The 54,538-nt window shown below is 61.4% G+C and carries 64 protein-coding genes and 1 tRNA gene (1 of these 65 cut by a window edge); 43 read left to right on the top strand and 22 right to left on the bottom strand.

The window, feature by feature from the left end; genetic code table 11:
- The 3 genes from dnaN to rpsT all read right to left on the bottom strand — a co-directional run.
- Positions 1-628, bottom strand: partial view of a DNA polymerase III subunit beta gene (dnaN, locus tag AC1Q6J_RS19455; protein WP_492280823.1) — the 5' portion only. Its footprint begins 491 nt before the window's first position; 628 of the gene's 1,119 nt are visible here — the first part of the coding sequence; it begins with the start codon at positions 626-628; its stop codon lies off the left edge, out of view.
- 311 nt (positions 629-939) lie between these two features.
- On the bottom strand, positions 940-2,376 hold the full coding sequence (gene dnaA / locus AC1Q6J_RS19450; protein WP_492280850.1) for a chromosomal replication initiator protein DnaA: 1,437 nt from the start codon (positions 2,374-2,376) through the stop codon (positions 940-942).
- Between the two features lie 1,250 nt (positions 2,377-3,626).
- Complete coding sequence (gene rpsT / locus AC1Q6J_RS19445; RefSeq protein ID WP_006023567.1) at positions 3,627-3,893, bottom strand: 30S ribosomal protein S20; 267 nt, start codon at positions 3,891-3,893, stop codon at positions 3,627-3,629.
- Positions 3,894-4,203: 310 nt separating this feature from the next.
- Here rpsT and AC1Q6J_RS19440 point away from each other — a divergent pair, with 310 nt between their 5' ends.
- The 3 genes from AC1Q6J_RS19440 (at position 4,204) to AC1Q6J_RS19430 (ending at position 6,043) form a co-directional block, all read left to right on the top strand.
- The gene (locus tag AC1Q6J_RS19440) at positions 4,204-4,521 is read left to right on the top strand and encodes a hypothetical protein (protein ID WP_492280849.1); all 318 of its coding nucleotides are present in this window, start codon (positions 4,204-4,206) and stop codon (positions 4,519-4,521) included.
- Between the two features lie 168 nt (positions 4,522-4,689).
- A complete protein-coding gene (gene msrA / locus AC1Q6J_RS19435; protein ID WP_492280822.1) occupies positions 4,690-5,343 on the top strand; it encodes a peptide-methionine (S)-S-oxide reductase MsrA in 654 nt (217 codons plus the stop codon).
- Positions 5,344-5,476: 133 nt separating this feature from the next.
- Positions 5,477-6,043 carry a polysaccharide biosynthesis/export family protein gene (locus AC1Q6J_RS19430; RefSeq protein WP_492280821.1) on the top strand — a complete coding sequence of 189 codons (567 nt, stop codon included), beginning with the start codon at positions 5,477-5,479 and terminating at the stop codon, positions 6,041-6,043.
- Positions 6,044-6,092: 49 nt separating this feature from the next.
- Here the strand turns inward: AC1Q6J_RS19430 and AC1Q6J_RS19425 are convergent, their stop codons facing one another.
- Positions 6,093-6,458 carry a hypothetical protein gene (locus AC1Q6J_RS19425; protein ID WP_492280848.1) on the bottom strand — a complete coding sequence of 122 codons (366 nt, stop codon included), beginning with the start codon at positions 6,456-6,458 and terminating at the stop codon, positions 6,093-6,095.
- 207 nt (positions 6,459-6,665) lie between these two features.
- On the opposite strand from AC1Q6J_RS19425, the gene AC1Q6J_RS19420 reads away from it, so the two are divergent.
- The 4 genes from AC1Q6J_RS19420 to AC1Q6J_RS19405 all read left to right on the top strand — a co-directional run bounded on the left by AC1Q6J_RS19420 (position 6,666) and on the right by AC1Q6J_RS19405 (position 9,703).
- Complete coding sequence (locus tag AC1Q6J_RS19420; RefSeq protein WP_492280820.1) at positions 6,666-8,018, top strand: acyclic terpene utilization AtuA family protein; 1,353 nt, start codon at positions 6,666-6,668, stop codon at positions 8,016-8,018.
- A 3-nt stretch (positions 8,019-8,021) separates the two neighbouring features.
- Complete coding sequence (locus AC1Q6J_RS19415; protein WP_492280819.1) at positions 8,022-8,366, top strand: AtuA-related protein; 345 nt, start codon at positions 8,022-8,024, stop codon at positions 8,364-8,366.
- A gap of 75 nt (positions 8,367-8,441) precedes the next feature.
- Entirely contained in the window at positions 8,442-9,359 is a 918-nt protein-coding gene (locus AC1Q6J_RS19410) for a DMT family transporter (RefSeq protein WP_492280818.1), read from the top strand.
- 110 nt (positions 9,360-9,469) lie between these two features.
- Positions 9,470-9,703: a hypothetical protein gene (locus AC1Q6J_RS19405; protein ID WP_492280817.1), complete on the top strand. Its 234-nt coding sequence runs from the start codon at positions 9,470-9,472 to the stop codon at positions 9,701-9,703.
- 9 nt (positions 9,704-9,712) lie between these two features.
- On the opposite strand, the gene AC1Q6J_RS19400 is transcribed toward AC1Q6J_RS19405, so the two are convergent.
- The 3 genes from AC1Q6J_RS19400 to AC1Q6J_RS19390 all read right to left on the bottom strand — a co-directional run bounded on the left by AC1Q6J_RS19400 (position 9,713) and on the right by AC1Q6J_RS19390 (position 11,344).
- Positions 9,713-10,570: an SDR family NAD(P)-dependent oxidoreductase gene (locus AC1Q6J_RS19400; protein WP_492280816.1), complete on the bottom strand. Its 858-nt coding sequence runs from the start codon at positions 10,568-10,570 to the stop codon at positions 9,713-9,715.
- Positions 10,567-10,785 (bottom strand): hypothetical protein, encoded by a 219-nt coding sequence (locus tag AC1Q6J_RS19395; protein ID WP_492280815.1) that lies wholly within the window; start codon positions 10,783-10,785, stop codon positions 10,567-10,569. Before AC1Q6J_RS19395 ends, AC1Q6J_RS19400 begins: the two co-directional genes overlap by 4 nt.
- Positions 10,786-10,858: 73 nt before the next feature.
- Positions 10,859-11,344, bottom strand: coding sequence for an anthrone oxygenase family protein (locus tag AC1Q6J_RS19390; protein ID WP_492280814.1), 486 nt, complete (start codon positions 11,342-11,344; stop codon positions 10,859-10,861).
- 179 nt (positions 11,345-11,523) lie between these two features.
- Between AC1Q6J_RS19390 and AC1Q6J_RS19385 the strand changes: the two genes are divergently transcribed.
- From AC1Q6J_RS19385 to AC1Q6J_RS19325, 13 genes are all read left to right on the top strand, one after another.
- Complete coding sequence (locus AC1Q6J_RS19385) at positions 11,524-11,781, top strand: DUF3551 domain-containing protein (RefSeq protein ID WP_492280813.1); 258 nt, start codon at positions 11,524-11,526, stop codon at positions 11,779-11,781.
- A gap of 287 nt (positions 11,782-12,068) precedes the next feature.
- Positions 12,069-13,961, top strand: coding sequence for a GGDEF domain-containing protein (locus tag AC1Q6J_RS19380; protein WP_492280812.1), 1,893 nt, complete (start codon positions 12,069-12,071; stop codon positions 13,959-13,961).
- A gap of 199 nt (positions 13,962-14,160) precedes the next feature.
- Positions 14,161-14,634, top strand: coding sequence for a hypothetical protein (locus AC1Q6J_RS19375; protein ID WP_492280811.1), 474 nt, complete (start codon positions 14,161-14,163; stop codon positions 14,632-14,634).
- Positions 14,635-14,711: 77 nt separating this feature from the next.
- Positions 14,712-14,951, top strand: coding sequence for a hypothetical protein (locus AC1Q6J_RS19370; RefSeq protein WP_492280810.1), 240 nt, complete (start codon positions 14,712-14,714; stop codon positions 14,949-14,951).
- A gap of 223 nt (positions 14,952-15,174) precedes the next feature.
- Positions 15,175-15,816 (top strand): dihydrodipicolinate synthase family protein, encoded by a 642-nt coding sequence (locus AC1Q6J_RS19365; protein ID WP_492280809.1) that lies wholly within the window; start codon positions 15,175-15,177, stop codon positions 15,814-15,816.
- Positions 15,800-16,243 carry a hypothetical protein gene (locus AC1Q6J_RS19360; protein ID WP_492280808.1) on the top strand — a complete coding sequence of 148 codons (444 nt, stop codon included), beginning with the start codon at positions 15,800-15,802 and terminating at the stop codon, positions 16,241-16,243. Before AC1Q6J_RS19365 ends, AC1Q6J_RS19360 begins: the two co-directional genes overlap by 17 nt.
- Before the next feature lie 242 nt (positions 16,244-16,485).
- Positions 16,486-16,575, top strand: coding sequence for a K(+)-transporting ATPase subunit F (locus AC1Q6J_RS19355; RefSeq protein WP_235101630.1), 90 nt, complete (start codon positions 16,486-16,488; stop codon positions 16,573-16,575).
- Positions 16,576-16,628: 53 nt separating this feature from the next.
- A complete protein-coding gene (gene kdpA, locus AC1Q6J_RS19350) occupies positions 16,629-18,332 on the top strand; it encodes a potassium-transporting ATPase subunit KdpA (protein ID WP_492280807.1) in 1,704 nt (567 codons plus the stop codon).
- Positions 18,333-18,356: 24 nt separating this feature from the next.
- A complete protein-coding gene (gene kdpB / locus AC1Q6J_RS19345) occupies positions 18,357-20,471 on the top strand; it encodes a potassium-transporting ATPase subunit KdpB (protein ID WP_492280806.1) in 2,115 nt (704 codons plus the stop codon).
- 68 nt (positions 20,472-20,539) lie between these two features.
- Positions 20,540-21,142, top strand: a complete 603-nt coding sequence (locus AC1Q6J_RS19340; RefSeq protein WP_492280805.1) for a K(+)-transporting ATPase subunit C — start codon at positions 20,540-20,542, stop codon at positions 21,140-21,142.
- A gap of 95 nt (positions 21,143-21,237) precedes the next feature.
- On the top strand, positions 21,238-23,955 hold the full coding sequence (locus AC1Q6J_RS19335) for a DUF4118 domain-containing protein (protein ID WP_492280804.1): 2,718 nt from the start codon (positions 21,238-21,240) through the stop codon (positions 23,953-23,955).
- The gene (locus AC1Q6J_RS19330; protein ID WP_492280803.1) at positions 23,952-24,641 is read left to right on the top strand and encodes a response regulator transcription factor; all 690 of its coding nucleotides are present in this window, start codon (positions 23,952-23,954) and stop codon (positions 24,639-24,641) included. Before AC1Q6J_RS19335 ends, AC1Q6J_RS19330 begins: the two co-directional genes overlap by 4 nt.
- 48 nt (positions 24,642-24,689) lie before the next feature.
- Positions 24,690-25,133: a PTS sugar transporter subunit IIA gene (locus tag AC1Q6J_RS19325; RefSeq protein ID WP_492280802.1), complete on the top strand. Its 444-nt coding sequence runs from the start codon at positions 24,690-24,692 to the stop codon at positions 25,131-25,133.
- A 67-nt stretch (positions 25,134-25,200) separates the two neighbouring features.
- Here AC1Q6J_RS19325 and AC1Q6J_RS19320 read toward each other — a convergent pair whose 3' ends face one another.
- The gene (locus tag AC1Q6J_RS19320; RefSeq protein ID WP_492280801.1) at positions 25,201-26,082 is read right to left on the bottom strand and encodes a universal stress protein; all 882 of its coding nucleotides are present in this window, start codon (positions 26,080-26,082) and stop codon (positions 25,201-25,203) included.
- A gap of 132 nt (positions 26,083-26,214) precedes the next feature.
- Between AC1Q6J_RS19320 and AC1Q6J_RS19315 the strand changes: the two genes are divergently transcribed.
- Together AC1Q6J_RS19315 and AC1Q6J_RS19310 are read left to right on the top strand one after the other, a co-directional pair.
- Complete coding sequence (locus tag AC1Q6J_RS19315) at positions 26,215-26,958, top strand: CBS domain-containing protein (protein ID WP_492280800.1); 744 nt, start codon at positions 26,215-26,217, stop codon at positions 26,956-26,958.
- 40 nt (positions 26,959-26,998) lie between these two features.
- Positions 26,999-27,613 carry a LysE family translocator gene (locus AC1Q6J_RS19310; protein WP_492280799.1) on the top strand — a complete coding sequence of 205 codons (615 nt, stop codon included), beginning with the start codon at positions 26,999-27,001 and terminating at the stop codon, positions 27,611-27,613.
- A gap of 14 nt (positions 27,614-27,627) precedes the next feature.
- Here the strand turns inward: AC1Q6J_RS19310 and AC1Q6J_RS19305 are convergent, their stop codons facing one another.
- The 6 genes from AC1Q6J_RS19305 to AC1Q6J_RS19280 all read right to left on the bottom strand — a co-directional run bounded on the left by AC1Q6J_RS19305 (position 27,628) and on the right by AC1Q6J_RS19280 (position 31,898).
- The gene (locus tag AC1Q6J_RS19305) at positions 27,628-27,870 is read right to left on the bottom strand and encodes a PilZ domain-containing protein (RefSeq protein WP_492280798.1); all 243 of its coding nucleotides are present in this window, start codon (positions 27,868-27,870) and stop codon (positions 27,628-27,630) included.
- Between the two features lie 43 nt (positions 27,871-27,913).
- Positions 27,914-28,603 carry a helix-turn-helix domain-containing protein gene (locus AC1Q6J_RS19300; protein ID WP_492280797.1) on the bottom strand — a complete coding sequence of 230 codons (690 nt, stop codon included), beginning with the start codon at positions 28,601-28,603 and terminating at the stop codon, positions 27,914-27,916.
- 95 nt (positions 28,604-28,698) lie between these two features.
- Positions 28,699-29,064: a response regulator gene (locus AC1Q6J_RS19295; protein ID WP_492280796.1), complete on the bottom strand. Its 366-nt coding sequence runs from the start codon at positions 29,062-29,064 to the stop codon at positions 28,699-28,701.
- Positions 29,065-29,173: 109 nt separating this feature from the next.
- Positions 29,174-29,791, bottom strand: coding sequence for a response regulator FixJ (fixJ, locus tag AC1Q6J_RS19290; RefSeq protein WP_492280847.1), 618 nt, complete (start codon positions 29,789-29,791; stop codon positions 29,174-29,176).
- Positions 29,791-31,320 carry a sensor protein FixL gene (gene fixL, locus AC1Q6J_RS19285; RefSeq protein WP_492280795.1) on the bottom strand — a complete coding sequence of 510 codons (1,530 nt, stop codon included), beginning with the start codon at positions 31,318-31,320 and terminating at the stop codon, positions 29,791-29,793. Before fixL ends, fixJ begins: the two co-directional genes overlap by 1 nt.
- Positions 31,321-31,505: 185 nt before the next feature.
- The gene (locus tag AC1Q6J_RS19280; RefSeq protein ID WP_492280794.1) at positions 31,506-31,898 is read right to left on the bottom strand and encodes a hypothetical protein; all 393 of its coding nucleotides are present in this window, start codon (positions 31,896-31,898) and stop codon (positions 31,506-31,508) included.
- A gap of 531 nt (positions 31,899-32,429) precedes the next feature.
- Here AC1Q6J_RS19280 and AC1Q6J_RS19275 point away from each other — a divergent pair.
- On the top strand, positions 32,430-32,858 hold the full coding sequence (locus tag AC1Q6J_RS19275; RefSeq protein WP_492280793.1) for a CBS domain-containing protein: 429 nt from the start codon (positions 32,430-32,432) through the stop codon (positions 32,856-32,858).
- Positions 32,859-32,868: 10 nt separating this feature from the next.
- Here the strand turns inward: AC1Q6J_RS19275 and AC1Q6J_RS19270 are convergent, their stop codons facing one another.
- Together AC1Q6J_RS19270 and AC1Q6J_RS19265 are read right to left on the bottom strand one after the other, a co-directional pair.
- On the bottom strand, positions 32,869-33,279 hold the full coding sequence (locus AC1Q6J_RS19270) for a hypothetical protein (protein ID WP_492280792.1): 411 nt from the start codon (positions 33,277-33,279) through the stop codon (positions 32,869-32,871).
- 65 nt (positions 33,280-33,344) lie between these two features.
- Complete coding sequence (locus tag AC1Q6J_RS19265; protein ID WP_492280791.1) at positions 33,345-33,656, bottom strand: c-type cytochrome; 312 nt, start codon at positions 33,654-33,656, stop codon at positions 33,345-33,347.
- A 174-nt stretch (positions 33,657-33,830) separates the two neighbouring features.
- Between AC1Q6J_RS19265 and AC1Q6J_RS19260 the strand changes: the two genes are divergently transcribed.
- From AC1Q6J_RS19260 to ccoS, 11 genes are all read left to right on the top strand, one after another.
- Entirely contained in the window at positions 33,831-34,550 is a 720-nt protein-coding gene (locus tag AC1Q6J_RS19260; protein ID WP_492280790.1) for a Crp/Fnr family transcriptional regulator, read from the top strand.
- A gap of 123 nt (positions 34,551-34,673) precedes the next feature.
- The gene (locus tag AC1Q6J_RS19255) at positions 34,674-34,823 is read left to right on the top strand and encodes a hypothetical protein (RefSeq protein WP_492280789.1); all 150 of its coding nucleotides are present in this window, start codon (positions 34,674-34,676) and stop codon (positions 34,821-34,823) included.
- A gap of 94 nt (positions 34,824-34,917) precedes the next feature.
- Positions 34,918-35,367 carry a hypothetical protein gene (locus AC1Q6J_RS19250; protein WP_492280788.1) on the top strand — a complete coding sequence of 150 codons (450 nt, stop codon included), beginning with the start codon at positions 34,918-34,920 and terminating at the stop codon, positions 35,365-35,367.
- 122 nt (positions 35,368-35,489) lie between these two features.
- Positions 35,490-37,115: a cytochrome-c oxidase, cbb3-type subunit I gene (gene ccoN, locus AC1Q6J_RS19245; RefSeq protein ID WP_492280846.1), complete on the top strand. Its 1,626-nt coding sequence runs from the start codon at positions 35,490-35,492 to the stop codon at positions 37,113-37,115.
- 11 nt (positions 37,116-37,126) lie between these two features.
- The gene (gene ccoO, locus AC1Q6J_RS19240) at positions 37,127-37,861 is read left to right on the top strand and encodes a cytochrome-c oxidase, cbb3-type subunit II (protein WP_492280787.1); all 735 of its coding nucleotides are present in this window, start codon (positions 37,127-37,129) and stop codon (positions 37,859-37,861) included.
- A gap of 12 nt (positions 37,862-37,873) precedes the next feature.
- Entirely contained in the window at positions 37,874-38,038 is a 165-nt protein-coding gene (locus AC1Q6J_RS19235) for a cbb3-type cytochrome c oxidase subunit 3 (RefSeq protein ID WP_492280786.1), read from the top strand.
- A 6-nt stretch (positions 38,039-38,044) separates the two neighbouring features.
- A complete protein-coding gene (gene ccoP / locus AC1Q6J_RS19230) occupies positions 38,045-38,920 on the top strand; it encodes a cytochrome-c oxidase, cbb3-type subunit III (protein WP_492280785.1) in 876 nt (291 codons plus the stop codon).
- 103 nt (positions 38,921-39,023) lie between these two features.
- Positions 39,024-40,481 carry a cytochrome c oxidase accessory protein CcoG gene (gene ccoG / locus AC1Q6J_RS19225; RefSeq protein ID WP_492280784.1) on the top strand — a complete coding sequence of 486 codons (1,458 nt, stop codon included), beginning with the start codon at positions 39,024-39,026 and terminating at the stop codon, positions 40,479-40,481.
- A gap of 22 nt (positions 40,482-40,503) precedes the next feature.
- Positions 40,504-41,007 carry a FixH family protein gene (locus AC1Q6J_RS19220; protein WP_492280845.1) on the top strand — a complete coding sequence of 168 codons (504 nt, stop codon included), beginning with the start codon at positions 40,504-40,506 and terminating at the stop codon, positions 41,005-41,007.
- 9 nt (positions 41,008-41,016) lie between these two features.
- Positions 41,017-43,209, top strand: a complete 2,193-nt coding sequence (locus AC1Q6J_RS19215) for a heavy metal translocating P-type ATPase (protein ID WP_492280783.1) — start codon at positions 41,017-41,019, stop codon at positions 43,207-43,209.
- Entirely contained in the window at positions 43,209-43,367 is a 159-nt protein-coding gene (gene ccoS / locus AC1Q6J_RS19210) for a cbb3-type cytochrome oxidase assembly protein CcoS (protein WP_492280844.1), read from the top strand. The genes AC1Q6J_RS19215 and ccoS overlap by 1 nt, the downstream gene beginning before the upstream one ends.
- A gap of 33 nt (positions 43,368-43,400) precedes the next feature.
- Here the strand turns inward: ccoS and AC1Q6J_RS19205 are convergent, their stop codons facing one another.
- Positions 43,401-43,607 carry a YgaP family membrane protein gene (locus tag AC1Q6J_RS19205; RefSeq protein ID WP_492280782.1) on the bottom strand — a complete coding sequence of 69 codons (207 nt, stop codon included), beginning with the start codon at positions 43,605-43,607 and terminating at the stop codon, positions 43,401-43,403.
- Positions 43,608-43,891: 284 nt separating this feature from the next.
- Between AC1Q6J_RS19205 and hemA the strand changes: the two genes are divergently transcribed.
- The gene (hemA, locus tag AC1Q6J_RS19200) at positions 43,892-45,097 is read left to right on the top strand and encodes a 5-aminolevulinate synthase (protein WP_492280843.1); all 1,206 of its coding nucleotides are present in this window, start codon (positions 43,892-43,894) and stop codon (positions 45,095-45,097) included.
- A 46-nt stretch (positions 45,098-45,143) separates the two neighbouring features.
- Here hemA and AC1Q6J_RS19195 read toward each other — a convergent pair whose 3' ends face one another.
- On the bottom strand, positions 45,144-45,344 hold the full coding sequence (locus AC1Q6J_RS19195) for a hypothetical protein (RefSeq protein ID WP_492280781.1): 201 nt from the start codon (positions 45,342-45,344) through the stop codon (positions 45,144-45,146).
- A gap of 404 nt (positions 45,345-45,748) precedes the next feature.
- Positions 45,749-45,841 (bottom strand) — tRNA-OTHER (locus AC1Q6J_RS19190).
- 132 nt (positions 45,842-45,973) lie between these two features.
- Here AC1Q6J_RS19190 and AC1Q6J_RS19185 point away from each other — a divergent pair.
- Complete coding sequence (locus tag AC1Q6J_RS19185) at positions 45,974-47,332, top strand: tyrosine-type recombinase/integrase (RefSeq protein WP_492280780.1); 1,359 nt, start codon at positions 45,974-45,976, stop codon at positions 47,330-47,332.
- Between the two features lie 138 nt (positions 47,333-47,470).
- On the opposite strand, the gene AC1Q6J_RS19180 is transcribed toward AC1Q6J_RS19185, so the two are convergent.
- A complete protein-coding gene (locus AC1Q6J_RS19180; protein WP_492280779.1) occupies positions 47,471-48,541 on the bottom strand; it encodes an NAD(P)H-dependent flavin oxidoreductase in 1,071 nt (356 codons plus the stop codon).
- 175 nt (positions 48,542-48,716) lie between these two features.
- On the opposite strand from AC1Q6J_RS19180, the gene AC1Q6J_RS19175 reads away from it, so the two are divergent.
- The 6 genes from AC1Q6J_RS19175 (at position 48,717) to AC1Q6J_RS19150 (ending at position 52,691) form a co-directional block, all read left to right on the top strand.
- Complete coding sequence (locus tag AC1Q6J_RS19175; protein ID WP_492280778.1) at positions 48,717-49,178, top strand: hypothetical protein; 462 nt, start codon at positions 48,717-48,719, stop codon at positions 49,176-49,178.
- 266 nt (positions 49,179-49,444) lie between these two features.
- The gene (locus AC1Q6J_RS19170) at positions 49,445-49,828 is read left to right on the top strand and encodes a hypothetical protein (RefSeq protein ID WP_492280777.1); all 384 of its coding nucleotides are present in this window, start codon (positions 49,445-49,447) and stop codon (positions 49,826-49,828) included.
- Positions 49,825-50,514, top strand: a complete 690-nt coding sequence (locus AC1Q6J_RS19165) for a hypothetical protein (protein ID WP_492280776.1) — start codon at positions 49,825-49,827, stop codon at positions 50,512-50,514. The genes AC1Q6J_RS19170 and AC1Q6J_RS19165 overlap by 4 nt, the downstream gene beginning before the upstream one ends.
- A 115-nt stretch (positions 50,515-50,629) precedes the next feature.
- Positions 50,630-51,073, top strand: a complete 444-nt coding sequence (locus tag AC1Q6J_RS19160) for a nuclear transport factor 2 family protein (protein ID WP_492280775.1) — start codon at positions 50,630-50,632, stop codon at positions 51,071-51,073.
- 9 nt (positions 51,074-51,082) lie between these two features.
- Complete coding sequence (locus tag AC1Q6J_RS19155) at positions 51,083-51,742, top strand: TetR/AcrR family transcriptional regulator (RefSeq protein WP_492280774.1); 660 nt, start codon at positions 51,083-51,085, stop codon at positions 51,740-51,742.
- 277 nt (positions 51,743-52,019) lie between these two features.
- Positions 52,020-52,691: an alpha/beta fold hydrolase gene (locus AC1Q6J_RS19150; RefSeq protein WP_492280773.1), complete on the top strand. Its 672-nt coding sequence runs from the start codon at positions 52,020-52,022 to the stop codon at positions 52,689-52,691.
- A 76-nt stretch (positions 52,692-52,767) separates the two neighbouring features.
- Here AC1Q6J_RS19150 and AC1Q6J_RS19145 read toward each other — a convergent pair whose 3' ends face one another.
- Positions 52,768-53,223, bottom strand: a complete 456-nt coding sequence (locus tag AC1Q6J_RS19145; protein WP_492280772.1) for an EamA family transporter — start codon at positions 53,221-53,223, stop codon at positions 52,768-52,770.
- Entirely contained in the window at positions 53,105-53,812 is a 708-nt protein-coding gene (locus AC1Q6J_RS19140; RefSeq protein WP_492280771.1) for an RraA family protein, read from the bottom strand. The genes AC1Q6J_RS19145 and AC1Q6J_RS19140 overlap by 119 nt, the downstream gene beginning before the upstream one ends.
- Before the next feature lie 12 nt (positions 53,813-53,824).
- Between AC1Q6J_RS19140 and AC1Q6J_RS19135 the strand changes: the two genes are divergently transcribed.
- Positions 53,825-54,361: a DUF1330 domain-containing protein gene (locus AC1Q6J_RS19135; protein WP_492280770.1), complete on the top strand. Its 537-nt coding sequence runs from the start codon at positions 53,825-53,827 to the stop codon at positions 54,359-54,361.
- Positions 54,362-54,538 lie beyond the last annotated feature (177 nt).

Raw genomic sequence — 54,538 nt, 5'->3', positions numbered from 1 at the left:
GCACTTCGCCGACGGTCTTGCGCGGCACGATGACGCCCGGCATGCCCTCGGCGCTCTTCGGCAGCGGCAGGTCGACCTGCGCGAGGCGATGTCCGTCGGTCGCGACCGCGCGCAGCGTCGCGGCCTTGGCGGTGCCCGCGGCATGCAGATAAATGCCGTTGAGATAGTAGCGGGTTTCTTCGGTCGAGATCGCAAACTGGGTGCGGTCGATCAATCGCTTCATGTCCGCGGCAGCCAGCGTGAACGAATGCGTCATGTCGCCGGCAGCGAGATCGGGGAAGTCGCTTTCCGGCAGGGTTTGCAGCGTGAAACGCGAGCGTCCCGCGCGGATCGCCAGCACGGAGCGGTCGCCGTCGCCTTCCAGCACGATCTGCGAGCCGTCCGGCAGCTTGCGCACGATGTCGTAGAACATGTGGGCCGGAACGGTGATCGATCCGCCGGTCGCGGTTTCGGCGGCCAGCGTTTCGGTCACTTCAAGGTCGAGGTCGGTTGCCTTCAGGCTGAGGCGCGACTTGTCGGCGCGGATCAGCACGTTGCCCAATATCGGAATTGTGTTGCGGCGTTCGACCACGCGATGGACGTGGCTCAGCGATTTGAGGAGTTGCGCCCGCTCGACGGTAACCTTCATGACAATTCCGCCCGATCCCAAGTCCGTAAGCTGATTGGAGATGCCGGGTGGCCGGACAGCACACCGCGGCGATTGGACCCGCAGACCGGAAAAACGGAGATTTCGCCGCACCCCACGGGGGCCGTAAGGTGACGCGAATGCGCTGGAAATTCAAGGGCAAGGCCGCGTTCCGGCGGTATTGTCCCTCGGTATCTCCGGCAATTCCGCGGAAAAACGTCTCCAGAGCTTTTCCGGCTTAGCTCTGGTCTTTTTGGTTTGACGCGTTTTCTTGACGCGAACCGGTGCCCACTTCGCTTGAAAACGCTATCGCCTTACTCCTGAAGCTGACGCTTCAGCAGTTCGACCTCGTCGGACAGCGAGACATCCCTGGCAACCAGCGCCTCGATCTTGCGAACCGCATGGAGAACCGTGGTGTGATCGCGGCCGCCGAACCGGCGTCCGATCTCGGGCAGGGAGCGCAGCGTCAGCGTCTTGGCCAGATACATCGCGACCTGACGCGGGCGGACCACATTGGCGGTCCGGCGCGATGACAAGAGGTCCGAGCGGCTGACATTGTACTGCCGGGCGACCACGCGCTGGATGTCCTCGATCTTGACCCGCTTCGGCTCCATTGGCCGGACCAGATCGCGGACTTCGCGTTCGGCCATTTCCAGCGTCACCGTGGTGGCGTTGAGCTTGCTGTGTGCGAGGAGGCGGTTGATCGCGCCTTCGAGGTCGCGGCCGTTATGGGTGATGGTCTTGGCGAGATACTCCAGCACCGGCATCGGCACATCGAAGGTGGCGTGATGCGCCTTGGCCGCCGAGACGCGTGATTTCAAAATTTCGAGCCGCAGTTCTTCGCCAAGCGAACCCATTTCGACCACAAGGCCGCCGGCGAGGCGCGAGCGCACGCGGTCGTCGAGGCTTTCCAGATCGGACGGCGGCCGGTCGGCGGCAATCACCACCTGACGTCCAGCGTCGATCAGCGCGTTCAGCGTGTGGCAGAATTCCGACTGGGTCGATTTGCCTTGCAGGAACTGAAGATCGTCGATCACCAGCACGTCGATACCGCGCAGCGCTTCCTTGAAGGCGAGCGCCGTCTGGGATTTCAGCGCGGCGACGAAGCCGTACATGAATTTTTCGGCGGTCAGATACAACACCTTGCGCTCGGGATTGGAATTCCCGGCCCAGGTCACCGCCTGCAACAGGTGGGTTTTGCCGAGGCCAACGCCGGCATGAATGTAGAGCGGGTTGAACATCACGCTGTCGCCGCGGCGGCCTTCGGCGACCTGACGTGCAGCAGCGTGTGCCAGCGTGTTGGAGCGGCCCATCACAAAGGTCGCGAATGTCAGGCGTGGATCGAGCGGCGAACCGCCGAGCGCATCGTGGCTGGCTGAGACCGGCGCGGTGGCGGTGTTGCGCAATTCAGGCGCGGGGCGGCTTGCGCCATTGCCGAGTTCCGGCCGACGTTGATCTTGCGGCGCCTTGGCGTCCTTCACCGGCGCCGCGCACCGTAGCGCGGTCCGCACCGTCAGTTCAATGCGCTTCACGCTCGGTGCTTCCGATTGCCAGCAGGCCAGAACCCGGTCGGCATAGTGCGCCTGAATCCAGCTCTTGAGGAACTTGGTCGGGACCGTCATGTGAACGCAGTCGTCATGGATGCGCTCAAGGTCCATGCGGGCAAACCAGCTGGTGTAGAAATCCTCGCCGACATTGGTCCGCAGCCGTCCCTTAAAGCGCGCCCACTGGTCGCGTTCGATGTCTGCCAGTTCGATGTTTGCCGAGATTGTTTCTGCCGAGATTGTCATTTGCGTTCTGATCTTTTGATTGAGTTTAAGGGCCGGCCAGAGCCGTGATGGTGTCCGTCGCTGACACGCGTTTCTTCCGTCGTCCGCAGACGCTCCGCCGTTCGGCGCCGATCGCCGCGGGCATCGCTCAGCTTTGGGAAGAAGACGTGTGTCGCGTTAGCGGGTACTGGAATGAGGCGGCGGACCGCAGGGCGCAGCTGGGGCGCTGACTGAAATGAAATCGCTGGAAATGAATGCTGTAAGGTCGCTGTGCCTGCTCTGACTGCTGGACATAGAAATTCCCCCTCCTGCCACAGGAAAACCATGGCAAGTTGTTGTCGCCTTGATCTGCTAGTCTTTTGTTCCGCCCGATCCGTTGACTGATCAGGCCTCAGCCGCCGCTTCGTTTTGCCCGTCCAAACCTGTCCCCTGCCCTCGAAGCCGGTGGGTTTTTCCTCCGCGGGTTTCTCGCTTTGTTACGCGGAGCCCGGAATGATCCGGCCGCCGCGGCGGAGAAATTTTTCGCGCAGAGGACCGCGCTCTCACAACTCACGTGAGTTCAGGCCCGACCATCGCTAGGAAAGCGTCGCTAACTTGCAGACCAATCGACTTGCATGCCCGCCCAAGAGTCTCAAACCGCGCTGATCAAGAGAGCCGTGGGCGACGCGACGTAATAAGAAATACACGAGGCGCTGCGCCCCGCAACGAAATTGATTTCGCATCGCGCGCTCAAAGCGCGACTTGCCGCTGATGCGAAACACGGAGCGGTTCATGACAAAACAGCAAGGTTTTGAATCTGTGCGCAGATTCGAAAAGTCGGACAACTGTCACAAATGGAGCGATCGGCAAAACTTCCTTCATAAATAATTTAAGATTCATCAGGCGGCGCACGCGTTTTCCAACTGCTGTCGCTCGCTATGCCGATAAGGTCTTCGCCAAACGTGTTTTTTTGTGATCGGCAGGACAGGGTAACCCCCACTCACGTTTTGAAGCAGGCGCATCACCGCGCTTGCATTTTCAAAATATCGAAGGCGCGCTGCGTGCGATTGGTGCGCGCGTCTTGAGCGGTGCTTGCATGCCGCTGGCTCTGTCACACGCCGAAGATGATTTGCGCGTGATGGTGCATGTGCAAAAGAAAAAGCCCGGCGCGCTGGCCGGGCTTTTTGCAGATCAACTTTTTAAGGATCAGTTTTTTCGCGACGCGTGCGCCGCGGAATTTACCTGGCGCTCTCTTACTTGGCGAGCTTGGCGATCTGATGGGTCAGGCGCGATACCTTCCGGCTCGCATTGTTCTTGTGAATGATGTTGCGCTGCGCGGCCTGCATCAGATCCGGCTCGGCCTTCTTCATCGCTTCGAGCGCGGCGGCGCGGTCGCCCTTCTTGATGGCTTCTTCGACATTGCGAACCGAACCGCGCATCTGGGTGCGGCGCGATTTGTTGATCAGGGTGCGGCGGGCAATCTTGCGCGTAGCCTTCTTGGCGGAGGTGGTATTGGCCATGGTCTCTCGGTTTCTCTCGGTCCGTCAGACCGCGGCTGTCGTTGTGAGCCGCCGGGCTGATTGCTATCGACCGTTCGGCCGATGATGGGTGAAAATCGGTGGTCCTGATAATGTTCTTCTCAAAGAGCCTGTTTAAAGAACATGCTCTCAAAGAACATCGGCGGCAGGATTGCGCCCGCCGCCAGTTGCGGGTTCTTATAGGGATACTGGCCTGCACCGTCAACGATTTCCGGGCCCATTTTGGGGTTTCCGGGGTTGGTTGGGGGGCCTGCCGGGGCCGGCGAAGTGATTGAAATGAATGGGGTGAATGATGATCCGTGGGTTTTTTCGTCTGATTGGGCTGTTTCTGCTGGTCATCGGCTTCCTGTCGCTGGTTTACGACGGGGCCCGGACCATTGCCGACCAGACGCTGCGGATCACGCGGCTCGGCGAGCTCTGGAACGACATCAACCAGGCCAGCCAGCAGTCGTTTCAGGTTATGGTCGAGGGGGTCTCGCCCTTGCTCTGGAACAGCGTGATGAAGCTTCTGCTCAATCAGCCGGCCTGGGCGGTCCTCGGTATTCTCGGCATCGTGCTGATGCTGCTGTTCCGGCCCTCCAAGCCGCTGATCGGTTACTCGCGGAATTGAGCAGCGTTCGCGGCGAGGCAATTCGCCTGGCGGGCAGATGCCGAGAGCGGGATCGCAAGCGTTTCAAGGGGTGATGCCGGACATATGATGAGCCGGCGGCGCGTAACGCTCTGACAATTGCCGCGTACAGGCTCATATATAGAGACGCGAACCGTTAAGGAGCATGCCATGTTCTTCTCCCGCAAGCCCCTCGATCTGCCGAGCGCCGCCGAGGCCCTGCCGGGCCGCGCGGTACCGCTGCCGACGGCCAAGACCCATTTCGTCAACCGACACGCGCTGAAGGGCCCTTATCCCGCAGGCCTCGAGACTGCGATTTTCGGTCTCGGCTGCTTCTGGGGCGCCGAGCGCAAGTTCTGGGAAATGGACGGCGTCCATGTGACCGCGGTTGGCTATGCCGGCGGGACGACACCGAACCCCACTTATGAAGAGACCTGCTCGGGCCGCACCGGCCACACCGAAGCGGTGCTGGTGGTGTTCGATCCGAACAAGGTGTCTTACGACGCGTTGCTGAAGACGTTCTGGGAAAGCCACGATCCGACCCAGGGCATGCGCCAGGGCAACGACATCGGCACGCAGTATCGCTCGGCGATCTACACCACCAGCGACGCGCAAGTGAAGGCGGCGCTGGCGTCGAAGGACGCCTACAACAAGGCGTTGAGCGCCAGGCGGTACGGTTCAATCACCACCGAGATCAAGCCAGCCGGCGAGTTCTATTTTGCCGAGGACTACCATCAGCAATATCTGGCGAAGAATCCCGCCGGATACTGCGGTCTCGGCGGAACCGGCGTGTCGTGCCCGATCGGAGTGGGCGTCAGCGCTTAAAGTCGGCGGCCGTTCCGGTCTTCGCCGGGACTTCGCATTGACGATTCTGCCGTAGTCTACGCTTACTCTTTGTTAACCATAAATGCTGCAAACCGGGCCTGTCTCTCATGTGAAGGCAGGCCCGGAGCGTTTCATGCGTGCGTCGCGGTTGTCGCTGATCGCTGTCGTTGTTACCGCGCTCGCATTGACGGGCTGCATGCAGACGTCCGCGCCTGTGACGACCAGCTATGCCCCGGCCGATGAGCCGTACCGGCTCGATGCCGGTGACAGATTGCGCATCGTCGTTTACGGCCAGGAAGGTCTCACCAACACCTATGCGGTCGGCGCCAGCGGATCGATCACCATGCCGCTGATCGGGCCGGTGCCTGCGCGCGGTCTGACGCCGGCAGAGCTTGCGGCAGCGGTGACGGCGCGTCTGAAACGGGGCTATCTGCGCGAACCTTATGTCGCGGCGGAGGTCGAGAGCTATCGTCCGTTCTTCATCCTGGGCGAAGTCACCGCCCCCGGCCAGTATCCTTACGTGCCCAACATGACGGTGGAGAGCGCGGTGGCCATTGCCGGTGGTTTCACCCCGCGCGCCGAGCGGAAGGCCATCAAGCTGACCCGCGTCGGCGAAGCGGGGGCCGCGCAGGCTGTGGTGCCGCCCGGCACCTTCCTCAAGCCCGGCGATACCGTCGTCGTTGCCGAGCGGTGGTTCTAGCGCGAGGCCTTTCCGGTGCGTCGTCCCCGGTGAACGGGTGTGAGGCGCTCTACCGCCACATCCAGTTGCGGCTCCAGTCGGCCTTCCAGCCGGTAAGACGTCCGCCGCGGAACTGCAGATAGAGCGGATCGTCGCGAAACGACCAGCGGCTGCCGCCGACATTGCGGATCACCAGAAAAATCTCATTGCCGGGCCGCCCGCTCACATAACTCAAGGGCTGTCCCAGCGCGTCGGTCGCGTCCTCCACGCTCATGCCGAACACCAGCGGCGTGTGATTGGACAGCGTCGTGGTGAAGGGAGAGGGCGGCAGCCGCTCCGCGCGCGCATCCACCGGGGTATGCGCAAGAGCGATGGCGACAAGCGGGGCGAACAACACTAGTGTCCCGAATCCGAAGTTCGCCTTTCCCTGCGGCATATCCTTGAGCGAACTTCGGATTCGAAAGGACACGAGCAAATTATTATTCTCGTGTGGTTTTGGTTCGCAAGTCCGCATACGGGGCTTGTGTCTGGAAAGATGCGGACTTGCGAACCACCACACGAGTTTCATGGGCAAATACTTGTTGGATTTGCCGTTCAAGGCAAGCCGAAACACAAATGAAAATTTCGGGGAAGGATCAACTTTTTGTCGGGTTTGCGGATAGGTGCGGGATCGGCGTGGTGGGGTGACCGCATCGAGCCGGCGAAACTCAATGCCGAGCGGGGCGATCTCGACTATCTCTGTTTCGAGACCATGGCGGAGGCGACCGTTTCCGCCGCGCAGGTGCGCAAGCGGCGCGATCCCTCGTTCCCCGGCTACGACACCTATCTCGACGACCGCATGAAAGCGGTGCTGCCCGGCTGCCTGAGGCGCGGTACGAAGATCATCAGCAACCAGGGCTGGATCTACCCGGACGGCGCGGCGCAGCGCATCGTCGAACTTCTTCGCGACCACGGAGCAAAAGGAAGGAAGGTTGCGGCGGTCTCCGGCAGCCTCGTCACCGACCGGATCGCAAAGCTTGGCGGCATCATTCTGGAAAACGGCGCGCCGGTCGGCTCCATTGCGTCCGAGATCATTTCGGCGGAGGCGTATCTCGGCGCGGAGCCCATCACCGAAGCCCTGCGCCAGGGCGCGGACATTGTCATCACCGGCCGCGTCGCGGACCCGTCGCTGTTTCTGGCGCCGATGATGCACGAATTCGGCTGGCGCGCCGATGATTTTACCAGGCTCGGCGCGGGCAGCGGCCTCGGTCATCTGCTGGAATGCGGCGCGCAGGTTACCGGCGGCTATTTCGCCGATCCCGGCTTCAAGGACGTTCCAAATCCGTGGGATCTGGCGTTTCCGATCGCCGAGGTCGAGAGCGACGGCTCTGCCGTGATCGGGAAAGTCGCGGGCACCGGCGGCGCGATCAACGCCATGACGGTGAAAGAGCAGATGCTCTACGAGGTGCATGATCCGGCGAACTACATCACGCCGGATGTGGTGGTCGATTTCACCACCGCCGCGCTGGAGCAGGTCGGCCCCGACCGCATGCGCGTCAGCAACATCGGCGGCAAGCCGCGAACCCCGACACTAAAAGTGTCGATGGGCTGCATGGAAGGCTTCATCGGCGAGGATATGTTCTTCTATGCCGGTCCCGGCGCGCTGCGCCGCGCGAAGCTCGCGAAGCAAATTCTCGAGGAGCGCTTTCGTGTTGTGAACCTCAAGGCCGACGATCTGCGCATCGACTTCCTTGGTCTCAACGCGATTCACGGCGAAGCCACACCAAAGGATGCGCCGGAGCCCTATGAAGTCGCGGTACGCGTCGCCGCGCGTTGCAGGACGCGCGAGGAAGCGCTGAAAGTCGGCCGCGAGATCGACGGCATGGCGGTGTCCGGTGTCGGCATGACCGGCAAGCGGGTGCCGCATCAGGACCGTGCCCGCGAGATCATCGGCGTGTGGTCCACCTTGGTGCCGCGCGAAGCCGTGCCGCCGGTCATCACCTGGTACGAGAGCTGACACATGCTGATCAAACTTGAGCGCGTGGCGCATGTGCGCTCCGGCGACAAGGGCAACACCTCGAACATCGCGGTGATCGCCTATCGCGATGAATTCTATCCGCTGCTCAAAGAGCAACTGACCGCGGCGCGGTTCAAGGCGTTCTATCGCGGCGCGATCAAGGGCGATGTCACGCGCTATGAGGCCGACAATCTCGCGGCGCTGAATTTCGTGGCGGAGGGCGCGCTCGGCGGCGGCGTGTCGCGCAGCCTCAGTCTCGACAATTACGGCAAGGCGCTTTCGGCGGCGATCCTCGGCTTCCCGGTCGAGGTGCCGGAGCAATACGCCAATCTGCTGCGCGGCGGATAAACTTCGATCCGCATCGAAACGACGAGCTGCGCCGGCGTGGCAACGTCGCCGCCAACAGGGATTTGACGGCGCACCATGACTCTTGCAATCGAGACACCACGGCCACGCACCGCGACTAATCTCGCGCTGCTGTTGCTGCTGGCGACGCTGTGGGGCTCGGCTTACACCCTGATCAAGATCGGCGTGGAGACCATTCCGCCGCTGACCCTGATCGCGGCGCGCACGCTCGTTGCGGGAACCATCCTGCTGGCGATCTTGCGTCTGCGCGGCATCGCCATGCCGCGCGATCCGGCGGTATGGAAGCGCTTCATAATTCAGGCCTGCCTCAACAGCGTCGTCCCCTTCACGCTGATTGCGTATGCCGAGCGCCATGTCGGCGCGGGTCTTGCCACCATCCTGGGGTCGAACGCGCCGATCTTCGCGTTCCTGCTGGCGCTGCTGTTCGTCCGCCATGAGCGTCCGACATTGCGCCAGTCGTTTGGTGTCGCAGCGGGGCTTGCCGGAATCTGTCTGGTTGTCGGCGTTGATGCCTTCAGCGGACTTGGACAGGATGTGATCGCGCAGCTCGCACTGGTGTTCTCCGCCGTTACGTTCGGCGCGGCGGCCCTGTTCGGGCGCAATTTCAACGGGCTCCACGCGATGGTGCCCGCTGCCGGATCGATGATCTGCGGCGCGATCATGCTGACGCCGCTCAGCCTCATCGTCGACCGGCCGTGGGCATTGGCGCCGTCGGCGGCGTCCATCGCGGCGCTGGTTACGCTTGCGGTGTTCTCGACCGCGCTCGCCTTTGTGATCTATTTCCGGCTGATCCAGACGCTGGGATCGGTCGGCACAACGGCGCAGGCCTATCTGCGCGTGCCGATCGGCGTGGCGCTGGGAGTTGGTTTTCTCGGAGAAACCCTGCCGCCGACAGTCTGGATCGGACTGGTTTGCGTCATCATCGGCATCGCCGCAATGACGATTCCTTCACGAAAAGCATCGCCGCGCACCTGATTGTTTGCGTATCGCGCCGCACGACAGCGTCTCCTTGTTTTCCATCTATCGCTCATTTTGCGTCGTATTGCGTCATTGACCGGCAGGCGCTCCTTCCGCAATCTATGGCGATGGCCGGAGAATCTCAGAGTGACAAGAACACGGGCGCGCGAACGAGCCTTGAAAAGGCGCTGCTGCCGATCCTGATCTTCGCGCCGTCGGTCGCCGTGCTGTGCTGGACAGCGGCGTGGATTTTTCGCGACGAGTTTATCTTCAAGGCAACGCTGATCGGGCTCGGCTGCTTCACCATCATGGTCGGCGCGGTGGCCTGCCTTCTGGTGCTGCTGAAACGGATCGATCGCTGATGATCCGTCCTACGGTTTTTCGACCGGCACCTTCCGCCGCGTCATGAAATCCACGACGCGGTCAGGCGTCAGTGCGCGGCCGATGGGACCGAGATGCGCGATGACACCGACGCTGTAGCGGGTCCGGGGACGTTTCACCGTCGCAGCCTTGAAGATCACGCGCGCCACGGTTTCCGCGGACATCACGCCGAATCCATGGGGATCGAGGAAGCTGTGCATGCGCTGGGCAAGGCGCTGTTTGAAATACGCATAAGGACTTTGCGATCCGGTGTCGGGAATAGTTTTAAGAAGCGTTTCCTCGAAGTGCGTGGCGATGGGGCCCGGCAGCACGTTGACGACGTCGATGCCGAACGGTTCGACTTCGGGACGCAGGGCGTCGGTCAGCGCTTCGATGGCGAATTTCGTGGCGTGATAGGCGCCGCCGCCGATCGAGGAGACGCGGCCCGCCACCGAGCTGACGTTGACGATCCGCCCGTGCCCGGCGCGGCGCATCGCCGGCAGCGCCAGTTGCGACAGCCGCAGGCCGCCGAAGACATTGGTTTCGAATTGCCGCCGCAGCGCGTCGAGCGAAATCTCTTCCAGCGGACCATACTGACCGTAGCCCGCATTGTTGACAAGAATTCCAACCGCGCCGAACTCGCGCTCGATCGTCTCCACGGCTGCGCGCCGCGCAGCCTCATTGGTGACATCGAGCGCCAGCGTGCGGCAGCCGAGCGCGCGCAGGTCATCGAGGGTGGAGATGTCCCGTGCCGTGGCAAAGGTCTCATAGCCTGCTCTGCGAAAGATGATCGCGGCGGCATGGCCGACGCCGCTGGAACATCCTGTGATCAGCACCGGGCCGGCGTCTCTGTCGGGGGAATGCGTCATTTCCGGCGCGCAGATTTCTTTTTGCGTTTCGCGGCGGGCGCGGAGGCGCTGGCGCTTCTGCGCAATGCCTCCCGCAGGTCCTTCGGCACGCCGTGTTTCTTCAGGAGGTCGGCGAAGGATTCATCGGCAAGTTCCTGAAGCGTCGCCATCCGGTCGCGGCCGAGCTGAACCAGGGCCTGGTACGTTGCTTCGTCGAATGCGATGACCTTGCGCATGCCAACCCCGTCGGATGACCGGACATTCAAGCTGTCATCATACAAGGGGTTCCCCCGGCCCCGGTCAACGCCTTCAGCGTGCGACAAGTGCGACCACGAACAATGCGCTGGCCGCGGCCGAGGCAACCGTCCGCAGATGGTTCCAGAAGGTCCAGTCCTTCAGGTAACGCGCCCACACCGCGGCGGCCTCGGCGCCGGACGGATCGGCGGCGTCGAGCGCGTTGTTGAGCGGCACGTTGAAGGTCACCGTGCAGACGAACATTCCCGCGACATAAAGGATGCCCGCAGTGAGCATGGCCGTAGCGGCGGTCTCGCCAAGACGAAACAGCGCCAGTCCGGCGAGTGCGAGCGCCGCCAATGTCGTTCCCCAGAACAGCGGCATGAATAGCGATCGCAGGATCGTGGTGTTGATTGCCTGCATGGCGGAAATGCCGTGTACCTGCGGGATCCGGCCGAGCGCGGTCATGATGAAGGCGGAGAAGGCAAAGTACAGCCCGGCCATCATGCCGCAGCCGATCGCGGAGAACCACAGCAGCGTAGTGGTAACCGATTGGGTCATGTCAGATCCTCCATACGCCGGTTGCCTTTGTCCCGCGGGCATAATGGCTGCGTTTTCGAGCGGCTGCCAAGGCAGGACCTGCCTCGCCGCATGGTCACACATTCGTTCCTTGACGGGCCGGGACACCGGAGGAACGCTTGATCCGGGCAGGCTTGTCGGTGCGCTGGAGATTGCGAACAATGAACAGACAGAAAATCATTCTGGCCGCGGCGGCGCTAGCGGCGTTTTCGATTTTCGGCACGGGGCTATCGGCCGCGCGCGATTATCCGTTCTGCAGGAAGGGTGAAGCTGGGCCGGGCGATTGCCGATACGATACTTACGAGCAATGTCTGGCCGCGGTGTCCGGCACGGCCGCCTACTGCCAGCGGAATTTCTGGCTTGCGCCGGCAGAGCAGGGCAGTCAGCAGCCGCGCGCCCGCCGTGCGCCTCGTCCCTGAAGCGACGAAGACGGTGCGCGCGCAAGCGACACGCGCGGATCATGATTTCACCCGTTATACACGGCGCGATCATTTAAGCTGAATTTTCCCCTAACGCGCTTGAATCAGGCATGCAGACGCGACGCCATTGCCGGTGTTTGCGCGGCTTTCCCGCCCGCACCATCGATGTCGCGGGGGTTGCCGGCTTTGGACGCAATCTTAACTGTGTCATTTTACTCAAATGAAATTCCCGCATGTGCTTATGACGGCGGATGCAGAAGCGCCGTTGTGAAGGACCAGCAAGAACAATGACCTTACGGTCCATCAGTCATCTCGGAGCAGCTCTGCAACGGATCAAACTCCAGTTCACGCGCAGCATGCCCTGCGGCGGCGATCATAGCTTGCGCCGCAAGCTACTGATCGGGACCGGAATCGCGCTTGTCTGCACCGCGGTCCTTGCCGTCAGCTTGATCGGCCAATCGCTCGACGACTATCGCCATGCCCGGCAGAATCTTCGCGGGCTGGAAAGTTTCCGGCTGATCCTCGATACGGCCAATCTTCTTTCGGCCGAGCGCGGGCCGTCGAACAGCGTGCTGGGTGCCACAGCGGCGGAGCACGGTGCGCTACGCGAACGTCTCACGGCATTTCGTGCCCGCTCGGACGCAATCCTCGATCAATTGTCCACGAGCGCCGGCGTCCCGCCGGGACTGCTCGCCCCCGCGAAGGCGCAGCTTCAGAAAGGCCGGCAGGAGGTGGACCGCGTCGCGGCCATTCCGCGCGATCGCCGCCGTCTCGAAGACGTGCAATCCGTCATCGAGCACATGTTCGATGTGGTCGATATTTTTCAGTCCGTCGTCATATGGAAAGCAGGCGATCTGACGGCGCAGAATCCCGAACTGGCCGCGCCCGTCATGGTCGGGCGGATCTTTGGAGAATTGCGTGAATATGGCGGCAGGATCGCGTCTCAGATCATGGCGCCGATCGCCGTCAGTCAGCCATTGCAGCTCAAGCATCTTGTGGACAGCAACCGGACGCGCGGCCGTATTCAGGAGTTGTGGCAGCTGGCCGGAAATCAGAAGGTCATCGGCAGCCGCGATCCGCGTCTTGCGTCTGATCTGGGCGACGCGGAGCTGATGTTTTTCGGCGAAGGTCTGGGCATTCTCGACGGGCTGATCGCGGAGGGCCGCAAATCAGGCAACTACTCCCTGACGGCCGACGAGTTCACCGTCCGCTTCGTCAAAACCCTGAAGCCGCTCGAACGCCTGCGCGGAGATTTTCTAGACGTCACCATCGAGCGATTGACCGAGCTTCGCAACGGCGCGCTCGCGACCCTCGCGGTGACGATCGCCATCACGATGATCATTCTTGCCATTCTGGCCGGCCTGCTGGTCGCAGCCCAGCGCTTTGTGTTCGGTCCGCTGATGCGGGCGCGGGAAGCCGTGATCGTGCTGGCGGAAGATCGCCCCACTGTACCCCTTCACGAGCCGCATCATCACGCCACCGAGATGCGGCGGCTGTTCGACGCCATCGAGATCCTGCGCGACAGTCTGGCCGAGCGTGCATCGCTGACGAAGAAGCTCAAGCAGCAGGCGGAGACCGACGGCCTGACCGGGCTGATGAACCGCCGCGCACTCGACATGATCGGCGAAAGCCATACCAGCAGCCAGGTGATGGCGGACGGCGCTTGCCTGATTCTCATGGACATCGATCATTTCAAGTCGATCAACGACCGCTACGGTCATCTCGAAGGCGATTGTGTCCTGAGAGAGAGCGTGCGGCTGGTGCGCCCGATGCTGGGCCAGAATGACATCTTCGCCCGCTTCGGCGGCGAGGAGTTCGTCATCCTGATTCCAGGGGGCGATCTCAGCGAGGCGAACGCGCTGGCAAGGCGGATTCGCGCCGCGCTGGAAACGCACGAGATCGCTTTGTCCAACGGCGCCGTGCTTGCTGTTACGGCGAGCTTCGGCGTCGCCAGGGGCAGTCTGGGTCAATTCGCGTGGCGGAGGCTGGTCGAAGCCGCCGATGCCGCGCTTTACCGCGCGAAATCCGATGGCCGCAATTGCGTCCGCCACGCACTGACACCGCAGCCGACGCTGGTGCCGGATCTGCCGCAAGGCGACGGTCTGAATGCCCCGCGCGAAAATTCGCCGCAGATACTCACGATTGCCGGAGGAGCGCCGGCGGCGAAGCGTTCGTTATAGGCGCAGCGCACGTCGGGGGGTCCCATGGCGAGGCTCGGCAGATCAAGGCTGCCCGCCTGTCGACAGCCCGCCTATATCGCGCGCCGGCAAATCCTATGAGATTGCTATATTCGCGGCGCCGCTCCCCTCTCGAATTCCAATGACGTTTGGCTCATCTGGATGGCGTGACCACGCTTGGTCGCTACCCGAGGAGCCCGTCATGTTATTCCATCTCACACCTGCTGCGCGGCTGGGCAGGATCGCGGATCGCTTGCAGTCCACCGGCGCGGTAACGGCCGGTCTTGTGTCGGAGATTGTCGCCGAATGCTGCGATCGCCTTCCGGCATCGGGTCAGGGCCGCGCTGCGGCGCATCTGCGCACACTGACAGAGGCCGGCGCCTGGACCGATGCGGCCGTGATGCTCATGGAGACGGAGCTGCCGCGGTGGAGACTTCGCCGCCTTGTGTACGACGAAGGCGAATGGCATTGCGCGCTCTCGCTCCAGCGCGATCTTCCTGAATGGCTGGACCGGGCGGTGGAGACCAGCCACGCCGAACTGCCGCTGGCCTTGCTGAAGGCGTTTGTCGAAGCCAAGAGACGTGACGGCGAAACTGTCGAAGACACTCAACCCGCGACAGGTTCCGGCATTCGATCGCGGCAGTCCTGGCCGGTTTGCTGCGAGAATTTCGCATAAAGCGTGGCGGCGGCCTGAAGGCGTTCGCGGACCCCCAACTTCATCACCCCAGACAGGTTCTCCGCAGGAGACGAATCGTGAAGCAGACTGAACCTCCGTTGTGTCGCTCGGGTTTGGTGTTTGTCGGCAAGAACAGCCGCGGCAACTGGGTTGCCCAGGAAGAGAACGGCCTTTTCGGCGGTCTGTTTATCAACCGCGCCGAGGCGGTTCGATATGCGCTGTTCGAGAACGGTCGCCGGCTTGAGGCTGTTGTGGCCGCATCCAATGGACTTGAGATCGACATGGGCCGGACGCCTCATTCCTCACACAACCGCTAGAGAATCCCGCTCTCGGTTTCAGCCGCATGTGAAGAAACGTCTCCATGATGCATCATTCGGCTCCCTGGCTAGCTGGCTACATCCCCGATCTGCCGACGCCTTTCGACGGCAACGACGAAATCGATTCGGCCGCGTTCAGGCAACTGTGCGAGCGCCAAATCGCGGCGGGCGCGGCCGCGCGGCGGTCATTGCCGGCGCGGGTTCCAATTCAACGAGCCAGGCCATGGAGCTGACAAGGCGGGCGGAGGCGGATGGCGCCGACGCAGTGCTGTCGGTGGTGCCTTACTACAACAAGCCGACGCAGGCGGGCATCCATGCCCACTTCCGCGCAATCGCGGATTCGACACGCATGCCGATCGTTCTGCACGATGTTCCATCCCGCACGATCCGCGAGCTGGCGGATGATACCCTCGCGCGCCTTGCTGAATCGGATCAGTTTATTGGCGTGAGAGATACAACCGGCGATGTCGCGCGTCCGCTCCGCTTGCGGTCGCTGGTTCGGCCGGATTTCCGGCTGCTGTCGGGAGACGACAGAACCGCGCCGGCCTTTCTGGTCCACGGAGGAGACGGATGCATCTCGGTCACATCGAACATTGTGCCGGACCTTTGCCACCAACTGTATCTGAGCTGCAGGCAGGGCGAGTTGCAGGCTGCGCGACATTCCGCGTTCCAGATGGGACAATTGACGGACGCTTTGCTGCGGGAGGCTAATCCCGCCGCGCTCAAGTATGCGCTCAGCCTGCTTGGCCTGATGTCGCCTCGTCTTCGGCTGCCGCTGGTTGAATTGACGGCTCCATCGAAGGCCGAGGTTGCGCGGGCTTTGGAGGTCGTCTGCGATGGGGTGGCGTGTGCGCTGCCCAACTGATGTCGGCTCGCCTGCAAGGCGGGAAACCGGCGAGTATCGCGCCAGGATTGTGCAATCCTGGCTGCTGGCGCTGTTGCGGTTTGCGATCACGTCGGACAACAACGACAGACTGGCGGTTTACGCGATCGCGGCGGAGGTCGACGGGCGGGTTACGCGATCGACGGGTTTCAGTTTCTTCCGCAAGACCAGCGCGGAGTTTTGCAATGCAATCGCCAATCCGCATCATGCCGCCAGTTCTGCCATCCTGCGGCGTCATCTCGATCGGATGGAGAATGGCCGCCTGAAACAGGCGTTCGCCGCGGCCCTCGAGCATCATCGCCCGGAACCGCGCGCAAGGCTCAAATCGGCCAGATCGAAGGGGCGGCGGGATCTGTGGAAAGGGCTTCCGGCGCGGCCCCGGTCACCACGGCGGGTCGGGTCTTTATGAGATTCCTATAACGTCGCGCTCCCGCCCATCTCGAAACCCTATGGCGCAGATGCCATTCCATCCCGGCACGGAAGCTGCGGGATGTCCTTGCGCTTCGGACATGCGCTGAGACACGCCCGGGACCGCACCGCCAAGGAGCATTTCAATGTTGGACGTCATCATGCTGGCCCTCGGACTGGGCTTTTTCGCGTTGTCGGTGGGTTACGTCTACGCCTGCGACAGGCTCTGAGGGGAGAACGATCATGATCTTCGACTACGCACTCGCCGGCATCGTTTCCGCCGGATTGCTGTTCTACCTGACCTACGCGCTGCTGCGGCCTGAACGGTTCTAGACACAGGTCTCTCAAAGCGAACACCGCGCGCAAAATCACGAAAGCACACGACCATGACTGTCATTGGCTGGATTCAAATTCTGCTGTTCTGCGCGATCATCGTCGCGCTGGCGAAGCCGCTCGGCGGCTACATGACGCGCGTCTTCAACGGCGAGCGCACGTTTCTCTCGCCGATCCTGCGCCCGGTCGAAGCAGGGCTCTACTGGATCAGCGGCGTCGATGAAAAGCGCGAGCAGCACTGGCTGACCTACACGGTCGCGATGCTGTTCTTTCACGTCGGCGGCTTCGCGATTCTCTACGCGCTGATGCGCTTCCAGGCTGTGCTGCCCTTCAATCCGATGGAGCAGTCCGCCGTCGCGCCGGATCTGTCGTTCAACACCGCCGTCAGCTTCATCACCAATACCAACTGGCAGAACTACGGCGGCGAAAGCACGCTGTCGTATCTGACCCAGATGCTTGGCCTGACCCACCAGAACTTTCTGTCCGCCGCGACGGGCATCGCGATCGCCGTGGCGCTGATCCGCGGGTTTGCGCGCTCGTCCGCGCGCACCGTCGGAAATTTCTGGGTCGATGTCACCCGCACCACGCTGTACGTGCTGCTGCCGATCTGTGTTGTCTATGCGCTGTTTCTGGTCTGGCAGGGCATGCCGCAGACGCTCAGTGCCTATACCGATGCGACCACGCTCGAGGGCGCCAAGCAGACCATCGCGGTCGGTCCGGTCGCATCGCAGGTCGCGATCAAGATGCTGGGTACCAACGGCGGCGGTTTCTTCAACGTCAATGCCTCGCATCCGTTCGAGAACCCGACGGCTTTGTCGAACTTCGTGCAGATGCTCTCGATCTTCGTCATCGGCGCAGCGATGACCAATGTGTTCGGCCGCATGGTGGGCAACCAGCGTCAGGGCTGGGCCATCCTGGCCGCGATGGGCGTGCTTTTTATCGCGGGCATCGCCGTCACCTATTGGGCAGAAGCTTCCGGGACGTCCGCCATGCAGGCGCTGGGTCTCACCGGCGGCAACATGGAAGGCAAGGAAGTCCGCTTCGGCATCGTCGCATCGTCGCTGTTCGCGGTGATCACCACCGCTGCGTCCTGCGGCGCCGTCAATGCCATGCACGACTCATTCACCGCGCTCGGCGGCATGATCCCGCTGATCAACATGCAACTCGGCGAACTGATCATCGGCGGCGTCGGCGCGGGTCTGTATGGCATGCTGCTGTTCGTCGTGCTGGCGATCTTCGTCGCCGGTCTGATGGTCGGCCGCACGCCGGAATACGTCGGCAAGAAGATCGAGGCGCGTGAGGTGAAGATGGCGATGCTCGCCATTCTGATCCTGCCGCTGATGTATCTGGGCTGGACCGCGGTCGCCGTCGTGCTGCCGTCGGCCGTCGCCTCGATGGCCAATGCGGGGCCGCACGGCTTCACCGAGGTGCTCTACGCCTTCACGTCCGCGACCGGCAACAACGGATCGGCGTTCGGCGGCCTCACCGGCAACACGCTGTTCTACAATCTGACGCTGGCGTGCTCGATGCTGGTCGGCCGCTTCTTCATGATCGTGCCGGCGATGGCTCTGGCGGGATCTCTTGCACAGAAGAAGTCGATCCCGCCGTCCGCCGGCACGCTGCCGACCACAGGCGGTCTGTTCGTCGGCCTCGTTGTGGGCGTGATCCTCATTGTCGGCGGTCTGACATTCTTCCCGGCGCTCGCGCTCGGGCCGATCGTCGAGCATCTGGCGATGACCGCGAACACCCTGTTCTGATCGATCCCTTTTGGAGTGACAATCATGGAAACATTAAAACTGCAAAAGCGGACAGCGGGATCGGCGATGCTCGATCCGAAGATCGTTCTTCCCGCGATCGGCTCGGCCTTTGTCAAACTCGATCCGAGGGCGATGGTCCGCAATCCGGTGATGTTCGTGGTGGAAGTCGTCGCCGCGCTGACCACGGTTATCTTCCTGCGTGCGCTGCTCACCGGCGGCGAGGATATCGGCTTCACTTTCCAGATCATCCTGTGGCTCTGGTTCACGGTGCTGTTCGCCAACTTCGCGGAAGCGGTCGCGGAGGGCCGCGGCAAGGCTCAGGCCGAGTCTCTCAAGAAGACCCGCACCGAAAGCCAGGCCAAGCTGCTGACCGGCGACAGCAAGACCTACAAGATGGTGTCCGGCACCAGTCTGAAGGTCGGCGACATCGTGCTGGTGGAGGCGGGCGACAATATTCCTTCCGACGGCGAGGTCATCGAAGGTGTCGCCTCTGTCAACGAGGCGGCGATCACAGGCGAGTCCGCGCCGGTGATCCGCGAGTCCGGCGGCGATCGTTCGGCGGTGACCGGCGGCACGCAGGTTCTGTCCGACTGGATTCGCGTGCGCATCACCGCGGCGCAGGGCTCGACCTTCATCGACCGCATGATCAAGCTGGTCGAGGGCGCCGAGCGCCAGAAGACGCCCAACGAAATTGCGCTCAACATCCTGCTCGCGGGTCTGTCCATTATCTTCGTGTTCGCGACGGTCACGATCCCGAGCTATGCCGCCTATGCCGGTGGATCGGTGTCGGTGATCGTGCTGGTGGCGTTGTTCGTCACATTGATCCCGACCACCATCGGCGCGCTTCTGTCCGCCATCGGCATTGCCGGCATGGATCGCCTGGTGCGTTTCAACGTGCTGGCGATGTCGGGTCGTGCGGTCGAGGCGGCGGGCGACGTCGATACGCTGCTGCTGGACAAGACCGGGACCATCACCCTCGGCAATCGCCAGGCGACGGCATTCCGTCCCGTGCATGGCGTGACCGAGCAGGAGCTTGCGGATGCTGCCCAACTGGCGTCGCTGGCCGACGAGACGCCGGAAGGCCGCTCCATCGTTGTTCTTGCCAAGGACAAGTACGGCATTCGTGGCCGCGACATGGGCGAGCTTGGCGCGACCTTCGTTCCGTTCACGGCGCAGACCCGCATGAGCGGCGTCGATGCCGGCGGCTCGTCCGTGCGCAAGGGCGCGGTCGATGCGATCATGAACTATGTCAACGGTGGTCCGCGCGCGGCGGTTGCCTCAGGCGGCACGGCTCGTGCGATGTCTCCGGCGAGAGACGCGGACACCGTCCGGGAAATCCAGACGATTGCCGATGAGATCGCGAAAGCGGGCGGCACGCCGCTGGCCGTCGCGCGGGACGGCAGGCTGCTTGGCGTGATTCACCTCAAGGACATCGTCAAGGGCGGCATCCGCGAGCGCTTTGCCGAACTGCGCCGCATGGGCATCCGCACCGTGATGATTACCGGCGACAACCCGATGACCGCGGCGGCCATCGCCGCCGAAGCGGGCGTGGATGATTTTCTCGCCCAGGCCACACCCGAGGACAAGCTGAAGCTCATCCGCGACGAGCAGGCCAGGGGCAAGCTGGTCGCCATGTGCGGCGACGGCACCAACGACGCGCCGGCCCTGGCGCAGGCCGACGTCGGCGTGGCGATGAACACGGGAACGCAGGCGGCCCGCGAGGCCGGTAACATGGTCGATCTCGACTCGAACCCGACCAAGCTGATCGAGGTGGTGGAAATCGGCAAGCAACTGCTGATGACGCGCGGCGCGCTGACCACGTTCTCGATTGCCAACGACGTGGCGAAATACTTCGCCATCATCCCGGCGATTTTCCTCGCGTTTTATCCGCAGTTGCAGGCGCTCAACATCATGAACCTGTCGAGCCCGCAAAGCGCGATCCTGTCGGCGATCATTTTCAATGCGATCATCATCATCGCGCTGATTCCGCTGGCGCTGAAAGGCGTTGCCTACAGGCCGATCGGAGCCGGCGCGCTGCTGAGCCGCAACCTGCTGATCTACGGCGCCGGCGGCATCATCATTCCGTTTATCGGCATCAAGGCGATCGACCTGATCGTGACCGCCCTGCACCTGGCCTGACGCGTGGTCCCGGAACGTGGACACCGGTTTTCGGAAAAGATCATGCGCAAGCACAATGGAGACACACAATGTTGAAAGAAATCCGCCCCGCATTCTTCATTCTCATCGGTCTTACGCTCATCACCGGCCTGGCCTATCCACTCGCCATCACCGGCATTGCCGGCACGGTCTTTCCGTATCAGGCGCAGGGCAGCCTGATCGAGAAGGACGGAAAGACAATCGGATCGGCCCTGATCGGTCAGGAGTTCAAGGACGACAGGTATTTTCATGGCCGTCCGTCGGTAACGACGGCGGCCGATCCAAATGACGCGACCAAGACTGTGCCTGCGCCGTACAACGCGGCGAATTCTTCCGGCTCGAACCTCGGTCCGACCAGTAAGGCGCTGAGCGATCGCATAAGCGAGGACGTCGCTAGGCTGAAGGCCGAGAATCCCGCGACGCCGGTCCCGGCGGATCTGGTGATGTCCACGGCCAGCGGTCTCGATCCCCACATTTCGCCGGAGGCCGCGCTGTTTCAGGTCCCGCGGGTGGCGAAGTCGCGCAAGCTGCCGGAAGACGCCGTTCGCAAACTGGTTAACGACAATGTGGAAGGCCGGTTCGCAGGGCTGCTCGGCGAACCACGCGTGAATGTGCTGGCGCTCAATCTGGCGCTGGATCGCGCGGCGAAGTAGCATCCAGCGTCCTGAATCCGAAGTTCGCTTCCTTCTGTGATGCGAATGTCAGAATCGGACTACTAGTTCTTAATCCGTGAGGACCTGAATGCCAGATGGCAATCATCCGCGACACTGAACAACGGCCCTCGCCGGAAGCGCTGCTTGAAGCGGCCCGCCGTGAAAACGGCGGCGGCCGTCTCAAGATTTTTCTCGGTGCCGCTCCCGGCGTCGGCAAGACCTATGAGATGCTGCAAAGCGCGCATGCCAAGGTGAAAGCCGGCGTGGATGTGGTGGTCGGCGTTGTCGAGACCCATGGCCGGCTGGAAACGCAGGCGCTGCTGCACGGGCTTGAAATCCTTCCGCGCAAGGGTCTGGCCTACAAGGGCCAGACCCTTGACGAGATGGATCTCGATGGATTGCTGGCCCGGCGGCCGAAGATCGCCGTCGTCGACGAACTCGCGCACACCAATGCGCCCGGCAGCCGTCACCCGAAGCGCTACATGGATGTCGAGGAACTGCTGGACAACGGCATCGATGTTTATGCCGCCGTCAATATCCAGCACATCGAGAGCCTGAACGACGTTGTCGCGCAGATCACGCGCGTGCGCGTGCGCGAGACAGTGCCCGATTCCATCATCGACCGTGCCGACGAGATCGAACTGGTCGACCTGACGCCGGGCGATCTGATCCAGCGCCTCAAGGAAGGCAAGGTCTACGTTCCCAAGCAGGCGGAGCGCGCGCTTGAACATTACTTTTCGCCGGGCAATCTGACCGCGCTGCGCGAGCTGGCGCTGCGGCGAACCGCCGAGCGTGTCGATGAGCAACTGCTCAATCACATGCAGGCCAACGCCATTCCGGGACCCTGGGCCGCGGGCGAACGAATTCTGGTTTGCGTCAGCGAAGATCCGCGCGCCGCCGGCCTGATCCGCCATACCAAGCGCCTCGCGGACCGGCTGCACGCGCCCTGGACAGCCATCTGCATCGAAACCCGGCGAAGCTTGCAGTTGAGCGATGCCGAGCGCGACCGGATTGCAACCACGCTGCGGCTCGCTGAGGCGCTGGGAGCCGACGCCCTGACGATTCCCGCCGTCGAACGCCGCATTGCCGACGACATCCTCACCTTTGCGCGTGCCAACAACGTCACCCAGATCGTGATCGGGAAGGCGAGCCGTTCCTGGTGGTTTGAACTGGTGCGCGGTTCGGTTGTCCACGATCTGGTGCGGCGCGCCGGAAATATCAGTATCCATGTCATTGCCGGCGACAAGCTCGATCCGGAGACATTCGCAGGCAAGGGCGTGCGGACGGCGGAGCGCGCCGAAGCCGCCGATCCGCTGCCGTATGTGGTGGCGCTCTCGCTCGTCGCGCTCGCGCTCGGCATCAGCAAACTGATCTTTCCGTTTCTCGGCGTCGAGAACGTCGATCTTGTGTTCCTGACCGTCGTTGTCGCCGTGGCGGTCCGGTTCGGTCTGTTCCCGTCGCTGGTCGCCAGTATCGCGGCGTCGCTGTGTTACAATTTCTTCTTTCTGCCGCCGGTCTATACGTTCACCATCACCGATCCAACCAACGTCGCGGCGTTTTTCTTCTTCATGCTGATCGCGATTGTCGTTTCCAACGTCGCGGCGCGGGTCCGGACCCAGGCCGTGATGGCGACGGCCAGAGCGCGCACGACCGAGTATCTCTATTCGTTCAGCCGCAAGCTGGCCGGAACGGCGACGCTGGACGACGTGTTGTGGGCGACGGCGTACCAGACTGCGCTGATGCTGAAGGTGCGCGTTGTGTTGCTGCTGCCCGAGCACGGCCTCATCACGGTCAAGGCGGGATACCCGCCGGAAGATGAACTCGATCAGGCTGATCTGGCGGCCGCCAACTGGGCGTGGAGCAACGATCGCCCGGCAGGGCGCGGCTCCGATACCCTGCCTGGCGCCAAGCGGCTGTTTCTCCCGATGCGCACCGGGCGCGGGCCGATCGGCGTCATCGGCATCGATGATGACCGCTCGGGTCCGATCCTTACGCCGGACCAGACCCGGCTGCTGGATGCCCTGATGGATCAGGGCGCTCTTGCGATCGAGCGCGTGCGGCTCGTGGAAGATATCGATCACGTCAAGCGTGTGGTGGAGACCGACCGGCTGCGGTCGGCATTGCTGACCTCGATCTCGCACGATCTGAAGACGCCGCTGGCCTCGGTGCTCGGGTCCGCGAGCACCCTGCGCGATCTGTCCGGCCAGTTGACCGACACGGAGAAGGGCGACCTGCTCGCGACGATCATCGATGAATCCGAACGCCTCAACCGCTTCATCGCCAATCTGCTCGACATGACCAAGCTTGAATCCGGCGCGATCGTGCCGAATTCGGCGCCGCACGATCTTGGCGAGGTCGTCGGCAGCGCACTGCGGCGGGCCAGCAAGATTTTGATCCGGCACCGCGTCGATCTGGAATTGCAAGCCGATCTGCCGATGCTCGATCTCGACGCCGTGCTGTTCGAACAGGTGCTGTTCAACCTGCTGGATAATGCGGCGAAGTATGCGCCTGCCGGCAGCCTGATCCGGATTCAAAGCTGGCGGGAAACCGATTCCGTTTGTCTTCAGATCCTGGACGAGGGCGATGGCATTCCGCCGGACGAACTGGAGACGATCTTCGACAAGTTCTACCGCGTGCAGAAGGGCGATCACGTCCGGCCGGGCACCGGCCTCGGGCTTGCCATCTCGCGCGGATTTGTGGAGGCCATGCATGGCACCATCTCGGCTGCGAACCGGTCGGATCGCACAGGTGCTGTTCTGACGATCCGGCTGCCGATTCCGAAAATCACTGAAACGCTGGATATCGCCGCATGAGCCCCGCTCCGCTCAGGATTCTGGTGATCGACGACGAGCCGCCGATCCGCAAGCTGTTGCGGATGGGTCTGGGCACGCAAGGCTATGAGATTTTCGATGCGCCCAACGGCAAGGCAGCACTCGCGCTTCTGGACAACAGGCCTGATCTCGTGATCCTCGATCTCGGCCTGCCCGACATTCAGGGGCATGACCTCCTGCGCATGATCCGTGCGCGCGACGAAAGCGTGCCGATTGTCGTCCTGTCCAGCCGGGGCGACGAAACCGGCAAGGTTCAGGCGCTCGATCTCGGCGCCGACGATTATATCACCAAGCCGTTCGGCATGGATGAACTGCTCGCGCGCATCAGGGCGGCGCTGCGTCATCAGCTGCAAGTTCATGGTGAACGTCCGGTTTTCCGCACCGGCGATTTGTCGGTCGATCTGGTAAGGCGGATCGTCAAGGTTGGCGACAGGGACATCAGGCTGTCACCGAAAGAGTATGATCTGTTGCGTGTGCTGGTTCAGCACGCGGGCAAGGTACTCACCCACAAGTTTCTCCTGCACGAGTTGTGGGATGAACTGACCGATGCGCAGTATCTGCGCGTCTATGTGCGGCAGCTGCGGCAGAAGATCGAAGGCGATGCGGAGCGGCCGCAATACATTCTGACCGAGACGGGCATCGGCTACCGGCTGCGCGCGCCGGATTGATGTCATTCCTCCGTTAAAAATCGCACGATGCGCGGTTCTGGATCACTCATGAAGATTTCCGACTTTCTTGCTCCCTCCGATATCGCGCTCGATTTGCGGGTGCCAAACAAGGAGCAACTGCTGCAAGAACTGGCGCGCAAGGCGGCCGCAGGCCTCGGCTTGCAGGCGGACTATGTCGCGTCCGAGCTTCAAAAGCGCGAACAGCTCGGATCGACCGGGATGGGCAGCGGCGTTGCGATACCGCATGCGCGGTTGCCGATGGTGAAGCGGCCATACGGTCTGGTGGCGCGGCTGAAACCGGCGGTTGATTTCGATGCGATCGACGGGCAGCCGGTCGATCTGGTGTTTCTGCTGCTGCCTCCGGCTCCACCGGAGGCCGATCAACTGACCGCGCTGGCGCTCGTCGCACGGACATTGAAGACAGCCGGCATCCTTGAACGGATGCGGCGCGCTAAACAGGCGTCCGACATTTTTGCGGTCATGACCGGATAGCGCCGCGTCGTGCGATGCGCGCCCGGCGGGCGAAGACGGCTGAGGGGCGAGCCCCCAACAGGCGGGACTAGTGCGACAGCATGATCCAGCCCGGCGGGTTCATCAGGACGGAGCGCGTCGCGCCGCCGAGAATGAATTCGCGCAGCTTCGAGTGCCCGTAGGCACCCATGACCAGAAGATCGATGTTGTGATCGGCAACATAGTTCTCGATGAAGCTGCCGATGGTGTGCCGGTCGGTCTTCTTCACGTCCTCGTAAATGGCGTCGACGCCTTCCGAGGTCAGCTGTTGTGCGATCTCGCGCCCGCGTGCCGCTGACTGCATTGGCTTGTCGTCCGTTGCCGAGAAGATCCTGACATGAGATGCGCGGCGCAGAAATGGCATGGCGTCGCCGACGGCACGGGCCGCGGGCCGGCTGCCATCCCACGCGACCGCGACGTTCGCAAAGGATGTCGCCAGAGGACGCACCGGACGTTCTGGAAAGATCAGCACCGGGCGGCCGGTATCGAAAATCAGACGTTCCGCGATGTCCTGATGGTGGCCGTCATCGCGGCGAACCGGGAGAACGGTCATATGATGAAGGCGGGCTTCCTCCACCAGCAGACGGACGCCTTCATAAGGGTTTCGCTTCTCGATTCTGCATTTCGTCAGAACAGAGCGGTCCATCGTGATTTCCCGGAAGGTGTTCGCGAGGTCCCGGGCATTCGTTTCGCTTTTCCTCGCCTCGGTTTCGAGGAATTCTCCGATGTGAGCGCCCTCGAAGTACAATCCCGGTTCGATCTCCGTTTCCAGAACGAGGGCTGAGATGCGCGTGCGAATTTGCCGATGAGGCCGGGCAATATCGCAAGGCTTCGACAGGCTCTCCGCCAGATCCACGACTGCGTCGATAGCGGCGGCGTCGGTAGGCTCCGGGTAGTTGAGGAGCGGAAAAAAGACATCGCGAATGGCCATTGCGGATTCTCCCTTTCGCACATGATGCGGGGAGGGCGGCGGGCCGTCTTGATCTGGATCAGAGGCGCCGCTTCCAGGGAGAATAGTCTTTCAGATAGCCAATTCTTGGCGCCGAGCCTCAAGGAGGAGCGAATGAAGGCCCATCACATCATGACCCATCATGTCATTACAGTTGGCCCCGATGCGACGCTCGCCGAAGCCGCCCGGCTCATGCTCGCCAACCACTTCAGCGGCCTGCCCGTCGTTGACGCAAAGGGCGATCTTGTCGGCATCGTGACAGAAAGGGATTTCCTTCGCAGGGAGGAGCTTGATACCCAGCGGAAGAGGCCGCGCTGGCTTGAATTCATCCTGGGTCCTGGCCGCATGGCCGAGGACTATGTGAAGACAGCAGGCCGCAAGGTTCGCGAAGTTATGACGCAGAATCTCTACACCGCGTCTGAAGAGACTCCGCTGGCCGATATCGTTCTGCTCATGGAAAAACATAACATCAAGCGCGTGCCCATCCTGCGCGGGAACAAGATCGTCGGTATGGTCAGCCGGCAGAACTTTGTGCAGGCTGTTTCGAGCCTGTCGCGCGATCTGCCAGATGCGACGCCGGATGATACCAATCTCCGCAACCGGATTCTTGCGACCATCGAGGAACACCATTGGGCCCCGATCGGGATCAACGCGATCGTCCGGAACGGTGTCGTCGATCTGTGTGGTGTCATAACCGACGAACACGTTCGTCAGGCGATCATCGTGGCGACGGAAAATGTTCCGGGTGTCGAACAGGTCCACGATCACCTGGCGTGGGTCGATCCGATGTCCGGCGTCTATCTTCTGTCGCCGGAGGGGGATATGGAGAATCCATCCATGCAGGCGAAGGCATCGTAAATGGATCCGATGCCGTAAGGCCTAGTTCGCGGTCAGTCCCTTGCTCAAATTCGCCCTCACGGTATTTCTGCTGGAACTGACGCCTGGGCCAAACATGGCTTATCTCGCAGCATTGTCGCTCGCGCGCGGCCGCGTCGCCGGTCTTATCGCGGCCGCGGGAATAGCATTTGGCCTCGCCACCCATGCCGTTCTTGTGGCCGTCGGTGCGGGAGCCGTTATTCAGAGCTATCCGGTCCTGTATGAACTGCTTCGATGGGCCGGCATTGCCTATCTTCTCTTTCTGGCCTGGGAAGGCTGGCAGTCAGCGCCAGACACCTTGTCCAAGGGGCCGCTTGTTCCATCCGTTGCAGGCTCTCTTTTCTGGCGGGGATTTCTCTCGAACGTCTTTAATCCGAAGTCGATCCTGTTCTTTCTGTCGGTCGTGCCGGGCTTCATCGATCCGGCCAGCACGCGATCTGTCGCCGTTCAACTGGCGATACTCGGCACGGTCGCCGTTGCTGTGGCTTCAATGGTGCATTTGGCGATCGTGATCGCGGCGGATCAATCGGGCCGATGGATCGCCGATGACCGTAAGCGCGGCATCGTCCGGCGAACGCTTTCGGCGATACTGGCGCTGATGGCGGTCTGGCTGGCTTGGGCGGCCATCGCCGGCTAGCCGCGAGAAGATCGTCAGCGCCCGAAGGTCACGCCGATCCGGTTCCCCCGCCGCCAGACGACCTGGCACGGACGCTGCCGCTGTTCCATTTCAAGAATCAGAACAAACGCGTCGGGCAGGGCCGACGAATGTCTGACGCTGAGCGCGGCGCCGGCCGCCGACAGATTGTGAACGGTGCAGGTCACAGAGCAATCGCCGACGACGATCGATCCTGCCTTGTGAACCTTGCGTCTGATGGCAGCGCGCATCTCTTTCATGGCGGGCTTGCGATCCGCGAATCCGTCTCAGTTTACATATCGATTACATATCGATGTTGTGCAGCTTGCGGCGATTGCGCAGGATGATCTGGCGCGCGCCGGAAAAATCGAGCACGCCTTCGCTATGAAGTTGTGACAGCGCGCGCGACACCGTCTCCAGCGTCAGGCCCAGATAGTCGGCAATATCCCTCCGGGACATCGGGAGAGCCATCGTGCCGGTGCCCGCGAGGCGATGGTCCATTTCGAGAAGGAAGGTCGCAACGCGCTCAATGGCGGTCTTTCGGCCGAGCAGAAGCATATGATCCTCGGCGTGGCGCAGGTCGCTTGCCGTCATGGTCCAGAGATTGCGCGCAACGTGAACGTCGGTGGCCGCCGCCTGTTCAAGGCCGCGGCGTTTGACGAGGCGCACCGTCGTATCGACAACGGCCTCCGCGGTCAGACGATGGACGCTGCCGGACACCAGCCCGAAGACGTCGCCAGGCAGATGAAAGGCGCCGATTTGACGCCGGCCGTCGGAAAGCAGCTTGTAGCTGCGAACGGCGCCGCGGACGACCTGATAGACGTAATCCGCTGGCTCGTCTTCGCCGTAGATTTCCTCGTCCCGAGCGTAGCAGAATTCGGTCGCAATCAGATTGGCGTGACCGGCGACAAGGCCGAACTGGTCGGAGGCCGGCATGCCGCTGATAACGGCTTGGCTGTTGACGGCTGCGTTGGCGGTGGACTGGGTGAGCATGGCCATCTCCTTTGGCGGCGGATGGCTGTTTCTACCGTGGACGATGCGTCGCCGGATATTTCGCTCGATATCTTAAGGGCTGCACCCTAAGTAGTTTACCGGAGGCCGGCATGACCGCGGCGCTGGACCGCGGCGCGGATCTGGGAGGCCAGATTTTCCTCTGCATCCGGTTTGAGCAGGACCAGATCAATTCCGGCAATGGCTGCCTTTGCCTGGATATTTTCGTCCGGATATCCGGTGACCAGAATAATCGGGGCAGACACCTTCCGGTCACGCAAGCTGTTTGCGAGGGCTATCCCGCTCATGTGGGGCATCTTGAAATCAAGGACGAAGCAGTCGAACTGCTCGCTGACCGTGGAGTCCAGCATCGCGGCGCCGCTTCTGAACGTCCGGACATCGAAGCCTTCCGCTTCAAGAAGGAAGCGGAGCGAACTGAGGACGTCGAGGTCGTCATCGACCACGCAAATCCTGGATTTTGCAAGAGGTGAGGCCATCGTGAGGGGCCCTGACGAGTACGAGTGGCGCATGCTCCAAACATAGCGATGCGCCGCAAGACCGTCTTGACCTGCCTCAATCCTTCAGGATTCCGCCCCGCATCGCCAGCCGGACCAGTTCGGAGACGCTGCTGGCCTGCATCTTTGTCATGACGTTTGCCCGATAAACCTCGATGGTCCGGGGACTGATATTGTAGTCGCGGGCAATCAGCTTGTTGGAGAGCCCGGCGACAAGTCCATCCATCACCTGTCTCTCTCGCGGACTGAGCGAGGCAATCCGCGATGCGATATCGGCACTAACCGATTCGGTTTTCGATTGATCTGCCGCCTGGCTCAGGGCGGCGCTGATCATGACCACAAGCCGTTCGTCCTCGAACGGCTTTTCAAGAAAATCGATCGCACCGAGTTTCATTGCTTCCACGGCGAGGGGGACATCGCCGTGTCCCGTCATGATGACGATGGGCAGCGCTTTCGGCTCCTTCTTGAGTTGCCGCAGCAGGTCGATCCCGTCCATGCCGGGCATCCGGACATCGGAGACCACGCAGCCAAACGCCAGGCCAGGCATGGTCTCGAGAAATGTCAGGGCGCTGTCGAAAAGCGTCACATTGAAGCCAGCCGAGCCAAGCAGAAAATCGAGAGAATCCCGCATCGCAGGATCATCGTCGATGACATACACGTTGCCCTTATGCGGCATCATTCCAGACTCTCGCTCAATGCGGCGGCCGGCAGCGTGAAGCGGAATGTCGCGCCGCCCGCCGGGTTGCTTTCAACGGACATGCGGCCGCCATGCGCCTCCACGATTGTCCGGCTGATTGAAAGTCCCACGCCCATTCCCGTTTCCTTGGTCGTAAAGAAGGTCTGGAACAGCTTTGCTCGCACGTCCTCGCTGAATCCGTGTCCCGTGTCGGATACCTCGACCTCGATCATGTCTTCCGCTGCCCTGGCATTTGATACCATCAGTTCGCGCCGATTGGTTTCGGCCATGGCTTCAAGTGCGTTCCGGAACAGATTGACCAGAACCTGCTGAATCTGGACCCGGTCGACCAGTACCAGATCGCAGCCGGGGTCCAGATTGAAGCGCAGCAGGATACCTTGTTCTCTGGCGCCCGTCAGGCCAAGAGCGCCGGCCTCCTCAATCAGCTTCGAAAGACTTTCGACGCGCTTTTCGGATTCTCCGCGCGCCACGAAATCGCGAAGCCGCCGGATAATCTGTCCCGCACGCAGAGCTTGCTCGGCCGCGCGATCCATGGCGGTGACGATTTTTGCGGCGTTCGGGTCTCGGCTCGAGGCCAGCAGGCGCCGGGAACCTTTCATGTAATTGCTGATGGCTGCCAGTGGCTGGTTCAGTTCGTGCGCGAGCGCGGATGCCATCTCTCCCATCGCGCTCAGGCGGGACACATGGGCGATCTCGGATTGGAGTTCCTGAAGGCGTGCCTGGGTTTGCTGATACTCGGTCAGATCGCGGACGAATCCGGTGAAGTACGGTTGTCCGCCCGATTCCATCTCGCCGACGGAGAGGTGCATCGGGAATGTTGTTCCGTCCTTGCGCTGGCCGGTCACGATCCGGCCGATGCCGATAATACGTCGCTCGCCGGTTGACTGGTAGCGGGCAAGGTATCCGTCATGACGCTGCCGGTCGGGGCTGGGCATCAGCACGCTGACGTTCTGGCCGATGGCCTCCTGTTCGGTGTAGCCAAACTGCCGTTCGGCGGCGCTGCTGAAGAACTGCATGATGCCGCGGCCGTCAATGACGATCATGGCATCGGGAATCGTCTCGAGAATGGATTGAAGATGACCTTCTCGCGTCCGCAATGCTTCTTCAATTTGCTTTTGATCGTCGATGTCGAGAATGATCCCGCTTAAGTGACGAGGTGTGCCGTCATTGCCTTTGACAACGCTGCCGCGGATGCGCACCCAGTGACTACGGTCGGGCGTTCCGCGCACCCGATGCTGAATATCCAGGTTGCATCCCGTCTCGATGGATTGCCGCACGGCGGGTTCGATACGCTCGCGATCCTGAGGCTCGAGCAGCGAGAGAAAAAACTCGTAGCTGACGGGTTGATGGTCCGAAACGCCGAGCAGACGGCGCGCCGCGGCAGACCAGGTCAGTTTGCGGGTGGAAAGGTCGAGATCCCAAGTGCCGATACCGGACCCGTCGAGACCAAGCCACAAATATTCATCACGAAAGGGCCCGTCGGACGGTGCCTCGTCGGTTCTGGTCAAGATCTGTCGCCTCTAGATCCCAGGCCGGGTCTCATGCCTAAAAAAGGTAAATCGCGGCAAGTTCCCATCGGCCGAGTATTGGCCCAGTTGGGGACATTGCTCAAGTCCGAACCCACATTCTGGCGGGATTGGAGGGCACGACGAATGGCTTACAGGGCGTTTTTCATCGCCCGCGAGAGCCCTGTCTAGGCGGTCGGCCTGGCCGGGGCTTCGCCACGAAGTGCAGCCAGAACGAGACCAGCCGAGGCTTCAAAAATTTCGTGACCGTGCGCAAAGGACTGCTCATAGCTCCGATGCAGGCGGTCCATCTGCTCATGGCCGCAGTCTCGAAATGCGGTGGCCAGGTCCTTGACAGAATGCGCCTGAGCGATCTTTGAGATGAATTCCTGCGTAATGCCTATTCCCGAACGCGCCTGCTCCAGCGCGTCCTGATTGGCCTGTATGATTTCATAAATCATCAGTCTCTGTGCGCCGAGCGCGAGCTTCGTCCCCCGATTGGCGATCTCGGTGAGCTGCGACGAAACATCGTTCTGATGTTGCGCCTCAGGTCCGTTTGCCTGGTCGCAGGTGTTCTGCATGACTGTTCTCCCGCATTCGCACATTCATATTCGGACGATCCGATGGCCGGCGAGCGATCCGGCCGGGACGGAATTCACTTCTGACAGGAATCGTCGCCGGAGAGGGCGGCTGTCTGCCTCCGGGGGGGTGTCTGGTCGACAAGCAACTCAGCGTCTCTGGCGGCCGCGACCATGAGCCGGACGGCCAGAACATTAAGTTCAATGGCGATTTCTTCGTCGGTGCATTTCGAGGCGAGTTGCGCGCAACGCTGTGAACATTCAAGAGCTATGTCTGAAATATGCATGCGGTTTCTCCCAATGAAGAAACGCTAACTCGCGTTATGGTAGTCCGTGTTGATTTCGATCAACCGGACGGAAGGATCGGGATCCGGTTGCCGGTCCGGCGCGGTCCGCCGCCTTGCAGGAAGCGGCCGTCTCGCTTGCCATTGATCCTGATCAACTCGCGCCTCCCGGACTTGCGATCAAAATGCCCGATGGCCGCGCAAGCCGCCTTTGATCGTTCATTATCGTTGCAAAATTCAGGATGCCTCTTTGTACAAATTTCTTGAAGAAACGGCGGCCGATTGCATGACGCGCTCCGTGAAGACGGTAACGCGTGACCTGACCATGCGAGCGTTACAGCTTCTGTTCGAGCGCGATGACTTCAATGCCTATCCGGTTGTCGAGGGCGCCCATGCTGTCGGGCTGGTGACCAAACTGGATTTTCTGAAGTGCTTTGCCTTTACGCCGGCGAAAATGATGCCCCGCTACGACGATCTCATGAGTACAACCGTTGCCGATGTCATGACGCCGACGTTCATCTATGTGGGCGCGGAAACAAAGCTCACGCGAGTTTTGCAGCTTATGGTCGAACATCGCGTCAGAAGCATCCCCGTGATCAATGCGGAGAAGCTCATCGGCATCGTTTCTCGCGAGGATGTCATGAGATCGCTGAAGCGATGTACCGGCGGGGACGATTAGATCGTCGGCTCTAAAGCGGAACGACCGATACGACGCGATAGGTGTGAGTGCGGCCTTCATCCGTGATGGAGACATACTCTCCCGGCTCGAACTTTTCCTCCGCGAAATGGTATCCCGCCTCGTCGTCGTGGTCGCCGGAAATGTCGTAGTGGAATGCCCATTGGCCACCGGCGCGGTGAATGAGATGGCCGAGATCATCAGGCTTTCCGGGCCGGAACCGCGCGACCCGGCAGGCTTCACGATGCTGCCGCCATGTCTTTGGATCGAGCCCGCCCTCTGAATCCAGCGGCCCGACGAAGACATAGGCCATTCCTGAATCGCCAAATGGATGTTCGGCCTCCCGCGCCAGCTCGAGCCTGATCTGACGGAAGTTCGATGGCAGAGTTGAATTCAAGATTCGCTTGGGCTTTGCCTGGTTCATGCGGGTCGCTCCATCTGCTGTCCCAAATTGATTCGCTTGCGGTGGGCAATAGAGGCGGCCGATCACTATTCGAGGCTTTTCATGAACGCGAGAAGGTCGTTGATGTGGTCCGGATCGAGCTGAAAGGCGGGCATGGTGGGGTGGCCGGTATAGATCCCTTCCGCAAAGGCTTCCGCCAGCGTCTCGACCTTGTAGCGCCGATGGAGATCGCGGAATGGAGGAGCAATCTTCAGCGGACTCGGACTGAACCGGTCGATGGCATGGCAGCGGGCGCAGTATGTCTTCGCGAAAACGAACCCGCGTTGCTCGCCCGGTGACGCAGCTTCGGCCGGTGCCGCCAGTATTGCGATCGCCAGGCAACCGTAAAGATATCGCATCGTCATCGTTTCGGTGAGAGGCGCGGGTTTGCGTATATGTTTTTGATCTTGCGGGGGCCGCTCCATCCCGCATTGATTTGCATCAATCCATCGCTGTCAAAGTTGTTATGGTTGCGGAGAAAGCGGCCGCTTCGCGGCCCGGCAAAACAGGTGTTGCGAAGGCGGGATTTTCAGATGGGTCATCGCATATCTCCAGTCCGTCTGGACAGCGACTCCGCAGGCTGCCTTCTGTGCGCCATGCGCTCGCTCAGCATCTGCGGCGCGCTCGATGAAGCGGAGCTTCGGGAACTGGCAAGGCTGTCACAGCGTGTCCGCCTGGATTCCAGGGCGCCGCTGTTCTCGGAGGGCGATCATGCCGATGCGGCTTACAACGTCTCCGAAGGAGCGGTGCGCCTTTCCAAGCTGCTGCCCGACGGCAGGCGCCAAATCGTTGGCTTCGCGTTGCCGGGTGACTTCATCGGAGTTGCGCCGGATGGTTGTTACGGCTTCTCGGCGGACGCAGTCGGGCCCGTCATGGTGTGCCGGTTCATGAAAGAGCCGTTCGACCGCTTCGTGGAGAGCAAGCCGCGCGTGTTGCAGCGGATGAACGAATTCGCGCGGCAGGAGCTTGTCCTGGCTCAGGACCACATGGTTTCGCTTGGACGGCGGTCTGCCGAAGAGAAAGTCGCGGCATTTCTCGTAGGCTGGCGGAACCGGCTGCAGAGGATCGGCCGCGCGGCGAAGACGGTCTACCTGCCCATGAGCAGGCAGGATATCGCGGACTATCTTGGCCTGACTGTCGAGACGGTCAGCCGCACACTGACCAAGCTGGAGCGCGACGGTGTCATCGTCATCGTCCCCGGGGGCGTTCGCCTGATGGATACGAGACGGGCCGAAGCGCTGGCGGTGGCCTGATCCCCTTTCGTTTCGGTTTATCCCGGGATGCAAATCGCGCCGGCAGGCGGCGAACTTGATCCGCATCAAAGACCCCGCCGGATCGGTGTTGCACGCTGTCCCCAGTTAATAGGGAGAGCGATGATGCCTGCCAGTGCGATGATTCTGTCCGCGATTATTCTGGTGATGTTCGTAGCGTTCGGCGCCGTCCTGATGTGGGCGGACTTTCAGACCAGGCCCCATCGTCTGAAGGCCGATGCTGCCGCGGCAAAGCCCCGGCGAAGGGCATTCTGAACGGCCAGCTACGGAAGCTGGCGGCGGTTCCGCGCGGTTTGGCGGCGATTGTGCGCTCTGCGGAAAGATTTTCACCCCAATGCAGGAGGTCTCGATGGAGCGGCGAACCGGACGTCTCGAAACTGTTCCGATGATTGGTCATGTCGTCTCATGGGCAAGGAAACTCTCGGCGCGATTCGGCCAGACCAGCGAACTGCAAAAGCTGGATCCCGATGAAATCAACAGGATTGCCAGGGACTTCGGCGTATCCGTCTCCGATCTTCTCACGCTGGCGAAGAGCGACGGTCACGTTCAGGAGCTCCTGACGCAGCGGCTCGCTGAAATGGGGCTGTCCGAAAAGCTCCTGCAAGACAGGCATCCCAAGGAGTTCGGCGATCTCAATCGGGTTTGCGCCAGTTGCGTCTCGACGAAGCGATGCACGAACGACTTTCTGCAGCACAAGTCCGGCCACTCGGACTACTGCCCCAATACCGACACCCTGGAGGCTCTTCGCGCGATAGGCGACGCGAACGCCGAGCCCAGCATTGCCGGCCGCAAGAACTAACCAAGCCTGACAAAAATACGCGGGTTGATCTCGATCAAATCTCCGGCCGCGAAGTCGTGATTGATGACGCGGACAGGCACAGAGAAATTTCAATCATGAACCGGTCAAAAGAGATCAAGTGGATGACCTTTGGAGAAGGCAGCCTCGCTGCCTTTTTTGCGGTGTCCGTGTTCGTCTGTTTGTTCGCCGCGGCGAAAGCTGAGGATGCGGCATTTGCATTCCACGCCAACGTGGGTATGGCAGCGAGTCTGATCGCCGCATTCGCGATTTTCAATCGCTACTTCGATCGGCCGGCATCCCTGCCGCCGCAGGAGATTGGCGGCCGGCCAAACTACAATCTTGGACCGATCAAGTTCGCGTCGGTCATGGCTGTGTTCTGGGGGATCGCCGGATTCGCCGTCGGCCTGCTCATCGCCTCGCAGCTTGCCTGGCCGGCATTGAACTTTGACTTGCCATGGACAACCTTCGGAAGACTCCGGCCGTTACACACGTCCGCGGTCATCTTTGCTTTTGGCGGCAATGTTCTCATCGCAACCTCCTTGTATGTGGTTCAGAAGACGTGCCGCGTGCGCCTCGCGGGAGATCTCGCTCCCTGGTTCGTTGTGCTCGGATACAACTTCTTCATTCTGATCGCCGGGACCGGCTATCTGCTCGGCGTGACCCAGTCGAAGGAGTACGCCGAGCCTGAGTGGTACGCCGACCTTCTGCTGACGGTCGTGTGGGTGGTTTACCTTCTGGTGTTCGTCGCGACGCTGATCAAGCGGAAGGAACCCCACATTTTCGTCGCCAACTGGTTCTATCTCGCATTCATCGTCACGATCGCCGTGCTTCATCTCGGCAACAATCCCGGTGTGCCGGTATCGTTGTTCGGCTCGAAGTCGTACATCGCATGGGGCGGCGTGCAGGATGCGATGTTCCAGTGGTGGTATGGCCACAACGCAGTCGGGTTTTTCCTGACCGCCGGCTTCCTCGCCATCATGTACTATTTCATTCCGAAGCGCGCGGAGCGGCCGATCTATTCCTATCGGCTGTCGATTATCCACTTCTGGGCGCTGATCTTTCTCTACATCTGGGCTGGCCCGCATCACCTCCATTATACGGCGTTGCCGGATTGGGCGCAGACGCTCGGCATGACGTTCTCCATCATGCTGTGGATGCCGTCCTGGGGCGGAATGATCAACGGTCTGATGACGCTGTCCGGTGCGTGGGACAAGCTGCGCACCGACCCGGTTCTGCGGATGATGGTGGTGTCGGTTGCCTTCTATGGCATGTCCACCTTCGAAGGCCCGATGATGTCGGTCAAGGTTGTGAATTCGCTCAGCCACTATACCGACTGGACCATCGGCCACGTGCATTCAGGCGCGCTCGGCTGGGTTGGGTTCGTGTCGTTCGGCGCGCTCTACTGCCTTGTGCCATGGCTGTGGAATCGCAAGGGACTTTACAGCCTCAAGCTCGTCAACTGGCACTTCTGGATCGCGACGATCGGCATCGTTCTCTACATCTCCGCGATGTGGGTGTCGGGCATCCTTCAGGGTCTGATGTGGCGAGCCTATACGTCGCTCGGCTTCCTTGAATATTCCTTCATCGAAACCGTCGAAGCGATGCACCCGTTCTACATTATCCGGGCCGCGGGCGGCGCCTTGTTCCTGATCGGATCGCTGATCATGGCCTACAATCTCTGGATGACGGTGCGTGTCGGTGAGGTCTCGGAAGACGCGCCGGCGCCTGCTCTTCAGCCTGCCGAGTGAGGAGCAAGCCTATGTCACTCTGGAAACGTCACCAGATCTTCGAGAAGAATTCTGTCATCCTCATCATCGGTATTCTGGCCGTCATCGCGATCGGCGGTCTCGTTGAGATAACGCCGTTGTTCTACCTGAAAAGCACGATCGAGAAGGTCGATGGCATGCGGCCATACACGCCTCTCGAACTGGCCGGGCGCAACATCTATGTCCGTGAGGGGTGCTATCTCTGTCATTCCCAGATGATCCGTCCGCTCCGCGATGAAGTCGAACGCTACGGGCATTATTCGCTCGCGGCCGAGAGCATGTATGACCATCCGTTTCAATGGGGCTCCAAGCGGACAGGCCCGGATCTCGCGCGCGTCGGTGCGAAGTACTCCGATGAATGGCATGTCACGCATCTGGTGAATCCGCGCGCCATCGTGCCGCAATCGGTCATGCCAGGCTATTCGTTCCTGGCGGAGACCGAAGTCGATGTGGTGACCATTGCCGGGCATCTTCGCGCAAACCGCACGGTGGGCGTACCGTATTCGGACGATCAGATCGCCAATGCGGCCGCGGATCTCAAGGCGCAGGTCGATCCGGATAACGGTGATGTCGACGCATTGGTGAAGCGCTATCCGAAGGCGATTGCGAGAAATTTCGACGGCAAGCCGGGGAATCCGACGGAGATGGATGCACTGGTGGCCTATCTGCAGATGCTCGGTACGCTTGTTGACTTCAAGCTGTACGACGAGAAAGCCAACCTTCGCTAGGAAAGCCGGGACATGAAAGCGATCCTTACCGCCCAGAATGCCGTCTCCGGTTTCGTCGTGACCTGGTGGACACCCATATTTGTCGGCATCTTTTTTGCCGTCGTCGCCTACGCATTGTGGCCTCGCAACAAGGCGATATTCGATGCGGCGTCGAGACTCCCGTTGCGAGAGGATTAACGGCCTATGACGGATCACAGGGACGAGATTGATTCCGTAACCGGCACCGCAACAACCGGCCACCAGTGGGACGGCATCAAGGAGCTGAACACACCCCTGCCGCGGTGGTGGATCATCACATTCTACGCGACCATCGTATGGGCCTTCGCCTACTGGGTCGTTTACCCGGCATGGCCGCTCGTTCAGAGCTACACCACGGGTCTTATCCAGTATTCGTCGCGCGCGGATGTTGCCGTTGAGCTTGCGAATCTTGAGAAGCTTCGCGGCGGCAAGATGGCCACGCTTAATGCGGCGCCCCTGGCGGATATCGAGAAAGACCCGGCACTGCTCGCATTGGCGCGCGCACGGGGCAAGGCGGTATTCGGCGACAATTGCGCACCCTGTCACGGCAGCGGCGGCACCGGCGCGAAGGGCTATCCCAATCTCAACGACGATGAATGGCTGTGGGGCGGGTCGCTCGATCAAATAGGTAAAACCATCGAGTTCGGCGTGCGGTCCGGCCATCCCAAGGCGCACGAGGGAGCGATGCTTGCTTTTGGCAAGGATGGCATCCTGAAGCAGGACCAGATCGTCACGGTCGCAAACTATGTGAGGTCGCTGTCGGGCCTGTCGACGCCAAAAGGCTTTGACGACGGCGCAGGGCAGAAAATCTTCGCTGAAAATTGCGCGGCGTGTCATGGCGACAATGCCAAGGGCAACATCGAGCAGGGTGCGCCGGATCTCACCGACAAGATCTGGCTTTATGGACCGGACGAGAAAACCATTGTCGAAACCATCACCAACGGCCGGGCAGGCGTCATGCCGGCATGGACTGGCCGCCTCGACCCGGCGACGATCAAGGCCCTGGCGGTCTACGTCCATTCGCTCGGCGGCGGAAAATAAAGCGTTCTGGCCGCATCGTTGCTATCCGGTTCCGGCTTGAGTTGGATCAATAGCGCTGGAGCGGTCACGGCTATCGTAAGTGATAGCGCGAGATCAATCCTTCATGAACAAGATCACAACACCTGACGACCTGGAAGCCGACGACTATGGTCCGCTGTACGCGGCGCACAGGAAGGTCTATCCGCAGAGCGTCTCGGGAACATTCCGCAGGGTCAAATGGAAGCTGATGGCTGTTTGCCTCGGCGTCTATTACTTTCTGCCGTTCATCCGCTGGAACCGTGGCTTGGGCGCTCCCAACCAGGCCGTGCTGGTGGATCTGCCGAACAGCCGTTTCTATTTCTTCTTCATCGAGCTGTGGCCGCAGGAGGTCTATTACTTCACGGGCCTCCTGATCCTCGCTGCCTTGACGCTGTTTCTGATGAACGCGGTGGGCGGCCGCATCTGGTGTGGTTACCTGTGCCCGCAAACGGTCTGGACCGATCTGTTTTACGCGGTCGAGCGTTTCGTAGAGGGAGATCGCCGCGAGCGCATGAAAAAGGACGCTGAGGGCTATAGCCTCCAGCGTTGCTCCGAAATCGTGCTCAAGCATTCGATCTGGATCATGATCGCGTGGTGGACCGGCGGAGCCTGGGTTCTGTACTTCAATGACGCGCCCACGCTGGTGATGCAGCTCCTGACCTTTCAGGCGCCGATGCTGGCCTATATCTGGATCGTCATCCTGACATTCACGACCTATGTGCTGGCCGGATTCATGCGCGAGCAGGTCTGCGTCTACATGTGCCCGTGGCCGCGAATACAGGCGGCCCTGACTGACGAGTGGGCGCTCAACGTCACCTACAAATACGACCGGGGCGAGGAACGCACGTCGCTCAAGAAGGCTCTGGAGCGGCGGGCCCACGGAGAAACAGTCGGTGACTGCATCGATTGCCGCCAGTGCGTCGCGGTGTGCCCGACCGGAATAGACATCCGGGACGGCGCGCAGCTGGATTGCATCCAGTGCGGGCTTTGCATCGACGCATGCGATACCGTGATGACGAAGATCGGCAGGCCGACCCGCCTGATCGGTTATGACAACGATATCAATATCCAGCGCCGTCTTGCCGGCAAGCCCGAGATATTCAAGCTCGTTCGTCCGCGCACGATTGTCTACGCCGCCCTGATCGCCGGTGTCGGGAGCATCATGCTGTACGCGCTTCTGACGCGATCGCTGCTCGACATCAACGTGCTGCATGACCGCAACCCCATCGCCGTCAGGCTGAGCGATGGCTCGATCCGCAATGCGTACACGGTACGCCTGCTGAACAAGCGCGGCTTCGATCGGACAATCGCGATCGACGTCGATGGCGTGAGCGGCGCGGTGGCTCATGTGGTCGGGGTGGACTCGATTACACCGGAGAGGCCGGCCATCGTGCTGGGGCGCGATCAAACCACCGAACTGCGCGTTCTCGTCACGGCCAAGCCGGTCGGCGAGCTTCCGAAATCAACGCCGCTGACGTTTCGCGTCACCGATATCGGCCTTGGCGAGGCAGCGTCCGCGACGGACAACTTTGTCACGCCATGACATTCACGGACGGATGGTTTTCATGAACAGCTCGGCCACTTTTGGGAAGCCTCTCACGGGACGCGCTGTGTTTGTCATGCTCGTCGCGTTCTTCGGGGTCGTGATCGGCGTCAACCTGGTGATGATGCGGTTTGCGATCGACACGCTGCCCGGAACCGATGTGGACAGTGCCTACCGTGCCAGCCTGGCCTATGAACGCGAAATTCAAACCGCGCATGAGCAGGATGCGCGCCACTGGCGGGTCGAGGCGCATCTCGCGCGCGGCCCCGCCGATAGCGCCACTGTTCGGATCGTGGCGCACGACAGCAAGGGCGCGCCGCTGAGCGGGCTGGGCTTTTCCGCCCGTCTGGAGCGCCCCGCCGACAAGCGGGCAGACCGGACCATTGCCGTGACGGAAGCTGAAACCGGCATCTATAAGGGAAGCGCCGAAGGAGTCCTGGCGGGTCAGTGGAATCTGGTGCTTGAGGGCGATACGGGCGGCAAGCGCGTATTCAGATCGCGGAATCGCATCATGTTGGGCGATTGAGGAGACGTCATGGCTGTTACCCGGGACTTCTCGCACTACGTCAAGGATATGGGCTCAGGCCTCGCGCATCTCGATCTTGCGGTCGAAGGCGTCAGCTGCGCGGGCTGCATGATGAAGATCGAGCGCGGACTGTCTGCCATCCCGGACGTGACCCTCGCGCGGGTCAACCTGACGGATCGGCGCCTGGCCGTGGAGTGGAAGAAGGGGGCGCTCGATCCGGCGCAGTTTGTCGATCGCCTCGCAGCGCTTGGATACAAGGCCTATCCGTTCGAGCCGGTCCGCGCGGAGGTGGTTGAGGTCGAGCAGTCGCGATTTCTGCTGCGCTGCCTTGGCGTGGCGGCTTTTGCCACCATGAACGTGATGATGCTGTCGATTCCGGTGTGGTCGGGCAACGTCACCGATATGATTCCGGAGCAGCGTGATTTCTTCCACTGGCTGTCGGCGCTGATTGCCTTGCCAGCCGCTGCCTATGCCGGGCAGCCGTTCTTCCGCTCGGCATTTGCCGCGCTTCGCTCGCGCAGCGTCAATATGGATGTTCCCATCAGCATCGGCGTCGTGCTGGCGCTCGGCATGTCGATCGTCGAGACGTTTCATCATGCGGAGCATGCCTATTTTGATGCTGCCATCATGCTTCTTACCTTTTTGCTGGCGGGCCGCTACCTCGACCAGAACATGAGGCGCCGCACACGGGCCGTCGCCGGGAACCTTGCGGCGCTGAAGGCCGAGACCGCGACCAAATTCGTATCTCCCACTGAAATCAGCGAAGTTCCCGTTGCCGCCATCGCTCCTGGCGACATCGTGCTTCTGCGTCCGGGCGAACGATGCGCCATCGATGGCAAGGTTATCGATGGGCGATCGGAAATCGACCAGAGCCTCATCACGGGTGAGACACGGTATGTCGCGGCAGAGGCCGGCACCGCGGTTTATGCAGGCACGATGAATATTTCAGGCACGCTGCGCATCCAGGTCGGGGCGGCAGCGGAAGGAACGCTGCTGTCGGAGATTTCCCGGCTGCTTGAAAATGCGCTACAGGCGCGCTCGCGCTATGTGCAACTGGCGGACCGGGCGTCACGGCTTTATGCGCCGGTTGTTCACGCGACGGCGCTGCTCACAATGCTGGGATGGGTTGCGTTCGGCGCGAGCTGGCACGATGCGATCGTCATCGCGATCGCGGTTCTCATTATTACCTGTCCATGTGCGCTCGGTCTGGCGATCCCGACGGTGCAGACGATCGTGGCGGGCGCGCTGTTCCGCGCGGGCGTCCTGCTCAATTCCGGCGATGCGGTTGAGCGCGTCGCCGACGTCGATACCGTTGTCTTCGACAAGACGGGCACGCTGACCTTGCCTGAACTCGACGTGGTGAACGCGGCGGCCATACCCGCCGATGTCCTTCAACTTGCGGGACGGCTGGCTCTGGCCAGCCATCATCCGGTCGCGGCCGCGGTCGCTCGCGCCGCGAAAACAGTGTCGCCGCTGGAAGGAATCGTGGAAGAGCCCGGGCAGGGCGTGAGAGGTCTGGTGGACGGTATCGAGCTCAGGCTCGGCAGGCCGTCGTTCTGCAACGCAGATCTGATGGCGAACGAGGTTCTGAGTACGGACCCGGAGATATCCGTGGTCGCTTTCAGCCGCGGACAGGAGCGATATGTTTTCGCCGTGCGGCAACAGCTTCGCCCGGATGCGGCGGCCACGATACGCAGCCTCGTCAAACGCGGCGTCGCAGTCGAGATTCTCTCCGGCGACAGGGAGCCTGCCGTGAGACATGCCGCGGTGGCCTTGGGGGTCCACGCTTGGCGTGCGGGCCTTAACCCGGCCGACAAGATTGCTCATATCGAAGACCTGAAGCGGCGCGGCCGCAACGTCATGATGGTCGGCGACGGGCTGAACGACGCGCCGGCGCTTGCAGCGGCGTCGGTTTCGATGTCGCCGGTGAGCGCGACCCACCTCAGCCAGGCGGCTGCGGACATGATCTTCCTCGGCAAGGATCTTGTTCCGGTGCTGGCCGCCGTCGATTTCTCACGCCGGGCGCTTCAACTGATGCGGGAGAATCTGGCGCTGGCGATCGGCTACAATGTGCTGGCTGTCCCGATCGCGATCGCGGGATACGCCACGCCGCTGGTCGCAGCGGCGGCCATGTCGGGATCATCGATCCTGGTCATGCTGAACTCGCTGCGCGCACGCCGCGTCGCGCCGGAGGTGACGTGATGGAAGTTCTCGCCTATCTCGTGCCGCTCGCTCTGGCGCTCGGCCTCATCGGTCTCCTGGGTTTCCTGTGGTCGCTCAGGAGCGGTCAATATGACGATCTCGACGGCGCGGGGTGGCGTGCGATCGCCGACGACGAGCCGCCTTTGCCGCCCGCATAGGACGTGATCGGCCGCCAGCGATTAACCGGAAGGCTACCTGCGCTTTTCGCAGCTTGAATAGCCGATCAGGCTGTAAGCCGGGCAGGTTGCAAACAGTCCTGTCAGCAGCGGTACGACGCCGATCAGTCCGGCCCAGTCCCAGCCCTTGATCGGAAGGCCGTTGCGAAGCGCGAATGCGATCAGCGCGAGCCCCACCACGATACGGACTATTCGATCCGCCATACCTACATTGCGCGACATACTGCAGCCTCCATGAAAGCCGACCGCGGGAAGCAGCCTTGTTTGAGACTGGGCTTATCAGTGGCGTAAGGCCTTGATTTGCATCAATCGGGCGCGTCTGGTCTGCGGCATTCTGGTTTCGGGCGCTGGCGGCGCCAACACACGCCTTGGTGTCCGCGGACGCTGGACGCACTCCGCCGCAAACAGAGGTCGCAATGATGCCGCTCGCAAATTCAGCACTTGCAACGAAGCCGCGGATGCAGCCGCGTGTGAGGTTTTGCGAGGTCGTCAAGCAAGCCGGGAAAATTGATTATGATGCTCTCTTCGACGCGTCGCTCCATCGGCTGCGCGAAGAGCAGCGTTACCGGGTGTTTGCCGACATCGAGCGCGTCGCGGGCGAATATCCGAACGCGATCTGGCACTCAGCGACGGGGCCTCGCAAGATTGTTCTGTGGTGCTCGAACGACTATCTCGGGATGAGCCAGAATGCTTCCGTCGTCGGAGCCATGGTCGAGACCGCGAAGCGCATGGGCACCGGAGCGGGAGGCACCCGCAATATCGGCGGCACCAATCATCCGCTCGTCGAGCTTGAGGCGGAACTGGCCGACCTGCACGGCAAGAAGGCGGCTCTTGTGTTCACGTCGGGCTATGTTTCAAACCAGACAGGTATCCCGACCATTGCAAAACTTCTGCCCGGCTGCCTGATCCTGTCGGATGCCTCCAACCACAATTCGATGATCGAGGGGATTCATCAGTCGAACTGCGAGAAGCAGATATTCCGTCACAACGATCTCGATCACCTCGAACAGCTTCTGAGGGCGGCGGGCAGGCAACGGCCGAAGCTGATCGTGTTCGAAAGTCTCTATTCGATGGACGGGGACATCGCTCCCATCAAGGAGATCTGCGATCTGGCCGAGCGCTACGGCGCGATGACGTATTGTGACGAGGTGCATGCCGTCGGCATGTATGGCCCGCGCGGCGGGGGCATCAGCGAACAGCAGGGGTTGTCCGCGCGTATCGATGTGATCGAGGGCACGCTGGCGAAAGCGTTTGGCTGCCTCGGCGGATACATTGCCGGCTCCGCCGCGCTGGTCGATGCCGTGCGCTCCCATGCGCCAGGCTTTATTTTCACGACAGCTCTGCCGCCGGCGGTTTGCGCGGCCGCAACGGCCGCTATTCGGCACCTGAAGGTGTCGGACAGCGAAAGATCGCGGCACCAGAGCCGCGTCGCGCGCCTGAAGTCGATGCTGGACGCGAGCGGACTTCCGCAACTGCGGAACGGATCGCATATCGTGCCGGTTCCCGTCGGGGACGCCAGGACGTGCAAGGCCGTCAGCGACTACCTGCTCAATGATTTTGGCGTCTACATTCAGCCGATCAACTATCCGACCGTCCCGCGCGGAACCGAACGGTTGCGCATCACGCCCACGCCGCTTCACACCGACGAGCACATCGACAAACTGGTGGCGGCGCTGTCCGGCGCGTGGCGCAAATTCGGTCTTTGGAGTTAACTGAACCCGACCCGGTACCCGGCGATTGGCCCTGGAGCCGCAGCCGTCACCCGCAACAGCAGAAATAGGTTACGGCAGGCCATTTGCGCCAATGTGTTGGTGAAATCTCGAGCCGCTTCATCGTCTCGGCGTTCAGCCATCCGCCGCTGGTCAGGACGCACGGAAAGATCATCGCGCGCACTTCCTGATCGATGGTCGCAACCGCGAGATACTGCTCAGGCGGCGCGGTTGATATGTCTTGCCACATGCCCTGATCTAAATGCCATGGTGTCGATCATGACTTGAGGTAGATCAAACACGGGCGGGATTATCCCGGCCACACTGTCAGGATGGCTAATTTGATCTACCGGTGCCCTCAAACGGGGCTGAACGTGCAGGCGTGGATGTCCGACGATGAGCAGCCCGAAGCGGAACGAGTGTATAAGGCAATCTTGTGTTCTGCCTGTACGCGGCTGCACTTCATTCACAAATCAACCGGAAGATTACTCGGTGAGTCTGAATAAGCGCGGTCTGCGGGCTGGGTGAGCGTTCGGAGGTGTGCTTGCCGGGTGGAATTGCCCGGCGGCGCGACCCCGGGATCTGCGGGCAACGGACGCCGCCTCTATCCTGGTGGCGGAGCACGGATTTCCGGAACAATGCCTGGGAGGGATCTGGCGCACCCGACACGATTCGAACGTGTGACCTTTGCCTTCGGAGCAAGATAACGTGCCTATCCGAAAAATGCGATAGGGTGCGCTACACTACGCTATTCAGTTGAAACGACTGGATATTCTCAACAACACCAGCGACGTTCCTATCCGAAAACCCGCACCGATTTTCTCCCGCCTGCTTACGTCCTGCTTACGTGAGAGGTCGTGCCCGGAACGAAGGAATGTCATGGTCAAGATCACGAAGAGAGTTGTGGAGGGGGCGGAAGCCCAAGAGAAGGACTACGTCATCTGGGACGACGAATTGCTCGGCTTCGGACTCCGGATCTTTAGTTCGGGCAAGCGCAGTTACGTCATCCAGTATCGAATAGGTGGTCGCTCGCGACGCTACACAATTGGGCTTCACGGAGCCTGGGCGCCCGAGACCGCACGCCGAGAGGCAAAGGTGCAACTCGGTCGGGTCGCTCAGGGTGACGACCCTGTGGAAGATCGCCAACTCGATCACAAGGCGATTACCGTGAAAGAGCTGAGCGCCCGCTATTTCGCTGATCTCCAGGCCGGGCTCATCTTGGGAAAAGGAGGACGACCGAAGAAGGCCTCAACGATCGTCACCGACACCGGCCGTATCGAGCGTCACATCGTTCCGCTCATAGGGACCCGGCGGGTCAAGGACCTCACCAAGACCGACATCAACAAGGTCCTCAAGGACATCATGGCCGGGAAGACGCGGGTCTCGGTCAAGACCAAGAAGCTGCGCGGAAAAGCAATCGTTAAGGGCGGCGCGGGAACGGCCACGCGCACCGTGGGTCTCCTTGGCGGTATTCTCACCTACGCCGTTGAAGCCGGCATTATCGAGAGCAACCCGGCCCACGGTGTCCGCAAGCCAAAGGACAATGTACGCAAACGTCGGCTCTTGGAGGCGGAGTATCGAATATTGGGTGGTATGCTTCGCGAGGCTGCCAAGCAGGAGAAATACACAACGATCGCCGACATTGTTCGCCAAATTGCGCTGACCGGCTGCCGGCGTGGTGAGATGATCGAGCTGAAATGGACAGAGGCCGATACCGAGACGAGTTGCCTTCGGTTGGAGGACAGCAAGGAGGGTGAGTCTATCCGTCCCATTGGGCTGCCTGTCGTCGAGTATTTCGAACGGCGGCGCACGGAACATGTCGGCACGTACGTCTTCCCTGGGCAGGGTGAAGATAACGCGTTCGGCAGTTTCCCGAACCATTGGAAGCATATGTTCGAAGACTCTCCGTTATCCGATATTACCCCTCACGTCCTACGCCATAGCTTCGCGAGCATCGCCAACGATCTCGGCTTTACCGAGGTGACCATCGCGGCGCTCGTAGGGCATGCCAAGGGTTCGGTGACGAGCAAATACATCCACACGCTTGACACCGCGCTTATCATGGCTGCGGACACGATCTCGGGCTACATTCAAGGACTCCTTGACGGCATTGAGTTCAAGCAAACCGCCTACGCGTTGGATCGCGATTCACGGAAAGCCGCCCTGGCCCGCTTCCTGAAGAGGGCTTCGGGTGGCGATCCAGAGGAGGCGGAAGAGCAGCGTCGATTGGCTGCCTAGGTGCTGAAATCTCAGCCGTATCTCCTTTCTGCGATCTGCAAGCCGCTTGAGCAGTCGGTTTGACGCGTGACGCGGACGTCGCTCCCGGCAACGCGATATCCTTTGCCGGTTTTGCGCAGCTTTGTGCTCAATGGGTGTTCACGCGAGCAACGTCTGTGCTTCTGCCCACAACAGACGAACGAGTTCGGCAGCCGGCTCGGATCGTGCCAGTCCGGCCGATTGGCCGCCCCAGGCTTGCATCCGGTGAAGGTTGCCCGCCTTGTGCCCGGCGCTTCGCATCGGCGTCGTAAGTCCGCGCTGCACGGGATATGGAGCCGGATGAGGCGCGCCCGGCGAAATGGCGGCCCGGACGTAATCGGTCGCCAGGCTTCGGCCGGCGCGGCCGCTGAAGACACGGCTGACGACGGTATCTTCGGGCGCCGCCTTTCCCAGTGCGTCTGCCCAGGCCGGGTGAATCTTCGCCTCGGGACAGCGTAGAAAACCCGTACCGATCTGTGCCGCGCTGGCGCCAAGCGCCAACGCCGCAGCTACACCGCGTCCGTCGGCGATACCGCCTGTAGCAACGACCGGCACACGGACAGCATCAACGATGGTCGGCAACAAGGCGAACAATCCGACCAATTCGCGTTCAGCCAGTGCTTCGTCGAAGCAGCCGCGATGACCGCCGGCCTCCGCGCCCTGCGCTACGATCACATCGGCTCCTGCCGCTTCTGCCGCACGGGCTTCCCTGACCGTCGTAACGTGAGCAAACCAGAAAATGCCGCGTTGCTTCAGTTTTGCGACAAACTGCGGTGGATAAAGGCCCATGACGGACGATACGATGGGCGGTCCGATAGCAAGCAGCGCTTCGCATTGCGCCTCGAATTCGGGCGGTCGGGCATCGCCGGCTTCGGGCAGCATCGACGGTCCCCAGTTTGCAAGGAACTGGCGCACGCGCGCCTCGTGCGCCGCATCACGTGCCGGTGTCGGATCGGGAATCCACAGGTTGAGGTTGAAGACACCGTTGCTATTCGCCCGCACCTCGCCAGCCCAATCGACGATCTCCGCCGGTTGCATGGGCAAGGCTCCGCAGGCACCAAGCCCGCCGGCGTTGGCGACCGAGATCGAAAGCGATGGAGCGCTTGCTCCAGCCATGGGCCCAAGAAGAATTGGGACGCGCAGGCCGAACCGTCGGCAAAATGCACGGGTGCGCTCGAAAGTTGAACTCATGTGTTGTTGTCCTGCGTCGCAGCGAGTGGCGAGGGAAAGTTAGCGCCCTTCGAAGACACCCTCTTACAAGATCTCGCTTGAGTTGGAGGACTCAATATTTCTCATCCGGAGGAGAGGCGATTTCGTTCGCGCCGGGAATGCGGACGTCATATCTGTCCGGCCATCGGCGACGCCAATGGAAGACACGATGATTGAGCGGACCACGCAAGCCCGAACTGACGAAGCACTCAAATTTCGCATGATTACGCACGTGACCTCGGCGCAATCGCTGGATGTCGGCGACGTGGATGGTCACGTGGCTTCACTAACTCGCTTCTCCGGACTCGCATTCCTGCCCGATGGCATCGTCGGCACCGTGCAGTTCGCCAGCCTGGCCGACTACACAAACGGTGCCGGCACATTCACGCTTTTCCCGGTTCTTTCATTTGATGACGGTTCTGCCCTGTGGCTCAAGTCGACCGGAACAGGGACGGTTGATGGAACAAAAACGCGGTTCGTCGGAACCCTCACCGTTCTCGGCGGCAAGGGACGGTTCGACGGTGCGGAAGGAGACGGAACGCTGACGGGTACCCGGTATACGCCGCTGTCCGTCGGAGCCGACCTCGTCAGCGACTACACGATCAACCTGAAGCGATGAGGTTTCGCTTACGAATCCGAATTGAGAAATCGGGCCGGCCTGGTGTCTCCGGGACGCCCCTGCCTGGTGAGGAGAACGCCTGGGGTCACTTCTCGTGACGGCGCCTCTTGGTGCGATCATCGCTGCTGATCGGGTGGCGCGATGCATTTCGTACCATGAAGGTGAGCGCCACAACCATTGCTTACGATCCGGGTCTCAGAAGGTACACGTGTCAGGGGCATTTCGGTTTCGATCGGTCTCTGCTGTCCGAGGCAATGAGACGAAATATGCTGGCGCTCGAACTGCGTAAACCGAAGAAGATCGAGTCGGTATTCTTCCAGCTTGCTGCAAACCAGGACCCGATGTTGCTCCTGGCCGAATCGGCAAAGCGAACCGAAGGTGCGGAGAAATGTATCAATACCAACCGCATTTTCTATCTGCAGCCGACAGGCGAAAACAGGTTCGTCGTCACGCTTGATCAGAACGCGATCGTACCCGGTTGCCGGAAAGCCTCGCGCTACCAGAAGTCTGCCTCGGGAATTCGCCTGGCGAGACCGGTTCCCGGTGAGGCGGTCACGGCGCCGCGATCTGGTTTCGAAGTAGATGCCCGTTACGGGCAGCCAGCGATTGAACTGGCGAGCAAGCCGGCCGCGATCGGGGGGACGGAGTGAGTTACCTTACGCGAGGGCTTTTCGGTGCGATCGTGCTGCTGCTCACGCTCTCGATTTGCCGAGCCGAGCCGAAATGTGGCGACCTCGCAGTTCTCGAAGCGTATGCCGAGATCATCAAGTGCCGGGAGATACTGTCGTGTGCCGACCGTCCGATCAAGGGAGGCTCGCGGGATCTGGCGAAAATGTCGGATGCGGAGCTACGGCGCGGGACGCTGGCAATCGCCTTCAACAACTCTCCGCCCAACCCGAAAATCCCGCCCGATATTGTCAAAATGATCAATTTCACCGCGGGTCTGGATGCGTCGATGCTGATCGGGTGGCGCGATGCGTTTCGTACCATGAAGGTAAGCGCGACGCTTGTTAACTACGATCCGAAGCTCAAAAGGTACACGTGTCAGGGGCGCTCCAGCTTCGATCCGCCTCTGCTGTCCGAAGCCATCAGACGATACATGTCGGCGCTCGCGCTGCATGAGCCGAGGACAAGGGGGACAGTGTTGGCTATCCTGGCCGCAAATCGCGATCCTGCGGTGCTGCTGGCGGAGGCGGTGAAGGACATCAAAGGCCTCGAAAGATGCTTCAACACAAGCCGCATTTTCCATTTGCAGCCGACCAGCGAAAGCAACTTCACCGTGAAGCTGGATCAGAACGCGATAGCGCCCGGCTGCCGGAAGCCGCCGCATTTGTAGAAGCGTGATTTCATGAATCTGTATGGCGGCGTCCGAGGCTTGCCGTTGAAATCGTACCTTGACTCGTCAAGGTATGATGAGATTAGCTCCGTCCGTTAAGAGTGCGGAACGAACCATGAGCCTCATCAAGAAATTCATCGAGCAGCGCGCGGCGTTTGAGAAGACCTATGATGACGGTAACTGGGGGCGACTTGAACCCTATTTCAGCGAAGACCTCATCTATGAAGTGATGAACATGCCGTTTCACTGCGTCATTAGCGGGCGTGCCGCCGTGATCGCAGGGTTGAGGCGATCGATCGAGCGTTTCGACAAATTGTGCCAGCGAACCGTCGGGATTGGCGCGATGGTATTTCAGGAAGGAAACAATGTGCTGGTCCACGGAGGTATCCGCTTTCAGCACGGCAGCTCGCCACCCGTTGAATCGGCCCTGTGGGAAATCGCTACCTACCGCGACGGTCGGATCGAGCGCCTGATCGATATCTACGATGCCGGTGATGGCGCCAAGTACGAGCGATGGATGGTGCAATGGGGCGCCGGCCTCGATGCCAGCTACGTCTGAGCTGCGCGCATGACGACGACGAAACACCGAGTTCGACGGAGCAAGGACGAATCGAGGCAGTTGATTCTCGATGCGGCCGAAGCCCTGCTGCGGCAAAACGGGCCGGACGCCGTCAACGTGTGCGCCGTGGCGGCCAGGGTCGGGCTGACGGACGCAGCGGTCAACCACCATTTCGGCACGCGGCAGGAACTTCTCGAAACGCTGCTGCGCTATGGTGGGCGGCGACTGAAGGACGAGCTGAACGCTACGCTGGTGCAGTGGCAGACGACCGATCATTCCGTCGAGCGGCTGGTCGATGTCATCGCCGATCTCTATGCGGACGGTGGATATGCAGCGCTTGCGCTGAGGCTGCATTTGTCCGGCTGGCGGGACCGCGGAGCGGGGTTGCTTAGCCCCGTCGTGGAGGCGTTGCACGATATGCGCCACAAGGCCTTCGCCGCGGCCGGAAAATCCTGTCCGCCCATTTCCGAAACCCGGTTCATCGTCGGCCTGATGCACCAGACGCTCGCGCTCGATCCTCTGTTCGGGCCCGCGTTCCGGCGAAGCGCCGGCATGGATCGCTCCGACGAACCCTCACGGGAAGAGAAGAAGAAGCTTTGGGGCGCGATCTTGCAGGGCCTGTTGTTGGCAGGCTGCGAAGGCCTCCGGCGGCCTCTGCTCAGGAGTTGAAGGAACGTGAAATACGATGGGTTGGCGATAGGCCAGGGGCTGCGGGACACGAGAGAGGATCCCTAGCGCGCCGAAGAGTTGCAGGCGATCACGTGCCGTCTCGGCATCGACGGCGACGTCTCCGCGCCGTGTACGCTCTGGTTTGACGTTGCCGAAGGCGTGCGTCTGCGGGCCCTCGATTGGGGCGGTGGCGGCCCGCCGGCGCTGCTGCTGCACGGAGGAGCGCTGACGGCCCAGACCTGGGACTACGTTTGCGTGCCTGCGTTCCGAATTCCGGTTGATTGCACTCGATATGCGAGGCCATGGCGAGAGTTCATGGTCCAACGATTACAGCATCGGCCGGTTGGCTGCGGATGCGGCGCAAGCGGTCACCGCGCTCGGCTTGGGGCGGCTGCATGTTGCCGGCATGTCGCTGGGCGGCGTTGCGGCCGCTGAACTCGCACTCACCACGGCGGGCCTGGTGAAGGGCCTCACGATGGTGGATGTGGCGCCCGGCGTTGAGTTTGAGGGGACGGCGCGAATGCGAGGCTTCATCAACGGAATGACCAGCGCGCCGTCAGTCGAAGCGGTGATCGATGCCGCCATGCGAACGAGCCCGTCGAGCGATCGGGAACGGGTCGCCTACCGGATGAGAGCCCTGCTGCGGCGGCGTGGCGACGGTGAGTGGGAGTGGCGACGCGATTCCCGGCGCATGGTCGACTACCCGCATATTCTTTCGCACATCCAGGGGTTGGCGGACCGCGTGGGCGCGTTAAGCGCACCGTTCCTGATTGTGCGCGGCGGTCGCAGCAAATCCATGCCGGCACCGGCGGCCGCTGCATTTGCCGGCCGGTTTCGCAACGGTCGCTTCGTTGAGGTTTTCGACGCGGGACACAACGTCCAGGAAGACAACCCCGCCGCCCTGATCAAGGAATTGCGCGTGTTCTGGAACACCAGCACTTCGCTCTAGCTGGCAGATGGAGCTGACGAAGCGGTGAAGAAATCCAGGCACGCGAAGTCTATTTCGATGGGTACGACGGTGAGACTCATGCTCGAGCCGATTCGTTGCGCGGCAATGTTCCGATTGCGATGCCTCCCACTATCAGCAGCATCGCGACGATAAGATCGATCTGGATAGGTTCGCCGAGCGCGATCGGCGAACTTGCGATTCCGACGACGGGTGTCGCGAGGAGCCCGAGCGATGTCACAACGGCCGGCAGGCTTCGATTGACCATTGCCATCGCCCAATATGCCAACGCCGTTCCCACAAGACCGCTGAAGAGAAAGAGCCCGACGAGCTGAGTGGTCCATGCCGGATCAGGCTCGTTGCCGGACACCCCTGAGCATCTAGGTTCGCGGTCGTTGCACCGCGAACCTTGCGGCCTACTCCTCGATAGCGCCGCCGATCTCCCGGAGATGCTGTCGAAAGCTGTGCTGGGGATTGTTGCTCCGCCGCGACAGATATTCCCCGAAGCGCAGTTGATCGCGCAGGCTGTGACCATTCGCCATTTTTCGTGCCTGGTCCCGCTCCACGTCTCGAATGGCCGCCGCGGCAGCGATAATAGCGGGAGCGTGTTCCTGCGACAGAAACACGACCCCGTCTCCGTCGGCAACGACGAGGTCTACCGGCGTCACGAGATGCGGTCCGATTTGCGCGCCGTCGAAAGCATCGGCGGGTCTGGGATCGAGGCGCTGCGGGCCGGCCGAGGTCACGCCGAGACTGAACAGCGGAAGCGCAATCTCGGAGACTTCCAGGCTGTCACGATGGAGGCCCCAGATCACGATTCCGCCGAGACCAGCGTCTCTTGCCTCGCGCACCACCAGATCGCCGATACAGGACTCGTCGAACCGGCCATCATTGTCAACGACAAGGATATCTCCTTTGCTAGCCTGCTCGATCGCCTCTAGAAATACGTCGACACTTCCCACATGCCGCACCGGTCGGGCCCGTCCGCTCATCTTCATGCCGGAGACCGCCGGGCACATCGTATGTGGCGCACAACGCAGGGGCACGCGGACGCGCAAACATGCATCCGCGAGATGCGCGGTGGCCAATTCGCTGAGCGGAATCGCGTTGTCTGCCTGCGTCAAGGGAAGTCTCCGTTGGTTGATGCGCGCGCGGTGAAGCCGAGCGCATACCCGCTTTTCCGTAATAGTCGCGGACGGGGCGTTGGAATCGCAAAACAATGGCTGCGCGCGATCGAAGTCGCAAAAGAGAAGAATTTGACGGCGGATGAAGCGTGTTCACTTGCAGTTTGGCGTTTGAAAATTCTAACTGGCCGCCAATCATCGACGCGATCGTCGTCACCGGGATTGTCTTTTCCTGCTCGTCAATGGAGAAATAACTTGTCAAAGGCCTATTGGATCGTGCGCGTCTCGGTTCGGGATGAACAGCGATATCCCGAGTATCTTGCGGCGGCTGGTGTTGCGTTCAAAAAGTTTGACGCGAAGTTCGTCGTGCGCGGGGGGCCGTTCACGACGATGGAAGGCTCCGCTCGCGAACGAAACGTCGTAGTCGAATTCAAAGATCGCGCGACAGCGGTCGCTTGCTACGAGAGTCCCGAATACCAGAGCGCGAAAGTCATTCGCCAGAAGTATGCGGATGCCGATTTCATCGTTATCGACGGCATTGCCGACTAAGGCTGCGGCATCGCCAGGAAAGAGGCTATCCAATGATCGTTACTGTTTTTCGCACCCGATTGAATTCCGGCGTGCAGGACGAATATTGCCCGACGGCAGAGTGTAGCAGCAAAGCTAAAATGTCAGCACTGAGCAAAGTTCAAATGTCAGTCTCTGGTCCCTTTGGGGACTTTGGAG

Source organism: Afipia sp. MLSD5-FHT05B12, from assembly GCF_058793355.1.
Note: the sequence above shows the minus strand (reverse complement) of the source record. Positions and strands in the feature narration are given on the sequence as shown.

Coding starts and splice junctions, on each gene's coding strand:
- rpsT (WP_006023567.1), bottom strand. CDS start 3,893: ATGGCCAATACCACCTCCGCCAAGAAGGCTACGCGCAAGATTGCCCGC.
- AC1Q6J_RS19440 (WP_492280849.1), top strand. CDS start 4,204: ATGATCCGTGGGTTTTTTCGTCTGATTGGGCTGTTTCTGCTGGTCATC.
- msrA (WP_492280822.1), top strand. CDS start 4,690: ATGTTCTTCTCCCGCAAGCCCCTCGATCTGCCGAGCGCCGCCGAGGCC.
- AC1Q6J_RS19430 (WP_492280821.1), top strand. CDS start 5,477: ATGCGTGCGTCGCGGTTGTCGCTGATCGCTGTCGTTGTTACCGCGCTC.
- AC1Q6J_RS19425 (WP_492280848.1), bottom strand. CDS start 6,458: ATGCCGCAGGGAAAGGCGAACTTCGGATTCGGGACACTAGTGTTGTTC.
- AC1Q6J_RS19415 (WP_492280819.1), top strand. CDS start 8,022: ATGCTGATCAAACTTGAGCGCGTGGCGCATGTGCGCTCCGGCGACAAG.
- AC1Q6J_RS19410 (WP_492280818.1), top strand. CDS start 8,442: ATGACTCTTGCAATCGAGACACCACGGCCACGCACCGCGACTAATCTC.
- AC1Q6J_RS19405 (WP_492280817.1), top strand. CDS start 9,470: ATGGCCGGAGAATCTCAGAGTGACAAGAACACGGGCGCGCGAACGAGC.
- AC1Q6J_RS19400 (WP_492280816.1), bottom strand. CDS start 10,570: ATGACGCATTCCCCCGACAGAGACGCCGGCCCGGTGCTGATCACAGGA.
- AC1Q6J_RS19395 (WP_492280815.1), bottom strand. CDS start 10,785: ATGCGCAAGGTCATCGCATTCGACGAAGCAACGTACCAGGCCCTGGTT.
- AC1Q6J_RS19390 (WP_492280814.1), bottom strand. CDS start 11,344: ATGACCCAATCGGTTACCACTACGCTGCTGTGGTTCTCCGCGATCGGC.
- AC1Q6J_RS19385 (WP_492280813.1), top strand. CDS start 11,524: ATGAACAGACAGAAAATCATTCTGGCCGCGGCGGCGCTAGCGGCGTTT.
- AC1Q6J_RS19380 (WP_492280812.1), top strand. CDS start 12,069: ATGACCTTACGGTCCATCAGTCATCTCGGAGCAGCTCTGCAACGGATC.
- AC1Q6J_RS19375 (WP_492280811.1), top strand. CDS start 14,161: ATGTTATTCCATCTCACACCTGCTGCGCGGCTGGGCAGGATCGCGGAT.
- AC1Q6J_RS19365 (WP_492280809.1), top strand. CDS start 15,175: ATGGAGCTGACAAGGCGGGCGGAGGCGGATGGCGCCGACGCAGTGCTG.
- AC1Q6J_RS19355 (WP_235101630.1), top strand. CDS start 16,486: ATGATCTTCGACTACGCACTCGCCGGCATCGTTTCCGCCGGATTGCTG.
- kdpA (WP_492280807.1), top strand. CDS start 16,629: ATGACTGTCATTGGCTGGATTCAAATTCTGCTGTTCTGCGCGATCATC.
- kdpB (WP_492280806.1), top strand. CDS start 18,357: ATGGAAACATTAAAACTGCAAAAGCGGACAGCGGGATCGGCGATGCTC.
- AC1Q6J_RS19340 (WP_492280805.1), top strand. CDS start 20,540: ATGTTGAAAGAAATCCGCCCCGCATTCTTCATTCTCATCGGTCTTACG.
- AC1Q6J_RS19335 (WP_492280804.1), top strand. CDS start 21,238: ATGGCAATCATCCGCGACACTGAACAACGGCCCTCGCCGGAAGCGCTG.
- AC1Q6J_RS19330 (WP_492280803.1), top strand. CDS start 23,952: ATGAGCCCCGCTCCGCTCAGGATTCTGGTGATCGACGACGAGCCGCCG.
- AC1Q6J_RS19325 (WP_492280802.1), top strand. CDS start 24,690: ATGAAGATTTCCGACTTTCTTGCTCCCTCCGATATCGCGCTCGATTTG.
- AC1Q6J_RS19320 (WP_492280801.1), bottom strand. CDS start 26,082: ATGGCCATTCGCGATGTCTTTTTTCCGCTCCTCAACTACCCGGAGCCT.
- AC1Q6J_RS19315 (WP_492280800.1), top strand. CDS start 26,215: ATGAAGGCCCATCACATCATGACCCATCATGTCATTACAGTTGGCCCC.
- AC1Q6J_RS19305 (WP_492280798.1), bottom strand. CDS start 27,870: ATGAAAGAGATGCGCGCTGCCATCAGACGCAAGGTTCACAAGGCAGGA.
- AC1Q6J_RS19300 (WP_492280797.1), bottom strand. CDS start 28,603: ATGCTCACCCAGTCCACCGCCAACGCAGCCGTCAACAGCCAAGCCGTT.
- fixJ (WP_492280847.1), bottom strand. CDS start 29,791: ATGCCGCATAAGGGCAACGTGTATGTCATCGACGATGATCCTGCGATG.
- AC1Q6J_RS19280 (WP_492280794.1), bottom strand. CDS start 31,898: ATGCAGAACACCTGCGACCAGGCAAACGGACCTGAGGCGCAACATCAG.
- AC1Q6J_RS19270 (WP_492280792.1), bottom strand. CDS start 33,279: ATGAACCAGGCAAAGCCCAAGCGAATCTTGAATTCAACTCTGCCATCG.
- AC1Q6J_RS19265 (WP_492280791.1), bottom strand. CDS start 33,656: ATGCGATATCTTTACGGTTGCCTGGCGATCGCAATACTGGCGGCACCG.
- AC1Q6J_RS19260 (WP_492280790.1), top strand. CDS start 33,831: ATGGGTCATCGCATATCTCCAGTCCGTCTGGACAGCGACTCCGCAGGC.
- AC1Q6J_RS19255 (WP_492280789.1), top strand. CDS start 34,674: ATGCCTGCCAGTGCGATGATTCTGTCCGCGATTATTCTGGTGATGTTC.
- AC1Q6J_RS19250 (WP_492280788.1), top strand. CDS start 34,918: ATGGAGCGGCGAACCGGACGTCTCGAAACTGTTCCGATGATTGGTCAT.
- ccoN (WP_492280846.1), top strand. CDS start 35,490: ATGACCTTTGGAGAAGGCAGCCTCGCTGCCTTTTTTGCGGTGTCCGTG.
- ccoO (WP_492280787.1), top strand. CDS start 37,127: ATGTCACTCTGGAAACGTCACCAGATCTTCGAGAAGAATTCTGTCATC.
- AC1Q6J_RS19235 (WP_492280786.1), top strand. CDS start 37,874: ATGAAAGCGATCCTTACCGCCCAGAATGCCGTCTCCGGTTTCGTCGTG.
- ccoP (WP_492280785.1), top strand. CDS start 38,045: ATGACGGATCACAGGGACGAGATTGATTCCGTAACCGGCACCGCAACA.
- ccoG (WP_492280784.1), top strand. CDS start 39,024: ATGAACAAGATCACAACACCTGACGACCTGGAAGCCGACGACTATGGT.
- AC1Q6J_RS19220 (WP_492280845.1), top strand. CDS start 40,504: ATGAACAGCTCGGCCACTTTTGGGAAGCCTCTCACGGGACGCGCTGTG.
- AC1Q6J_RS19215 (WP_492280783.1), top strand. CDS start 41,017: ATGGCTGTTACCCGGGACTTCTCGCACTACGTCAAGGATATGGGCTCA.
- ccoS (WP_492280844.1), top strand. CDS start 43,209: ATGGAAGTTCTCGCCTATCTCGTGCCGCTCGCTCTGGCGCTCGGCCTC.
- AC1Q6J_RS19205 (WP_492280782.1), bottom strand. CDS start 43,607: ATGTCGCGCAATGTAGGTATGGCGGATCGAATAGTCCGTATCGTGGTG.
- AC1Q6J_RS19195 (WP_492280781.1), bottom strand. CDS start 45,344: ATGTGGCAAGACATATCAACCGCGCCGCCTGAGCAGTATCTCGCGGTT.
- AC1Q6J_RS19185 (WP_492280780.1), top strand. CDS start 45,974: ATGGTCAAGATCACGAAGAGAGTTGTGGAGGGGGCGGAAGCCCAAGAG.
- AC1Q6J_RS19180 (WP_492280779.1), bottom strand. CDS start 48,541: ATGAGTTCAACTTTCGAGCGCACCCGTGCATTTTGCCGACGGTTCGGC.
- AC1Q6J_RS19175 (WP_492280778.1), top strand. CDS start 48,717: ATGGAAGACACGATGATTGAGCGGACCACGCAAGCCCGAACTGACGAA.
- AC1Q6J_RS19170 (WP_492280777.1), top strand. CDS start 49,445: ATGCTGGCGCTCGAACTGCGTAAACCGAAGAAGATCGAGTCGGTATTC.
- AC1Q6J_RS19160 (WP_492280775.1), top strand. CDS start 50,630: ATGAGCCTCATCAAGAAATTCATCGAGCAGCGCGCGGCGTTTGAGAAG.
- AC1Q6J_RS19155 (WP_492280774.1), top strand. CDS start 51,083: ATGACGACGACGAAACACCGAGTTCGACGGAGCAAGGACGAATCGAGG.
- AC1Q6J_RS19145 (WP_492280772.1), bottom strand. CDS start 53,223: ATGGTCACAGCCTGCGCGATCAACTGCGCTTCGGGGAATATCTGTCGC.